51 protein-coding genes (2 of these 51 only partly in view) are annotated in these 56,189 nt (G+C 68.1%); 34 read left to right on the forward strand and 17 right to left on the reverse strand.

What is annotated here, in order from left to right; translation table 11 throughout:
• Positions 1-387, reverse strand: partial view of a LysR family transcriptional regulator gene (locus PKB_RS11505; RefSeq protein WP_043251833.1) — the 5' portion only. It extends 528 nt beyond the left edge of the window; 387 of the gene's 915 nt are visible here — the first part of the coding sequence; its start codon is at positions 385-387; the stop codon falls past the left edge of the window.
• Positions 388-784: 397 nt separating this feature from the next.
• Here PKB_RS11505 and speB point away from each other — a divergent pair, with 397 nt between their 5' ends.
• From speB to betA, 4 genes are all read left to right on the forward strand, one after another.
• Positions 785-1,756: an agmatinase gene (speB, locus tag PKB_RS11510; protein WP_043251835.1), complete on the forward strand. Its 972-nt coding sequence runs from the start codon at positions 785-787 to the stop codon at positions 1,754-1,756.
• A gap of 63 nt (positions 1,757-1,819) precedes the next feature.
• Positions 1,820-3,328: an aldehyde dehydrogenase family protein gene (locus PKB_RS11515; RefSeq protein WP_043251837.1), complete on the forward strand. Its 1,509-nt coding sequence runs from the start codon at positions 1,820-1,822 to the stop codon at positions 3,326-3,328.
• Positions 3,329-3,461: 133 nt separating this feature from the next.
• Positions 3,462-4,967, forward strand: a complete 1,506-nt coding sequence (locus PKB_RS11520; RefSeq protein ID WP_052355241.1) for a purine-cytosine permease family protein — start codon at positions 3,462-3,464, stop codon at positions 4,965-4,967.
• 37 nt (positions 4,968-5,004) lie between these two features.
• Positions 5,005-6,690 (forward strand): choline dehydrogenase, encoded by a 1,686-nt coding sequence (gene betA / locus PKB_RS11525; RefSeq protein WP_043251839.1) that lies wholly within the window; start codon positions 5,005-5,007, stop codon positions 6,688-6,690.
• Positions 6,691-6,709: 19 nt separating this feature from the next.
• Here betA and mug read toward each other — a convergent pair whose 3' ends face one another.
• Positions 6,710-7,231, reverse strand: a complete 522-nt coding sequence (gene mug, locus PKB_RS11530) for a G/U mismatch-specific DNA glycosylase (RefSeq protein ID WP_052355242.1) — start codon at positions 7,229-7,231, stop codon at positions 6,710-6,712.
• 11 nt (positions 7,232-7,242) lie between these two features.
• Positions 7,243-7,866, reverse strand: a complete 624-nt coding sequence (locus PKB_RS11535) for a TetR/AcrR family transcriptional regulator (RefSeq protein ID WP_043251841.1) — start codon at positions 7,864-7,866, stop codon at positions 7,243-7,245.
• Positions 7,867-8,184: 318 nt separating this feature from the next.
• Here PKB_RS11535 and PKB_RS11540 point away from each other — a divergent pair, with 318 nt between their 5' ends.
• The 5 genes from PKB_RS11540 (at position 8,185) to PKB_RS11560 (ending at position 14,387) form a co-directional block, all read left to right on the forward strand.
• Positions 8,185-9,318, forward strand: a complete 1,134-nt coding sequence (locus PKB_RS11540; protein WP_043251843.1) for an HlyD family secretion protein — start codon at positions 8,185-8,187, stop codon at positions 9,316-9,318.
• 2 nt (positions 9,319-9,320) lie between these two features.
• A complete protein-coding gene (locus tag PKB_RS11545) occupies positions 9,321-10,820 on the forward strand; it encodes a DHA2 family efflux MFS transporter permease subunit (RefSeq protein WP_043251845.1) in 1,500 nt (499 codons plus the stop codon).
• 88 nt (positions 10,821-10,908) lie between these two features.
• Positions 10,909-12,327 carry an efflux transporter outer membrane subunit gene (locus tag PKB_RS11550; RefSeq protein ID WP_422613535.1) on the forward strand — a complete coding sequence of 473 codons (1,419 nt, stop codon included), beginning with the start codon at positions 10,909-10,911 and terminating at the stop codon, positions 12,325-12,327.
• A gap of 94 nt (positions 12,328-12,421) precedes the next feature.
• Positions 12,422-13,360 (forward strand): aldo/keto reductase, encoded by a 939-nt coding sequence (locus tag PKB_RS11555; protein ID WP_043251848.1) that lies wholly within the window; start codon positions 12,422-12,424, stop codon positions 13,358-13,360.
• Between the two features lie 100 nt (positions 13,361-13,460).
• Complete coding sequence (locus tag PKB_RS11560; protein ID WP_043251850.1) at positions 13,461-14,387, forward strand: LysR family transcriptional regulator; 927 nt, start codon at positions 13,461-13,463, stop codon at positions 14,385-14,387.
• A gap of 59 nt (positions 14,388-14,446) precedes the next feature.
• Here the strand turns inward: PKB_RS11560 and PKB_RS11565 are convergent, their stop codons facing one another.
• Positions 14,447-14,713, reverse strand: coding sequence for a DUF2790 domain-containing protein (locus tag PKB_RS11565; RefSeq protein ID WP_043251852.1), 267 nt, complete (start codon positions 14,711-14,713; stop codon positions 14,447-14,449).
• Between the two features lie 178 nt (positions 14,714-14,891).
• The gene (locus tag PKB_RS11570) at positions 14,892-15,950 is read right to left on the reverse strand and encodes an extracellular solute-binding protein (protein WP_043251854.1); all 1,059 of its coding nucleotides are present in this window, start codon (positions 15,948-15,950) and stop codon (positions 14,892-14,894) included.
• A 286-nt stretch (positions 15,951-16,236) separates the two neighbouring features.
• On the opposite strand from PKB_RS11570, the gene PKB_RS11575 reads away from it, so the two are divergent.
• Genes PKB_RS11575 through PKB_RS11585 form a run of 3 tightly spaced genes read left to right on the forward strand, consistent with a single transcriptional unit; the run spans position 16,237 to position 20,293 of the window.
• Entirely contained in the window at positions 16,237-17,784 is a 1,548-nt protein-coding gene (locus PKB_RS11575) for an AMP-binding protein (protein ID WP_043251856.1), read from the forward strand.
• Positions 17,785-17,795: 11 nt separating this feature from the next.
• Entirely contained in the window at positions 17,796-18,965 is a 1,170-nt protein-coding gene (locus PKB_RS11580) for an acyl-CoA dehydrogenase family protein (protein ID WP_043251858.1), read from the forward strand.
• A 53-nt stretch (positions 18,966-19,018) separates the two neighbouring features.
• A complete protein-coding gene (locus PKB_RS11585; RefSeq protein WP_043251861.1) occupies positions 19,019-20,293 on the forward strand; it encodes an MFS transporter in 1,275 nt (424 codons plus the stop codon).
• Here PKB_RS11585 and PKB_RS11590 read toward each other — a convergent pair whose 3' ends face one another.
• Entirely contained in the window at positions 20,294-21,229 is a 936-nt protein-coding gene (locus PKB_RS11590; RefSeq protein ID WP_043251863.1) for a LysR family transcriptional regulator, read from the reverse strand.
• A 289-nt stretch (positions 21,230-21,518) separates the two neighbouring features.
• Here PKB_RS11590 and PKB_RS11595 point away from each other — a divergent pair, with 289 nt between their 5' ends.
• The 7 genes from PKB_RS11595 (at position 21,519) to PKB_RS11625 (ending at position 27,963) form a co-directional block, all read left to right on the forward strand.
• Positions 21,519-23,369: a DUF1302 domain-containing protein gene (locus PKB_RS11595; protein ID WP_043251866.1), complete on the forward strand. Its 1,851-nt coding sequence runs from the start codon at positions 21,519-21,521 to the stop codon at positions 23,367-23,369.
• 16 nt (positions 23,370-23,385) lie between these two features.
• Positions 23,386-24,738 carry a DUF1329 domain-containing protein gene (locus tag PKB_RS11600; RefSeq protein WP_043251868.1) on the forward strand — a complete coding sequence of 451 codons (1,353 nt, stop codon included), beginning with the start codon at positions 23,386-23,388 and terminating at the stop codon, positions 24,736-24,738.
• A 1-nt stretch (position 24,739) separates the two neighbouring features.
• On the forward strand, positions 24,740-25,120 hold the full coding sequence (locus PKB_RS11605; RefSeq protein WP_043251870.1) for a YidH family protein: 381 nt from the start codon (positions 24,740-24,742) through the stop codon (positions 25,118-25,120).
• Positions 25,117-25,425 carry a DUF202 domain-containing protein gene (locus PKB_RS11610; protein ID WP_043251872.1) on the forward strand — a complete coding sequence of 103 codons (309 nt, stop codon included), beginning with the start codon at positions 25,117-25,119 and terminating at the stop codon, positions 25,423-25,425. Before PKB_RS11605 ends, PKB_RS11610 begins: the two co-directional genes overlap by 4 nt.
• A gap of 2 nt (positions 25,426-25,427) precedes the next feature.
• A complete protein-coding gene (locus PKB_RS11615; protein WP_043257204.1) occupies positions 25,428-26,330 on the forward strand; it encodes a LysR family transcriptional regulator in 903 nt (300 codons plus the stop codon).
• A gap of 193 nt (positions 26,331-26,523) precedes the next feature.
• A complete protein-coding gene (locus tag PKB_RS11620) occupies positions 26,524-26,949 on the forward strand; it encodes a VOC family protein (protein ID WP_043251874.1) in 426 nt (141 codons plus the stop codon).
• 84 nt (positions 26,950-27,033) lie between these two features.
• Positions 27,034-27,963 (forward strand): LysR family transcriptional regulator, encoded by a 930-nt coding sequence (locus PKB_RS11625; protein WP_043251876.1) that lies wholly within the window; start codon positions 27,034-27,036, stop codon positions 27,961-27,963.
• On the opposite strand, the gene PKB_RS11630 is transcribed toward PKB_RS11625, so the two are convergent.
• Positions 27,954-28,400 carry a GlcG/HbpS family heme-binding protein gene (locus tag PKB_RS11630; protein ID WP_242411221.1) on the reverse strand — a complete coding sequence of 149 codons (447 nt, stop codon included), beginning with the start codon at positions 28,398-28,400 and terminating at the stop codon, positions 27,954-27,956. The two genes, PKB_RS11625 and PKB_RS11630, sit on opposite strands and share 10 nt — an antisense overlap.
• 2 nt (positions 28,401-28,402) lie before the next feature.
• A complete protein-coding gene (locus PKB_RS11635; RefSeq protein ID WP_043251880.1) occupies positions 28,403-29,746 on the reverse strand; it encodes a metal-dependent hydrolase family protein in 1,344 nt (447 codons plus the stop codon).
• A 261-nt stretch (positions 29,747-30,007) separates the two neighbouring features.
• Between PKB_RS11635 and PKB_RS11640 the strand changes: the two genes are divergently transcribed.
• Complete coding sequence (locus PKB_RS11640) at positions 30,008-30,388, forward strand: nuclear transport factor 2 family protein (RefSeq protein ID WP_043251882.1); 381 nt, start codon at positions 30,008-30,010, stop codon at positions 30,386-30,388.
• Between the two features lie 945 nt (positions 30,389-31,333).
• On the opposite strand, the gene PKB_RS11645 is transcribed toward PKB_RS11640, so the two are convergent.
• From PKB_RS11645 to PKB_RS11675, 7 genes are all read right to left on the reverse strand, one after another.
• The gene (locus PKB_RS11645; protein WP_043251885.1) at positions 31,334-32,491 is read right to left on the reverse strand and encodes an alpha/beta hydrolase family protein; all 1,158 of its coding nucleotides are present in this window, start codon (positions 32,489-32,491) and stop codon (positions 31,334-31,336) included.
• A gap of 210 nt (positions 32,492-32,701) precedes the next feature.
• Complete coding sequence (gene pcaC / locus PKB_RS11650; protein ID WP_043251887.1) at positions 32,702-33,097, reverse strand: 4-carboxymuconolactone decarboxylase; 396 nt, start codon at positions 33,095-33,097, stop codon at positions 32,702-32,704.
• 61 nt (positions 33,098-33,158) lie between these two features.
• Positions 33,159-34,517, reverse strand: coding sequence for a 3-carboxy-cis,cis-muconate cycloisomerase (locus PKB_RS11655; RefSeq protein ID WP_043251889.1), 1,359 nt, complete (start codon positions 34,515-34,517; stop codon positions 33,159-33,161).
• Positions 34,518-34,536: 19 nt separating this feature from the next.
• A complete protein-coding gene (gene pcaG, locus PKB_RS11660) occupies positions 34,537-35,142 on the reverse strand; it encodes a protocatechuate 3,4-dioxygenase subunit alpha (protein ID WP_043251891.1) in 606 nt (201 codons plus the stop codon).
• An 11-nt stretch (positions 35,143-35,153) separates the two neighbouring features.
• Entirely contained in the window at positions 35,154-35,873 is a 720-nt protein-coding gene (gene pcaH, locus PKB_RS11665) for a protocatechuate 3,4-dioxygenase subunit beta (RefSeq protein WP_043251894.1), read from the reverse strand.
• A 120-nt stretch (positions 35,874-35,993) separates the two neighbouring features.
• The gene (gene pcaQ / locus PKB_RS11670) at positions 35,994-36,923 is read right to left on the reverse strand and encodes a pca operon transcription factor PcaQ (RefSeq protein WP_043251896.1); all 930 of its coding nucleotides are present in this window, start codon (positions 36,921-36,923) and stop codon (positions 35,994-35,996) included.
• Positions 36,920-37,792, reverse strand: a complete 873-nt coding sequence (locus tag PKB_RS11675) for a helix-turn-helix domain-containing protein (protein WP_043251899.1) — start codon at positions 37,790-37,792, stop codon at positions 36,920-36,922. Before PKB_RS11675 ends, pcaQ begins: the two co-directional genes overlap by 4 nt.
• 162 nt (positions 37,793-37,954) lie before the next feature.
• Between PKB_RS11675 and pobA the strand changes: the two genes are divergently transcribed.
• Positions 37,955-39,139, forward strand: coding sequence for a 4-hydroxybenzoate 3-monooxygenase (pobA, locus tag PKB_RS11680; RefSeq protein WP_043251902.1), 1,185 nt, complete (start codon positions 37,955-37,957; stop codon positions 39,137-39,139).
• A gap of 39 nt (positions 39,140-39,178) precedes the next feature.
• On the opposite strand, the gene PKB_RS11685 is transcribed toward pobA, so the two are convergent.
• A complete protein-coding gene (locus PKB_RS11685) occupies positions 39,179-40,126 on the reverse strand; it encodes a LysR family transcriptional regulator (protein ID WP_043251904.1) in 948 nt (315 codons plus the stop codon).
• A 279-nt stretch (positions 40,127-40,405) separates the two neighbouring features.
• On the opposite strand from PKB_RS11685, the gene PKB_RS11690 reads away from it, so the two are divergent.
• The 13 genes from PKB_RS11690 (at position 40,406) to PKB_RS11750 (ending at position 55,406) form a co-directional block, all read left to right on the forward strand.
• Positions 40,406-41,347 carry a VOC family protein gene (locus tag PKB_RS11690; RefSeq protein ID WP_043251905.1) on the forward strand — a complete coding sequence of 314 codons (942 nt, stop codon included), beginning with the start codon at positions 40,406-40,408 and terminating at the stop codon, positions 41,345-41,347.
• Positions 41,348-41,350: 3 nt separating this feature from the next.
• Complete coding sequence (locus PKB_RS11695) at positions 41,351-41,701, forward strand: Rieske (2Fe-2S) protein (protein ID WP_043251907.1); 351 nt, start codon at positions 41,351-41,353, stop codon at positions 41,699-41,701.
• Positions 41,702-41,839: 138 nt separating this feature from the next.
• Entirely contained in the window at positions 41,840-42,964 is a 1,125-nt protein-coding gene (locus PKB_RS11700) for an FAD-dependent oxidoreductase (RefSeq protein ID WP_043251909.1), read from the forward strand.
• Positions 42,965-43,051: 87 nt separating this feature from the next.
• On the forward strand, positions 43,052-44,734 hold the full coding sequence (locus PKB_RS11705; RefSeq protein WP_043251912.1) for a DUF1302 domain-containing protein: 1,683 nt from the start codon (positions 43,052-43,054) through the stop codon (positions 44,732-44,734).
• Positions 44,735-44,748: 14 nt separating this feature from the next.
• Positions 44,749-46,116, forward strand: coding sequence for a DUF1329 domain-containing protein (locus PKB_RS11710; protein WP_043251915.1), 1,368 nt, complete (start codon positions 44,749-44,751; stop codon positions 46,114-46,116).
• A 126-nt stretch (positions 46,117-46,242) separates the two neighbouring features.
• Positions 46,243-47,298 (forward strand): WD40/YVTN/BNR-like repeat-containing protein, encoded by a 1,056-nt coding sequence (locus tag PKB_RS11715; protein ID WP_043251917.1) that lies wholly within the window; start codon positions 46,243-46,245, stop codon positions 47,296-47,298.
• Positions 47,299-47,301: 3 nt separating this feature from the next.
• Positions 47,302-49,788 (forward strand): efflux RND transporter permease subunit, encoded by a 2,487-nt coding sequence (locus tag PKB_RS11720; RefSeq protein WP_052355243.1) that lies wholly within the window; start codon positions 47,302-47,304, stop codon positions 49,786-49,788.
• 331 nt (positions 49,789-50,119) lie between these two features.
• Complete coding sequence (locus PKB_RS11725) at positions 50,120-51,310, forward strand: MFS transporter (protein ID WP_043251919.1); 1,191 nt, start codon at positions 50,120-50,122, stop codon at positions 51,308-51,310.
• Positions 51,307-52,080: an SDR family NAD(P)-dependent oxidoreductase gene (locus tag PKB_RS11730; protein ID WP_043251921.1), complete on the forward strand. Its 774-nt coding sequence runs from the start codon at positions 51,307-51,309 to the stop codon at positions 52,078-52,080. Before PKB_RS11725 ends, PKB_RS11730 begins: the two co-directional genes overlap by 4 nt.
• 11 nt (positions 52,081-52,091) lie before the next feature.
• Positions 52,092-52,664: a cupin domain-containing protein gene (locus PKB_RS11735; RefSeq protein ID WP_043251923.1), complete on the forward strand. Its 573-nt coding sequence runs from the start codon at positions 52,092-52,094 to the stop codon at positions 52,662-52,664.
• Entirely contained in the window at positions 52,661-53,653 is a 993-nt protein-coding gene (locus PKB_RS11740) for a fumarylacetoacetate hydrolase family protein (protein WP_043251925.1), read from the forward strand. The genes PKB_RS11735 and PKB_RS11740 overlap by 4 nt, the downstream gene beginning before the upstream one ends.
• Complete coding sequence (locus PKB_RS11745; RefSeq protein WP_043251927.1) at positions 53,644-54,627, forward strand: NAD-dependent epimerase/dehydratase family protein; 984 nt, start codon at positions 53,644-53,646, stop codon at positions 54,625-54,627. Before PKB_RS11740 ends, PKB_RS11745 begins: the two co-directional genes overlap by 10 nt.
• Positions 54,624-55,406 (forward strand): cyclase family protein, encoded by a 783-nt coding sequence (locus tag PKB_RS11750; RefSeq protein ID WP_043251929.1) that lies wholly within the window; start codon positions 54,624-54,626, stop codon positions 55,404-55,406. Before PKB_RS11745 ends, PKB_RS11750 begins: the two co-directional genes overlap by 4 nt.
• Before the next feature lie 6 nt (positions 55,407-55,412).
• Here the strand turns inward: PKB_RS11750 and cax are convergent, their stop codons facing one another.
• Positions 55,413-56,189, reverse strand: partial view of a calcium/proton exchanger gene (gene cax, locus PKB_RS11755; RefSeq protein ID WP_043251931.1) — the 3' portion only. Its footprint extends 294 nt past the window's final position; 777 of the gene's 1,071 nt are visible here — the last part of the coding sequence; the start codon falls outside the window, past its right edge; its stop codon occupies positions 55,413-55,415.

Here is a 56,189-nt window from a genome sequence, read left to right on the forward strand (position 1 = left end):
CGCGTCGTGGCCGCGCGAGACGAAGCGCTGGGTGGTGCGCGGCAGCGGCGAGTCCGGGTCGGTCAGGGTCGAGTCGATGATGCCGAGGTTGAGCTTGCCGCTGATGTGCTGCTTGAGCACGTCGGCGTCCAGGCAGAAGCCTTCCACCGCGGCCAGCAGGCGCAGGGTCGCCTCGTGGATCGCCACGCCCTGCTCGGTGAGGCGGAAGCCGCTGCGCCCGCGCTGGCAGAGCTTGACCCCCAGGCGCGTCTCCAGGTGGGTCATCTGTTCGCTGATGGTCGACTGGCCGGCGTTGAGCGCGGCCTGGGCGGCGGAGAAGCCGCCGCAGCGGACGATGGTGGCGAACACCCTGAGGAGTTTCAGGTCGACGTCGTGCAACTGGATCACGCGGGCCTCCCGTCCAACTTTCACATCGCCCGGGCTGATATGAGCGTTGGATCGACTTGTTTTTTCCAAGGTAAACCGCGGGCGCCGCCGGCGGCAACGCCGGTTGCCGCCGCCGGGCCTGTACGAACGTGCCGGAATTCCCGGACTCGTAGCGTCCGAGCGCTTTCCAAACGAGTATCCGACTGACCCCGAAAGCCCCGCTGCAGACAGCGCGCGGGCGCTCCCGCTCGCGCGTGGATGATGGGGAAAGGGTGGGTTCGATACTTCGGGATCGGCGATGTGAGTATCTGTACTTGCGCATTTTTCAGGCGGCCGCCTGCGCCCATATTCGGTCCAACGGCGGTCGCAGCGTCCGCTCCGCCTCCCCACCAAGAACAAGAATTGGAGAAGCACGAACATGGCCAAGCACGGTTATGAATCCGGTCGCCTGAACCTGCCCTTCGTCGGGCACTGCACCTTCGCCAAGGCGCCCATCTGCACCGACTGGAACGCCATCGACGCCGACGTCGCCATCCTCGGCGCGCCGAACGACATGGGCACCCAGTGGCGCTCCGGCGCGCGCTTCGGACCGCGCGGCATCCGCGAGGCGTCCACGCTGTTCTCCTTCGGTCATGCCGGCGCCTACGACCACGAGGACGACGCCACCTACCTCACCGAGGACCAGGTGCGCATGGTCGACGTCGGCGATGCCGACATCGTGCACACCGACATGCAAAGCAGTAACGACAACATCGAATCGGCCGTGCGCCAGATCCTCGCCTGCGGCGCCATGCCGGTGGTGCTGGGCGGCGACCACTCGATCCACGCGCCGGTGATCAAGGCCTTCGAGGGCCGCGGGCCGATCCACATCGTGCACTTCGATGCGCACCTGGACTTCGTCGACGAGCGCCACGGCGTGCGCTACGGCCACGGCAACCCGCTGCGCCGCGCCTCGGAGATGGACCACATCGTCGGCATGACGCAGATGGGCATCCGCAACGTGTCCTCGTCCAACCGCGCCGACTACGACGCCGCCCGCGAGGCCGGCTCGCAGATCCTCTCGGTGCGCGACGTGCGCGGCCTGGGCTGCGACGCAGTGGTCGACATGATCCCGCAGGGCCGCGACTACTACATCACCATCGACATCGACGGCTTCGACCCGTCCATCGCCCCCGGCACCGGCACCCCGAGCCACGGTGGCTTCCTCTACTACGAGGTGCTGGAAATCATCCAGGCGCTGGCCAAGCGCAGCCACGGCCGCGTGGTCGGCATGGACCTGGTGGAAGTGGCGCCGGCCTACGACCCCGCCGGGGTCACCTCGATCCTCGCCGCGCAGCTGCTGATGAACAGCATCGGCTTCATCTTCCACGCCCGCGCCCAGGCTCGCTGAGCCCGGCCCGACCGTCATGCAACCGGCGGGCACGAGCGCCCGCCACGTTACGAGGACATGAGAGTGGACACCAAGGTCAAAGAATATCTGCAGCGCTACGGCATCTCCGAAGCGACCCAGCGCTTCCTGTCGAAGGCGCAGAAAATGTTCATCGGCGGCGCCTGGGTCGATGCCAGCGACGGCGCCACGGCGGAGGTCATCGAGCCTTCCACCGAAACCGCGCTGACGCGCATTCCCATGGGCACCGCGGCCGACCTCGACCGCGCCGTGCAAGCGGCCCGCGCGCAGTTCGACGGCGGCCCCTGGCGCCAGCTCAAGCCGCTGGAGCGCGAGCGCCTGCTGCACCGTCTGGCCGACCTGCTCGAAGCCAACGCCGAGGAGCTGGCCGAGATCGAATCGATCGACATGGGCAAGTCGGTGGCCCAGGCCCGCGCGGTCGACATCCAGGGCAGCGTCGACACCTTCCGTTACTTCGCCGGCTGGGCCAGCAAGATCCACGGCCGCAGCGTCGAGCCGTCGCTGCCGGGCAACTACGTCGCCTACACCCGCAAGGAGCCGGTCGGCGTGGTCGGCGTAATCGTGCCGTGGAACTTCCCGCTGCAGACCATGGCCTGGAAGCTCGGCGCCGCCCTGGCCGTCGGCTGCACCGTGGTGGTCAAGCCCGCCGAGCTGACCTCGCTGTCGGCGCTGCGCTTCGCCGAACTGGTGCAGGAAGCCGGCATCCCTGACGGCGTGGTGAACATCGTCAGCGGCCGCGGCAGCGTGGTCGGTGCGGCCATGGCCGAGCACCCGGGCATCGACAAGCTGAGCTTCACCGGCTCGACCCCGGTGGGCTGCAATGTCGGCAAGGCGGCGCTGGACCAGATGAAGCGCCTGACCCTGGAGCTGGGCGGCAAGTCGCCGGTGATCGTCTGCGCCGACGCCGACATCAAGGCGGCCGCCCAGGCCGTGGCCAACGGGGTGTTCTTCAACTCCGGGCAGGTCTGCGACGCCGGCACCCGCGCCTACGTGCACCGCAGCATCTACGCCGAGTTCCTGCGCGAGCTGGCCGACTACACCGCGAGCCTGAAGATGGCCCCGGGCCTGGACCCCGACTGCTTCATCAGCCCACTGGTGTCGAAGCAGCAGCAGGAGCGCGTGCTGGCCTACATCCAGGCCGGCAAGGAGGAGGGCGCCGAGGTCTACTACGGCGGCGAGGCGGTCGAGGGCCCGGGCTTCTTCGTGCAGCCGACCATCTTCGCCAACTGCCGCAACGACATGCGCGTGGTCCGCGAGGAGATCTTCGGCCCGGTGCTGGTCACCGCGCCCTTCGATGACGAGGAGGAGGCCGTGGCGCTGGCCAACGACTCCGAATTCGGCCTGGCCGCGGCCATCTACTCCAACGACCTGGGCAAGGTCCACGGGCTGATCCCGCGCCTGCGCGCCGGCACCGTCTACGTCAACGCCCACAGCACCCTCGACCCGAGCATGCCGTTCGGCGGCTACAAGCAGTCCGGCTACGGCAAGGACCTGGGTGCCGAGCAACTCGATTACCTGCTGGAAACCAAGGCGGTGTGGATCACGCTGCCCTGACCGGCAGCCGACGAAAAATCCCTACCGCTTGACGCCAGGTCCTGTACCCGGCGCCACGCTCATCCGAGACTGGGTGATCGGGCGCAGGACCTGTCTGGTGAGACTCCATACGAAAACAAGAGAGGAGATAACCATGAAGTCAGATCCGAAAGTGCTGCCGCTCCCCGAGGCGCAGCGCGGGTTGGAAATCGAAGGACACTCCATCGATTTCATCGAGGAACACGAGCGCACCGACAAGCTCTCGACCCAGGGCCCGTTCTGGTTCGTCGGTAACTTCACCTTCTTCACCATGACCATCGGCTTCGTCGGCCCCAGCGTCGGCCTGAACGCCATGTGGACGATGATCGCCGGCACCCTCGGCATCATGTTCGGCACCCTGTTCATGGCCTTCCACGGCTCCCAGGGCCCGCACCTGGGCCTGCCGCAGATGATCCAGTCGCGCGCGCAGTTCGGCTACCGCGGGGTCATCCTGGTGCTGTTGGCCACGCTGTTCGTCTTCGCCGGCTTCAACATCGTCAACCTCGTGTTGATGATGCAGGGGCTGCACACGCTGTTCCAATGGGGGCCGATGCAGGTGGCCCTGGCGGTCTCGGTGCCGGCGACCCTGCTGGCGATCCTCGGCCACGACTGGATGCACAAGACCTTCAAGTGGTCGCTGTTCCTTTCCCTGCCGCTCTACGGGCTGATCTCGGTCGCCGTGCTGATGGGCTGGATCCACTCCACGCCGGCCGCCGCGGGTACGCCTGAAGCGGTAGCCCTGGGCTTCACCTGGACCGGCTTCGTCGCCCAGTTCGCCGCCGGCGCCAGCTACAACATCGCCTACGCGCCCTACGTCTCGGACTACTCGCGCTACCTGCCGAAGAACACCTCCAGCGGCAAGCTGATTGCCGCCGTGTTCGTCGGTGCCTCGCTGTCCGGCGCCTGGATGATCGCCGTCGGCGGCTGGCTGGCCGAGCACCTGCACGCCACCGATGTCCTGGTCGCGCTGAACGCGGTGGGCGCCAGCTTCGCGCCGCAGCTGGGCACCGTGGTGGTGGCCGTCACCATCCTGGCGTTCCTGCCGGTGATCGCGATGAACATCTACAGCGCCAAGCTCACCACCATCACCGGCCTCGACTCGTTCCGGAAGGTCAAGCCGACCGCCAGCGTGCGCATCTGGGCGATCCTCTTCGTGGTGCTGCTGCAACTGGGCGTGGCCATCGCCATCAACGCCTCCGGCTCCGGCCTGTCGATGCTCAACATGTACCTGGTGGTGATGCTGTACTTCCTGGTGCCCTGGACCGCGGTCAACCTCACCGACTACTTCTTCGTGCGCAAGGGCCGCTACGCCATCCCGCACTTCTTCCTGCCCCACGACAACATCTACGGGCACTGGGGTAGCCGTGGGCTGGTCGCCTACCTGATCGGCTTCGTGGTGATGATCCCGTTCTTCACCATCTACAACGGCGCCGACGAGGTCTTCGTCGGACCCCTGGCCAAGGCCATCGGCGGTGTCGACATGGCCTGGCTGGTCGGCCTGATCGTCTCCGGCGTCGCCTACTACCTGCTGTGCCTGTCGCTCGACCTGGAGAAAGAGGAAAAGCTCATTCGCCACATCGAGAGCACCTCCCCGCATTTCTCCACCGGCAAGACCTGGTAACCGAATGGCGCGCTCGCCGCGCCTAGCGAGATCCGAAATGACCAACAAATACGACTACATCATCATTGGTGCGGGTTCGGCCGGCTGCGTTTTGGCCAATCGCCTGAGCGAAGACCCGCGTACCTCGGTCCTGGTCCTGGAGTTCGGCGGCAGCGACCGCAGCGTGATCATCCAGATGCCCAGCGCGTTCTCCATCCCGATGAACACCAAGAAGTACAACTGGCACTACGAGACCGCCTCCGAGCAGCACCTGGACGGCCGCCGCCTGCACTGCCCGCGCGGCAAGGTGCTGGGCGGCTCCTCGTCGATCAACGGGCTGGTCTACATCCGTGGCCACGCCTACGACTTCGACGAGTGGGAATCCCTCGGCGCCAGGGGCTGGGGCTATCGCAACTGCCTGCCGTACTTCAAGCGCGCCGAGGGCTACAAGTTCGGTGGCGACGACTACCGTGGCGCCGAAGGCCCGCTGGCCACAAACAACGGCAACAACATGCAGAACCCGCTGTATGGCGCCTGGGTCGAGGCTGGCGCGCAGGCCGGCTACATCAAGACCGACGACTGCAACGGCTACATGCAGGAAGGCTTCGGCGCCATGCACATGACGGTCAAGGACGGTGTGCGCTGGTCCACCGCCAACGCCTACCTGCGCCCGGCCATGCAGCGGCCGAACCTGACCGTGGTCACCCACGCCATGACCCGCCGCATCCTCCTCGAAGGCAAGCGTGCCATCGGCGTGGAGTACGACGAGGGCGGCAAGACCCACACCGTCTACTGCGAGCGCGAAGTGCTGGTCAGCTCCGGGCCCATCGGCTCGCCGCACCTGCTGCAACGCTCCGGCATCGGCCCGGCGGCGGTGCTGCGCAAGGCCGGCATCGAGGTGCGCCACGACCTGCCCGGGGTCGGCGAGAGCCTGCAAGACCACTCGGAAATCTACATCCAGTACGCCTGCAAGGAGCCGGTCACCCTCAACGGCAAGATGAGCCTGCTGGGCAAGGCGCTGATCGGCCTGCGCTGGCTGCTGTTCAAGGACGGCCTGGGGGCGAGCAACCACTTCGAGGCCGGCGGCTTCATCCGCTCGTCCAAGGGCCTGCGCTGGCCGGACATCCAGTTCCACTTCCTGCCCGCAGCCATGCGCTACGACGGCGACAAGCCGTTCAAGGGCCACGGCTTCATGATCCTCACCGGGCCGAACAAGCCCAAGAGCCGCGGCTACGTGCGCGCCGTTTCGGCCGACCCGTACCAGCACCCGGAAATCCGCTTCAACTACCTGGAGAGCGAGGAGGACCGCGAGGGCTTCCGCCGCTGTGTGCGCCTGACCCGCGAGATCATCGGCCAGCCGGCCATGGACCGCTTCCGCGGGGAGGAACTGGCGCCCGGCCCGCAGGTGCAGACCGACGAGGAGATCGACGCCTTCGTCCGCGCCAACATGGAAAGCACCATGCATCCGTGCGGCTCCTGCCGGATGGGCGAGGACGATCTGGCGGTGGTCGATTCCGAGCTGCGCGTGCGCGGCATCCAGGGCCTGCGAGTGATCGACTCCTCGGTGTTCCCCACCGAGCCCAACGGCAACCTCAACGCGCCGACCATCATGCTCGCCGAGCGCGCCTCGGACCTGGTGCGCGGCCGCGAGATGCTGGCGCCGGCGAACGTGCCGGTGGGGGTGGTGGAGGACTGGGAAGAGAACCAGCGCAGCCGCGCGCCGGTGCGCCAGGTCAGCGCCTGATGGCAGCGGGCCGGTCGCGTCAGGCCGGCCCGCTCGCGAACGCCGCCAGATGGAGCTGGCGGTACGCGGCCACCAGCTGATCGAGCGAGAAGGCCAGGTTGCGCCCGCTCGGGTTGGGCAGGACCCAGACTGCCGCACCGCCGAAGCGGGTCGCTTGCAGCCCCCAGGCGACATCGCGCTGGCCGGACAAGGCGCAATAGGCCGGCTTGCCGAGAAAGGCCAGGAAGCGCGGGGCATAGCGTCGGACCTTGGCTTCGAAAGCTTGCGCCGCCGCAGCGAATTCCTGCCGGCTGAGCTGATCGGCGCTCGCCGTTGGTCGCTCGACCACGGCCGTCAGCCCGCAACGGTATTGCAGGAGCGTCCGGTCCTGTTCCGGGCGCATTTCCTCGGGCGTGAAACCGGCCCGGTGCAGGGTGCGCCAGAAGCGATTGCTCCTTCCGGCGAAGTGATGCCCCTGGGCCGCCGCCTTGAGCCCGGGATTGATGCCGCAGAAGAGCACTGCCAGGTGCTCGGCGACGATGTCTTCCAGTCTTGCGTCCACGCCGGACCTCGCTAACTGCAGATCACTTCGACCGCATTGCGCGCCAGCTCGCTCAGCTCGGCGCGTGGCACGCCGGCCCGTGCGCGGATCGAAATGCTGTGCAGCAGGGCAGAGGACAGCACGGCGAGGGCCGCCGGGTCCGCATTGGCCTTTAGCTCGCCGGCCTCGACCGCCACCCGCAGGCGCTGTTCGAGGTCCGCGTCGAGCTTGTTCAGCAGGTGCGCGAGGATCGCGCGTATCTCCGGGTCCTCGACGGACTCGGTGGTCGCCGTGCCGATGGCGAAGCAGCCGCGCGGCTGGCCGTCGCCGGAGAAATAGATCGATAGCTGGCCCTCGTAGAAGCGCAGCAGGGCCTCGCGCAGGGACAGGCTGCTGTCGGCCAGCGCCGCCTGCATGGCTGCTGCCGCCGTTTTCCAGTACTGCTCCAGCGCCTTGATGTAGAGGGCGTGCTTGTCGCCGAAGGCCGCGTACAGGCTCGGCCGGTTCATGCCGGCCGCGGTGGCGATGCTGTCCAGGGAGGCGGCGGCGTACCCGGTATTCCAGAACACGCCCAGCGCCTGCTGCAGCGCCGCATCGGGGTCGTAGGCGCGCGGGCGGCCGCGGCCCTTTTTCTCGTCGGTATTTTTTTGTGCCATGGTGTACAAAAATCCTTGAGCGTCGTTCGGGTTGGGGATATTCTGACATCGTCGCACAAAATTCGGGAAGCACAAGTTCCCGTCTTCCAGGCTTGTCGTGACGGCGCCCGAACGGGGCGCCCAAGCGGTTGGACCGGTGCGGCGGAGCGATCCTCCTGGCCGCACGCGGTGCGACCGGATTTGTGGGAGCGGTTGGCTGGGCGTCGAACGCAGTGCCAGTTCCACCGGGCTTGATTCCTCACAGTAACGATTGACGTCAGGGCCGCAGGCGACCGAGCAGGTGTCCGCCCGCAATCCCGGTAACAGGTGCATACGATCATGACTAGCCAAATCGACATCAAAGCTGGCGCTGCTCTTGAGGAGCCTGCGCCCAACGCGGCCGGCAAGCCGACCCGCAAACCCCTGAAAGCGCGGTTGCGGCCGTGGCTCATGACGGGTTTCCCCCTGCTGCTGGCGGCAGCGGGCTACGCCTACCACAGCGCGAACCAGCCCTTCGTCTCCACCGACAACGCCTATGCGCGGGTGGCGCGGACTTCAGTCAACGCACGCATTTCCGGGCAGGTCGTGGAAATAGCGGTCGAAGACAACCAGCACGTGCGCAAGGGCCAGCTGCTGTTCCGCATCAACCCCGAGCCGTTCCAGATCACGGTCGACCGTGCCGAGGCGCAACTGGCCAATGCACGGCTGCGCATCGAAGGGCTCAAGGCGAGTTACCGCCAGCAGCAGGCCGATCTGCAGGGCGCCCGCGAAATGGCCGACTTCGACCAGAAGGAGTTCGCCCGCAAGCAGGCGCTGGTTGCCAGTCAGTTCGTCTCCCAGGCGATCTATGACCGCGCGAATACCGACCTCAAGGTCGCCCGGCAGCGCATCGCCTCCATCGAGCAGCAGATCGCCAATACGGTGGTCGCCCTGAGCGGCAATCCGAACATCGATGTCGACAGCCACCCGACCGTGCGCGAAGCGAAAGCCCAGCTGGACGAGGCGCGGCTGTACCTCTCCTACACGAGCGTCTATGCGCCAGACGACGGCATCGTCGCCAAGGTCGACGACCTGCAGGTGGGCAACTACCTGAACAATGGCGCGCCGGCCTTCGCCCTGCTGTCGAGCAGCAAGGTCTGGGTCGAGGCCAACTTCCGCGAGACCGAAGTCACCCACATGCGCCCCGGCCAGGTCGCGAGCATCAGCCTGGACACCTACCCGGACCACCGCTTCAAGGCCCACGTGGTGAGCATGAGCCCCGGCGCCGGCTCGGACTTCGCGCTGTTGCCGCCGGAGAACGCCACGGGCAACTGGGTGAAGGTCGTGCAGCGGGTGCCGGTGCGCCTCGAACTCGACGAGGTCGACCCCTTCCTGCCGCTGTACTCCGGCATCAGCGCGACGGTGAAGGTCGATACCGGCTACCGCGCGCCCTGGTGGCATCCGCTGAAATCGCTGTTCACCGCGGGGACCTGACCATGAACGCCACTGCCATTGCCCATCCGACGGAGGAGGGTGCGCGAGCGCTGCGTTACGCGGCACTGCTGGCGACCTACCTGCAATCGGTGAACCTCCCGCTGCCCAATGCCGCGCTGCGTTTCATCCAGGGCAGCCTGTCGATGGCCGACGACCAGGTCGGCTGGATCTTCACGGCGTACTTCGCGGCGAGCGCCATCACCCTGCCGATTGCCTCATGGCTTGCCGCGCGCTTCGGCCTGCGCCGGGTCTATTTGCTGGCGCTGGCGGTGTTCGCCCTAGGCCTGGTGCTGGCGACGCTGTCGACCACGCCGCTGGCCTTCAGCGGCGCGCGCATCATCCAGGGCGCGGCGAGCGGCGTGCTGGGGCCGCTGTCGATGGCCATCGCGCTGGAGACGCTGCCCGCCGCCCGGCGTGCGAAGTTCGGCGTGGTGCTCACGGCCATCGTGCTGTCGGGCATCGCCACCGGGCCGAGCATCGGCGGTTGGGTCAGTGACCTGTTCGGCTGGCGCTGGATGTTCTACCTCGGCTTGCCGGTGACGGCCTACATTGTCCTCGTGATGGGCTTGTCGCTCGCCGAGAAGAAGGCCGCGCAGCGTCCGCCGTTCGACTTCTTCGGCTACGGCAGCTTCACCCTGGGCGTGATTGGCCTGCAGCTGCTGCTCGACCGGGGCGAGCGCCTGGACTGGTTCGCCTCGACGGAAATCTGCGTAGAAGCACTGGCCAGCGCGCTGGGCTTCTACCTGTTCGCCGTGCACCGGCTGACCACGAAGACGCACTTCCTCGGCAAGCATCTGTTCCGCGACCGCAACTTCGTGCTGTCGACGGTGATCTTCTTCGCCCTGGGCTTCGTGCTGCTGCCGACCCTGGCGCTGACCTCGCCGATGCTCGACGAAATCCTCGGCTACCCGCCGATCACCACCGGCTGCCTGACGCTGCCGCGCGGGGCAGGGCTGGTCGGCGCCTTCCTTCTCGCTGCGCGCATGCCCGAGCGCATCGACCCGCGCCTGGTGGTCGCGGCCGGCGTGGCGCTGGTCGCCTACGCCAACTGGCTGATGCTCGGCTATTCGCCGCTGATGGACTGGCGGCCGGTCGCCGTCGCCGGCGCGCTCCAGGGCATCGGCCTGGGCGTGCTGATGCCGTCGATCAGTAAGGTCGCATTCAGCACCCTCGATCCGCAGTTCCGTCCGGAAGCCACCGGGCTGTTCAACCTGGCGCGCATCTACGGCAGCACCCTCGGCATCGCGATCGTGCAGACGTACTTCTTCAACAACATGCAGGCGATGCACATGGCGCTGGGCGGCAATCTCACCCCGTTCCACGGCGCCGGCGCGGCCCTCGCCGCATCGAGCGCTTCGCCCGCGCTGCTCGGGCTGAACGAGATGCTCACCGGGCAGGCCGCCTTCGTCTCGGTCCTCGGCCAGTTCAAGGTGCTGATGCTGGCGATGCTGGCGGTCGCACCGCTGGTTCCTTTCCTGCGCAAGCCGAACCCGGCCAGCTAGTTTTCGTGGAGTCAGGCAGATGAACACTCACGCATCGATTCGCAACAGCCAGCGCCCGTTCTTCAAGGCGAGTGCGCTTGCAACCTTCATGGCGCTGTCGGCCTGCACGGTCGGCCCGGACTTCAAGACGCCGGCACCCAGCCCGTCGCAGCACTACGACCGCCAGGCCGAGCAGCGCCTGGGGCAGGGCGAGGGCAACGACCAGCGCATCGACTCCGGCAAGCCGGTCAGCGGCGACTGGTGGAGCGCCTTCGGCTCGACCAAGCTCGACGCCGTAGTGCGCCGGGCGATTGCCGGCAACCTGGAGCTGGCAGCGGCAGACGCGACCATCCGCCAGGCGGCGGCGTCGGTCGCCGCCGCGCAAGGGGCGCTGTATCCGCAGGTGAGCCTGGGTGCCGCGGGCGGACGCCAGCGCACGCACAACGGGCCGGAGCCCATGGTGGCCAACTTCTATGCGATAGGGCCGCAGGTGAACTTCGACCTCGATGCCTTCGGCGGCACCCGCCGGCAGATCGAGCGGCAGGACGCCCTGACCGAGTTGCAGAAGCATCGCTACGAGGCCGCCTACCTCACCCTGACCGGCAACGTCGCCAGCCAGGCCCTGCTGATCGCCTCGGCCAATGCGCAGATCGAAGCCGTGCAGCAACTGCTCGCCAACGATGCGAAGAACCTCGAACTCGTGCGCCTGGCGAAGCTCAACGGCAGCACCACGCAGATCGACGTCTCGCTGGCCGAAACGCGCCTCGCCCAGGACCGCACATTGCTGCCGCCGCTCGCCCAGCAGCGCGATGCGGCGCGCCATGCGCTGGCGATCCTGACCGGCAACGGGCCGGCGGACTGGGTGGCTCCGGACTTCGCGCTGACGGAGTTCAGCCTGCCGTCGAACGTGCCGCTCAGCCTGCCTTCGGAGCTCGCCCGCCAGCGGCCGGACGTGCTGCAGGCCGAGGCCGAGCTGCACATGGCCAGCGCCGAGATTGGCATCGCCACGGCGAACCTCTATCCGCACGTCGAGCTGTCGGCATCGCTGGCCATGTCGGCGGCCGGCAATGGCGGCGCGGCGCTCTGGAACCTGGTCGCCGGCGTGGCCGGCCCGCTGTTCGACGGCGGCACCCGCGAGGCCGAGCGCCAGGCATCGGTCGCGGGCTACCAGGCCTCGCTCGCCGGCTACCGGCAGACCCTGATCCAGTCCTTCGGCCAGGTCGCCGATACCCTGCAGGCGATGAACCACGACGCCGAGCAGGGCCAGGCCCAGGCCGATGCGCTGCAGGCCGCGGCCACCAGCCGGCAGCTGAACCAGCAGGCCTACGCCCAGGGCGAGAACAGCGTGCTGCAGGTGCTGGAGGCCGAGCGGGCCTACGAGCAGGCGCTGCTAGGCGACATCCGCGCCAGGACCGCGCGCTACCTCGACACTGTGCAGCTGTTCGTCGCGCTGGGCGGCAACTCGGTCGGCGTCTTCGAGCAGCAAGTCGCGGGCGCCGAAGCGCGCAAGCCAGCCCCGCGTTCCTGATTCCCCCTTCGCCATGCCCCAGGTACGGCCCCGCCAGCGGCGTCGCAACCCGTGTCGTGCGCGTTATTCGGGTTTCATCCAGAGGAGAAAGACCATGGCCAGCCATGCATTCCGCGACACCAGATTCCCGCTGTTGCACGGGGCGGGCGCGATGCCCGCCGTCGGCTTCGGCACGCTGTTCCGCGATCTCTCGGTCACCACCGAGGCGATCACCGCGGCGCTCGACGCCGGTTTCCGCCACTTCGACTGCGCCGAGCGCTACCGCAACGAAGCGCAGGTGGGCGTGGCCTTCCGCGAGGCCATGGACCTGTGGAAGGTCCGCCGCGAAGAACTGTTCATCACCACCAAACTGTGGAATACCAACCACCGTCCCGAGCGCGTGCTGCCGGCCTTCGAAGCGAGCCTGCGGCGGCTGCAGGTCGACTACGTCGACAGCTACCTGATCCATACGCCTTTCGCCTTCCAGCCTGGCGAGGAGCAGGACCCGCGCGACGAGCAGGGGCGGGTGATCTACGACACCGGCGTGACCCTGCTCGACACCTGGCGCGCACTCGAGCAGCTGGTGGACAGCGGCCGCTGCCGGTCCATCGGCCTGTCCGACGTCTCGCTGCCGGCGTTGCAGGCCATAGTCGCCGAAGCGCGGATCAAGCCGGCGGTGGTGCAGATCGAGGCGCATCCGTACCTGCCCGAGTGGGAGATGGTCGAGTTCTGCCGGCAGCACGGCATCGTCGTCCTGGCCTTTGCGCCCCTGGGGCATGCCATGGAGCCGAACGTGCTGGAAGAGCCGGTGCTCACCGAGATCGCCCAGCGCCTGGGGCGCACGCCGGCACAGGTCGCCCTGGCCTGGTCGGTGCAGCGCGGCGTGGCCTTCCTGACCACCTCCACCTCGCCGGCCCACATGCGCGAGAACTTCGCCCTCGAGCCGTTGCCCGAAAGCGCCATGGACGAAATCCGCGAAAGGATCGAGACGCGCGTGCGCTTCAACTCGGTGGTGGAAACCGGCGTGCCCGGCTTCATACCGCGCAAGAAGTAGCTGCTGTCGGGGGGATCGGCATCCGCACCCCGAATGGACTAGCGTGAAGAGGCCGGCGGCGGTTCCCGCACCGCCGGCCCGGCCCCTCGAGGAAGACACCATGGACATCCTGCAGAGCATGCGCTTCTTCGCGACGGTCGCGCAGTGCGGCAGCTTCACCGCCGCCGCGCAGCAGCTGGACACCAGCACGACCACCGTTTCCAAGGTGATTTCCAGCCTGGAAGACCGCCTGCACACCCGCCTGATCAACCGCACCACGCGCCGCCTCGCGCTGACCGAGGCGGGCGTTCGCTACTTGCAGCGTTGCGAGAAGATCCTCAACGACGTGCGCGAGGCCGACGAAGAAGCCGGCAGCAGCCACAGCACGCCAATAGGCCGGCTGAAGATTCACGCCATGGCGGCGGGCGGCAATCACTACGTGATCGACGCCATCGCGCAATACCGCGAAAGCTACCCCTCGGTGATGTTCGACCTGGTGCTGACCAACCGGGTGCCGGACCTGCTGGAGGAGGGCTACGACATGTCCATAGTGCTGGCCAAGGAACTCCCGGATTCTGGGTTCGTTGCCCAGCGCCTCGGCATGACCTACAGCATCCTCTGCGCCTCGCCGGCCTACCTGAAGCGACGGGGCGTGCCGGCTTCGCCAAGCGATCTCTACGCCCACGACTGCCTGCGCATCGTGAACACGGTGATGCCGGTGGAGCACTGGCGCTTCGAGGGCGCGAACGGGGTGGAAGTGGTGGACACCCCATCGTCGCCGTTCCAGATCAATACGGCCGACGGCATGACCATCGCGCTGAGCCGTGGCATGGGCATAGGTATCCAGCCCGTTGCATCGGCGATAGAGGGACTCAAGGCGGGGACGCTGGTGCGGGTGCTGCCGGATTACCGGTTCGAGGAGTTCGGCATGTTCGCCGTGTATCCGTCACGCAAGTTCGTCGATGCGAAGACGCGGACCTGGATCGAGTTCCTCAAGACCTGCATCCCGCGCATGCTCGAGGTGGACGAGAAGATCGCGAAGGGCTGAGGCGGGGGAGCGGTGCAGAAAGGATGGAGTGTCGACCCTCCATCAAGCGTGCAGCGGACTCAACCGTTGGAGCATTGGCCCATCACCAGGTACTGCAGGGTGTGCTGCTGGCCGTGCGAGTCTTCGTAGGTCATGCGTACCGGCACCGCGCCGCACTGGTCCGGGATCTCGCTGGTGCCGACCACCTTCTGGATATCCAGTTTGGTCGCGTAGGTGTAGTTCTCGATGGGCGCTGCGCTGGCTGCGGTCGAAGGGTTCTCGGCCGCGAAGAGCGGCATGCCGGCGCCGAAGAGGGCGAAGAAGAGGGCGGTTTTCTGGAGGCTCATGGCGTTCACCGTATCGAGTGGGAAGTGGGACTTCACGTGCACCTCGGGAGCGCCTGGACGGCTCGCTCATTCGCTCCCTTGGATGGCTCGATACTAGGTACAACGCCTTTGCCGACACAGCCGGCGGCGGGACAAACACTGTTGGCGAAAAATGCAGGAATGGGTGTTGCCGGCGCCCTCAGTCGCGGCTCGCCTTGAGCTGTTGCCAGGCCGTGTCGAGGGATTTGCGCTGGGCTTCGGGCAGGCTCTCCAGCAGGTAGCTGCGCCGCCGCTGTTCGACGGTCAGTACCTGCCCGGGCGCATCCTTGAGCAATGCCTGCATGGCTGCCGAGGTGTTCGGCAGCGGCGCGTAGAAGCGCGTGAAGTGGGCGTTGCGCACGGCGTTTTCCGGGGCCATGAGGAAGTCGATGAAGCGGTAGGCGAGCTCCGGGTGCGGGGCGTTGGCCGGGATGGCCAGGGTGTCGATGTAGATGGCCGCGCCTTCGTCCGGAATCAGGTAGGCCAGCTGCGGGTTCTTCTCCTTGGCCAGCACGGCGTGTCCGCTCCAGCTCATGCTCAGGCAGAGCTTGCCGGCGGCGGCCTCGTCGATGTAGTCCCAGCTGCTCAGCACACGCAATTGCCGGGTGATGGGCTGCAGGCTTTGCACGGTGCGATCTATTTGCCGACCGCTGCTGGTCGCCAGGCTGCGGCCTCGATAGTTGAGTAGCAGCGAGGTGGACTCCTCGGCGGCATCCAGCATGCCCAGGCCGCAATGGGCCAGGCGGCCGGCCTGCTGCTCGTCGAACAGCAGGCTCCAGCTGTTGGGCAGCGCGCTGCCGTAGGCGGCCTGGGCGAGCTTCGGGTTGACCAGCAAGCCGATGGAGCCCCACAGGTACGGAACGACATGCTGGTTGGCGTCGGTGATCCCGGCGAGCGCTGAAATCACCCAGGGGTCGAGGTTGCGGTAGTTCGCCAGGCGCTGGGTATCGAGCGTTGCCAGCCGATGCTCCGCAAGCAGCTGCCGAAGCATGAAGTGCGTCGGCACGACGACGTCGTAGGCCTCGCCCTTGGCCATCGTCTGCATCAGCTCATCGGTGGTGGTGAACGAGTGGTACTCCACCCGAACGCCGGTCTGCTTGTGGAAGTCCTCCAGCACCGCCGGGTCGACGTAGTCCTTCCAGTTGTAGAAACGCAGGGTTTCCTCGGCGTGGGCGACGCTGCAGGCGAACAGGGCAAGCAGGCAAAGCAAGTGCTTCATGACGACAACTCCGGTGAAGTTGAGGCACGTGCCGCGGCAGCATGCCCGACTGGCCCTTCCCTCGAGCCGAGGAGCTGGATTCAAGTGCCTTTCACCGGGAGAAGCTTGTTCGAGGCGGCCAAGTCGTTGTGCCTGGGTGCCAAGTTGGCGGATTCGCGCACCAGGTCGCTGCGGCGCGCAGGCGCCATCGCATTCCGGCATGGCTCGCATCGACATGTGATATTGGCCGCGCGCCGTGCCCGGCTCTTAGCATTTCCCGTGTCTCCCCTGACAACGAGAACAACAAGTGGACCTGGGAAAAATCCTGCGCCGTAGTGCGCTCTACTGGCCTGATCACGAGGCCGTCGTCGACAGCCGCAACCGCATCACCTTCGCCGAACTCGAACGCCGCACCAACCGCCTGGCCTCCGGCCTGCAGGCGCTCGGCCTGGCGCGCGGCGCCCACGTGGCGATCCTCGCGCCGAACCGGGTGGAACTGGTCGAGGCGGAAGTCGCCCTCTACAAGAACGCCATGGTCAAGGTGCCGATCAACGCGCGCCTGGCCGCCGACGAGGTGCTGCGGGTCCTGCAGGACTCGCGCAGCCAGGCGGTGATCGCCGAGGGGCCGTTCGCGGCCCTGATCGCCGAGCGCCGCGCGGCGCTGCCGGACCTGCGCCTGGTCATCCCGCTGGCCGAAGCCGGGGCCGACGTGCCCTACGAGCAGGTGCTGGCGCGTGGCAGCGACCAACACGTCAGCTGCGATCCGGCGGACGACTGCCTCGCCGTGCTGCATTACACCTCCGGCAGCTCCGGGGTACTGAAGGCCGCCATGCTCAGCGTCGGCAACCGCAAGGCGCTGGTGCGCAAGAGCATCGCCAGCCCCACCTGCCGTTCCGGCCCCGGCGACGTGATGGCCCATGTCGGCCCGATCACCCACGCCAGCGGCATGCAGATCATGCCGTTGCTCGCCGCCGGCGCCTGCAACCTGCTGGTGGAGCGCTACGACGACCGCCTGCTGCTGGAGACCATCCAGCGCGAGCGCGTCACCCGGTTGTTCCTGGTGCCGGCGATGATCAACCGCCTGGTGAATTTCCCCGCCGTCGAGTCCTACGACCTCAGCAGCCTGCGCCTGGTGATGTACGGCGCGGCGCCCATGGCACCGGCCCTGGTGCGCCGGGCCATGCAGGTCTTCGGGCCGATCCTGGCGCAGGGCTACGGCGCCGGCGAAACCTGTTCGCTGGTCACCGTGCTCACCGAGCAGGACCACCTGGCCGCGCTGGACGACCCCAAGCGCCTGGCGTCCTGCGGCCGCTGCTACTTCGACACCGACCTGCGCGTGGTGAACGAGGATTTCGAGGACGTGAAGGCCGGCGAGATCGGCGAGATCGTCGTGCGTGGGCCGGACATCATGCAGGGCTACTGGCAGGCGCCGGAGCTCACTGCGGAGGTCATGCGCGACGGCTACTACCTTACCGGCGACCTCGCCACGGTGGACGAGCACGGCTACGTGTTCATCGTCGACCGCAAGAAGGAAATGATCATTTCCGGCGGCTTCAACATCTATCCGACCGAAGTGGAGCAGGTGCTCTACAGCCTGCCGGAAATCTATGAGGCGGCGGTGGTCGGCGTGCCCGACGAGCAGTGGGGCGAGGCGGTCAAGGCGGTGGTGGTGCTCAAGCCCGGCATGCAGCTGGACGAGGCACGCATCATCGAGCAGTGCGCCGCGCAGCTGGCCGGCTTCAAGAAGCCGCGCAGCGTCGATTTCGTTGACGAGCTGCCGAAGAACCCCAACGGCAAAGTCGCCCGGCGCCTGGTGCGCGAACCCTACTGGCAGAACCAGGAACGGCGGATCTGAGGAGAATGACCATGCAACCGATTCAGGCGAGCGCCAAGGCGCAGGGCATCATCGCGGACCTGCAGGGCTTCATCCGCGACGAACTGCTGCCGCTGGAGCAGCGCGAAGGCATTCGTTTCGGCGAGAAACACGACCGCGGGCTGCTGCGCGATCTGTGGAAGCGCGCCTGCGAGCGCGGCTTCTACAACATCATGTTGCCCGAGGAACTGGGCGGCGCGGGCCTGGGCATCGCCGACCTGTGCGCGGTGAAGGAAGCGGCGGCGAGCAGCGGCGCGGTACTGGCCGCCCACGTGCTGGGTGAGCTGAGCGGCCCGCCGCGAATCGGCCACTTGTTCCGTGTCGCCAGCGACGTGCAGATCGAGCACTTCCTGCGTCCGGTGTGCCGCGCCGAGAAGGCGGTGTGCTTCGCCCTGACCGAGGCCGAGGCCGGTTCCGACGCGACCGCGATCAAGACCACCGCGCGCCGCGAGGGCGACCACTACGTGCTGGATGGCGCCAAGCGCTACATCTCCGGTGCGCCCTACGCCGACTTCGCCGTGCTGCTGGCGGTGACCGGGCCGGGCAAGGGCGCCGAGGGCATCTCGGCGTTCTTCGTCGACCTGGCCGCGCCAGGGGCGAAAGTCGTTTCCGACTACCAGGCCATGTCCGGCCCCGGCACCCACGGCGACATCCTCCTCGACGGCGTGAAAGTGCCGGTGGAGCATCGCATCGGCGAGGAGGGCAAGGGCTTCAAGCTGGCCATGGGGCGCATCACCCTGAACCGCCTGCTGCACTGCGCGACCATGCTCGGCATGGCCGACCTGGCGCTGCGCCTGTCGGTCGAATACGCCCGCACGCGGGTGCAGTTCGGCCGGCCGATCGGCATGTTCCAGGCGGTCAGCCACATGATCGCCGACATGGCCACCGAGCTGTACGCCGCGCGCAGCATGATGTACGCCACCGCGGCGAGCTACGACGCCGGCGGCGACATCCGCACGCAGTCGTCGATGTGCAAGGTGTTCGCCTCGGAGACCGCGTTCCGCATCGCCGACCGCGCGGTGCAGGTGCACGGCGGCGCCGGGCTGATCAACGGCCATCCGGTCGAGTGGCTGTTCCGCGCGACCCGTATGATGCGCATCCTCACCGGCACCAGCGAGATCCAGCGCAACACCATCGCCAAGGGCATCCTGATGCCCGACTGAGCGTCCCGCACATGAGCGAGGCGCGCGGCCATAACAAGAGAGAGACACGCGACATGTACGATTCCCCTGCCTACCAGCCCCGACGGGCCTGGACGGTCGCCTTGCTGCTGGCGGCGATGATGCTGGTGAACTTCCTCGACAAGGTCGTCACCGGCCTGGTCGCGGTGCCGATGATGAAGGAGCTGCAGCTGACCCCGTCGGAGTTCGGTCTCGTCGGCGGCAGCCTGCACTGGCTGTTCTCCATCTCCGCGGTGGTCGGCGGCTTCCTCGCCAACCGCCGCTCCACCCGCTGGTTGCTGCTGGGCATGGGGGCCTTCTGGGCCCTGGTGCAGTTGCCGATGCTCTATGCCACTTCGCTATGGACGCTGGTGGCCTGCCGCGTGCTGCTGGGGGTGGGCGAGGGGCCGGCGTCGCCGGTCGCCACCCACGCCCTGTACAAGTGGTTCCCCGACGACCGGCGCAGCCTGCCGGTGGCGCTGCTGCATTCGGGCAGCGCCATGGGCCTGCTGATCGCCGGGCTGATGATCCCCTGGGTCAGCACCCACTACGGCTGGCGCAGCAACTTCGCCATCCTCGCCGTGCTGGGCCTGGCCTGGTGCGTGGCCTGGTTCCTGCTCGGCCGGGAGGGGCGGGTGGGCGAGACGGTGCCCGGCCAGGCGCCCGCTGAACGCCTGCCTTACCGCCGCCTGCTAAGCGACAGCACCGTGCTGGCCAATTACTTCTGCCATTTCGCCGCCAACTGGTCGCTGGCCCTGACCCTCACCTGGGTGCCGGCCTACCTGGAGAGCGGCCTGGGCCTGAGCCCGATGAATGCCGGGCGGCTGTTCGGCCTGTTCGTCCTGGTGACCATGCCGCTGAGCCTGTTCCTGGCCTGGCTGTCGCAGCGCCTGCTGCGCGCCGGATTGCCGTCGCGCGTAGCGCGCGGGGTGTTCGTCTCGCTCTGCCTGCTGGCCAGCGGGGCGTTGTCGATCAGCCTGCTGGCCGATCTGCCGGTTGGGCTGCGCATGACCTACATGACCCTCAGCGGGGGCCTGGCGCTGGTGATGTATTCGGTGGGCCCGGCGATGCTCGCGGAGGTCACGCCCTCGACGCAGCGCGGCGCCATCCTTGCCATCGGCAATGCCTTCTCGTCGCTGGCCGGGCTCAGCGCGCCCATCGTTACCGGCTTCCTGGTGCAGCGTTCCGGTGGGCTGGACGGCGCCGGCTACGCCCACGGTTTCGCCGTCAGCGGCGTGCTGCTGCTGGTGGCCGGGGTGGTCGGCCTGGCTTGGCTGCGCCCGCAACGCTCGCGCGCGCAGCTGGACCGTTGCCTGGTCGGCGCCGGCTGATCAGTCGGCGCCACGGGGCGAGCGTTCGATCAGCTCGCCCTTCCAGGCGCCGTTGCGCACGCATTCCACCAGCAGTTCGCGCACCAGGTCGTGGATGCACGAGGCCGCGAAGGACAGCGGCTTGTGCGCCGAGTGGGCGATCGACACGGTGCGCAGGATTTCCGGCTCGACGATGCGCCGGGCCATGGCGTGCGACGGCGCGTCGATCGGCGGCCAGTTGCTGATGGTCGCGGCCAGGCCGCTGGACACCAGCCCGGCGATGCCATAGGCCGACTGCTGCTCGTAGCGCACGTCCAGTTCCACCCCGGCGGCCATCGCCGCCTGCTCGATGCGCCTGCGCAGGTGCAGGCTGCGCGGCGGCATTACCAGGGGCTGGGTCGCCGCGTCGGCGAGCGTGATGGTGTCGCCGTCGCCCGCTGGCGCCTGCTGGCCCACCCAGTACAGCCGCTCGATGAAGATGGGTTCGGCGATCACGCCTTCCAGTTCCTCGGCATTGGGAACGATGCCGAAATCGACCTTGCCCAGCTCGATGGCCTCGCCGCCTTCCTTGCTCAAGCCGTCGCGTACCACCAGCTCGATGCCTTCGAACTTCTCCCGGGCGCGGCGGATGATCGCCGGCAGTAGCAGCGCCGAGGAGGTCACCGGGATGGCGATGGATACCCGGCCGCGCGGGTTGCCGCGGCTCGACACCAGTTCGTCCTTCACCGAATCGATCTTCTGGATCACAGAGCGGGCCACCTCGTAGAGGCGTCGTCCGGCATCGGTGAGGTCCACGCCGTCGTGCTGGCGCACCAGCAGCTGCATTTCCAGTTCGCTTTCCAGCATGCCGATCTGCCGGCTCAGCGCCGGCTGCGCGATGTAGGCCTTGCGCGCGGCGGCGGAGAAGCTGCCCGCCTCGGCGATGACGATCAGGTAGCGCAGCTGCTTCAACGTCATGTCGGTACCTCGTGGCCATGCTGCTTTGTTATGGGTGCCATAGGGAGACGATATTTGTTCCAGGCGGGGAGGGCTATTTAGTATCGGCCCTGAGCAATAAATCAAGGCCTTGCACAAAGGCCCTGCCAGCGTATCGGAAGTTGCCGCCTGGGCATTTCGAATACGGCTCAATAAATATATCTATTCAAATAAAATCAATGACTTGTCTATATTCCTGGGTGGTTTGAAACTGCCCGGTGACGGAAAGTTATTGGCCGAAAATCGCTCGAGAATAAAGAGGATAAGAGTGATGAAGCCGAAAGTCCGCCTGCTGCTGCGCAGTGCCTGGGTACTGGGCGCCAGCTGCACCTGCCATAACGCCTTGGCATATAACTTCGAACTCGGCGAGGTCCAGGGCCAGCTCGACTCGTCGCTGTCGCTGGGTGCCAGCGTCTCCCTCCACAACCCCGAGCAGCGCCTGATGAAGAGCGCTTCGGGCGATGACGGACGGCGTAACTACGAGGCCGGCGATGTCTTTTCCAAGCTGTTTCGCGGGCGTCACGACCTGGAGCTGCGCTACGGCGACAGCGGCGTCTTCCTGCGCGGGAGTTACTGGTACGACTACGCGCTGCGCGACGAAAACCAGCGCTTCAAGAACGTCGAGGACGCCGGCCGGGTGACCTCGAACAAGTCCGCCGGGGCCGAGTTGCTCGACGCCTTCGTCTATCACAACTTCGCCATCGCCGACGAACCGGGCTCGGTGCGCCTGGGCAAGCAGGTGGTCAACTGGGGCGAGAGCACCTTCATCCCCGGCGGGCTCAACGTGATCAACCCGACCAACCTGTCGGCACTGCGCCGGCCGGGCTCGGAGGTCAAGGACGGGCTGGTGCCGGTGAACCTGTTCTACGTCACCCAGAACCTCAACGAGAACGTCTCGGCGGACTTCTTCTACCAGTTGGACTGGCAGCAGACCAACCTCGACAACTGCGGCACGTTCTTCTCCGGCAACGACTACATCCCCGAGGGCTGCACCGGCCTGGACGTGGGCGGCAACCTCACCGGCAATGCCGCTGCCGTGCGCGCGCTCTCGCCATTCGGGGTGAAGCTCACCGAGGAGGGCATCGAGCTGCACCGCGCCGCCGACCGCGATGCACGCAACAGCGGGCAGTGGGGCCTGTCCATGCACTGGTTCGTGCCGGCACTGGACACCGAGTTCGGCGCCTATGCCGCCGTCTACCACAGCCGCCTGCCCTATACCGGCTCGATCAGCAGCCCCTACCTGACCAACACGAGCTTCGCCGGCCCGCTGTGCGGCAACCTCGGCCTGTCCGGCGCCGCCTGCCGGGGGCTGCTCGCCAGCAGCGCCGGCAAGACACTGGCCGGAGCGCTGCGCATGGGCACCTCCAGCTACTTCGTAGAGTACCCCGAGGACATCCGCCTGTACGGCCTGACATTCTCCACCACCCTGTCCAGCGGCACCGCGCTGCAGGGCGAGCTGAGCTACCGGCCAAACCTGCCGTTGCAGTTCAACGGCACCGACCTGGTCCAGGCGGCGCTGGGCGACCCCTCGCGCACGCCGCTGCTCTCCAGTGGCGCCCTGGTCTACGCCGACAATGCCGCCTCCGACGGCTACCGGCGCAAGGAAGTGAGCCAGGCCCAGGTCACCGCGACTCAGACCTTCAGCCAGGTCATGGGCGCCGACCAGCTGGCGCTGGTGGCCGAGGTCGGCGCCACCTACGTCGGCGGCCTGGAAGGCAAGTACGGGCCGCGCTACGGCCGCAACAGCACCTTCGGCCCCGGCGAACTCCGCGACAACAGCGTGTGCCTGGCAATCTCCAGCTCACCGCAGAACTGCAACGACGAAGGCTTCGTCACGCCCTTCGCCTGGGGCTACCGGGCCCGCGCCATCTGGAGCTACGCCAACGCCATCGCCGGCATCGACCTCAAGCCGGGGTTGTCCTGGTCGCAGGACGTGAAGGGCTACGCGCCGGCCGAGGTGTCCGGTTTCAACGAAGGCTCCAAGGCCGTCGGCCTGTCCCTGGATGCGGACTTCAACAGCACCTACACCGCCGGCCTTGCCTACACCAACTATTTCGATGGCGACTACGGCACCCGCGGCGACCGCGATTTCGTCTCGCTGTCGGTCGGCATCAACTTCTGACGTGGAGCCTCGCACCATGAATCGACTTTTCTGCCTGCTGTCCGCCACCCTCATCGCCCAGGGCGCCCTGGGCGCGGTTCCGGCCAAGGAGGCCGCCGAGCTGCAGGGGCGCCTGACCCCGCTGGGCGCCGAGCGCGCCGGCAGCGCCGACGGGCGCATCCCCGCCTGGCAGGGCGGGCTTGCCGCCGACGCGCTCAAGCACCTGGGCAACGGCACCGCGGCCGACCCCTATGCCGGTGAGAAACCGCTGTTCGTGATCGACGCCAGCAACTTCCGGCAGTACCAGGCCAACCTCAGCGCCGGGCAGCAGGCGATGCTGCAACGCTACCCGGGCCAGTACCGCATCCCGGTCTACCCGAGCCATCGCAGCGTGGGCGTCGCCGACCCGCAGCGCGACTGGGCGGCGCACAACGCCGCGAACACCCGCCTGGTCAACGGCGGCAACGGCCTGGAGAACTTCCAGGGCGCGCTGGCCTTCCCGATCCCCCGCGACGGCCTGGAAGCCATCTGGAACCACATCACCCGCTATCGCGGCGGCAGCCTGATGACGGTGAGCGACAGCGCGGCGCCGCAGGCTGGCGGCGGCTTCGTCATCACCACCACCGAGCAGCGCTTCACCATGGCCGACCAGGTGACCGACTACCAGCCGGGCAAGGCCGACAACATGCTCTTCTACTACAGCCACCGGATCACCGCGCCATCGCGCCAGGTGGGCGAGGTCGTGCTGGTCCACGAGACCCTCGACCAGGTCAAGCAGCCGCGCCTGTCCTGGGTCTACAGCGCCGGCCAGCGCCGCGTGCGCCGTTCGCCGGACAACGCCTATGACGCCGCCGGCCCGACCACGGCGGGGCTGCGTACCGCCGACAGCCGCGACATGTACAACGGCGCGCCGGACCGCTACGACTGGAAGCTGGTCGGCAAGAAGGAGCTGTACATCCCCTACAACAGCTACCGCCTGGCCTCTCCGGAGCTGAAGTACGCCGACTTCCTCAAGTCCGGCTACGTCGATCCGGCGCCGGTCCGCTACGAGCTGCACCGCGTCTGGGAAGTGGAAGCCACGCTCAAGCCCGGCGCCCGCCACATCTATTCCAAGCGTCGCTTCTACCTGGACGAGGACAGCTGGACCATCGTCGAGAACGACCTCTACGACAGCCGGGGCGAGCTGTGGCGGGTAGGGGAGAACCACACCTTCTACCAGGGCACGCCGCAGGTGACGCTCTCCGCCATGCAGGTGTTCTACGACCTGCAGGCCGGGCGCTACATCGCCTCGAACATGACCAACGAGCAGGCCCGTGGCTACGACTTCAGCTACCGCGCGAACAGCTCCGACTACTCGCCCGGCGCCCTGCGCGGGCTGGGGATCCGCTGAGATGGGCGGGCAGCCTGCGCTGCCGCGCCGCGGGCGCCTGGCCCGGCGGCTGCTCGGTGGCGGCCAGGAGCCGGACCCGCGCTTCAGCCTGGCCAACGAACGCACCTTCCTGGCCTGGATCCGCACGGCGATGGCGCTGCTGGCCGGCGCCATCGCCGTGGACGCCTTCAGCGACCAGGTCTTCGCGGCGCCGGGCAGGGCATCGCTGGCCGCCTTCCTGGCCGGACTCGGCCTGGTCGGCGCCGGCGCCGCCGGCCTGCGCTGGCTGGAGGTGGAGCGCGCGCTGCGCCAGGGCCGACCGCTGCCGTTGCCGCTGATGCTGCCGGTGCTGGTCGTCGCCTGCGTGCTCCTGGCGGCCGGCCTGATCGGCTACCAGCGATGAGGGACGAGGGCCTGCAGGCCGAGCGCACCGCCCTGGCCTGGACGCGCACGCAGCTGCTGATGCTGGTGCTTGCCAGCCTGGTGTTGCGCCGCGTCGACGAACTGCCTGCCGCCGCGCTGTGGCCGGCCGCGCTGCTGGTGATCGGCATGCTCTGCAGTCTGGCGCACCAGGCCGAGCGCTACCGTCGCCGCGTCCTGGCGCTGGCCGTCGGGGCCGGGTGTGGCAACGGCCTGTCGGTGGCGTTGATGAGCATCGCCTTGATGCTGGTCGCGGGACTCACCCTGGCGCTGGTTCCGGGGCGTTGACCTTGCGCGATCTCTACACCCTCGACCTGAACCTGCTGACCGTCTTCGATGCCATCTACCAGCAGCGCAGCATCACTCGCGCCGCGCAGCTGATGGGTATCAGCCAGCCGGCAATGAGCAATGCGTTGGGACGGTTGCGGCGGCATTGCGGCGATCCGCTGTTCACCAAGAGTCACCTGGGCGTGACGCCGACTCCCGCCGGGCACCGCTTCGCCGACCATGTGCGCATGGCCCTGGAAAGCCTGCGCGAAGGTTGGCGGCACGTTGTTGCGCAGCAGGAGGCGCCGGGCGAGCTGAAGGTCAGCTGCGCGGACTGCCTGCAGCCGCTGTTCCTCGACAGCACGCTGGGCTGCCTCGCCAAAGGCTGGCAGGTGAACTTCTACCAGCCTGCCCGTCGCGCTGCCTTCGACGAGTTGCTGACAGGACGCCTGGACCTGCTGCTGGACATCGACCAGGTCGTGCCCTCCGGCTACCCGATCCGGCGCATACCGCTGTTCATCGACGTCTACGTATTCGCCCATGGCACTGCCCTGGAAGAGCCGCCGCGGACGCTGGAGGCGTATCTGCGGCAGCCGCAGATACAGGTCTCGACGCGTCGCGGCGGGCTGTCGCCGGGCGACCTGTCGCCGGTCGACCTTCAACTGGGCCTGATGGGCCTGCGACGAACCATAGGCGTGCGCGTGCAGAGCGCCCTGGCCGCCCGCCTGATGCTGGATCAGCATCCGCTGGGGGCGACGCTTCCAGCACGCATGGCCAAGGTGCTAGGCCTGCGCAGCGCGGCATTGCCGTTGGCCAGGTCCGTCGAGTGTCCCGTCGCACTCTATGCCTGTGCCGATTCGCCTTGCGCACAGCGGCTGGAAGGGCTGGCAGAGGCCTTGGCGGAGAAGCTGTTGGCGCTGGCCTGAGCGTGCATGGGTTCAGAAGGTGCTGCCGGGAACGCCTTCGGCAGCCGCCGCTGTGGCTGTTCCCGGGCGCCAAGCACTTGTTCAAGGGCTGCCTGGACAAGGCGGTCGATCGCGTTCTAGAACATCTGCGTGCGCTGGCCTGACTCGCATCGGCCCGGGCACCTTTTCGTCCCAGTCCGCCCTGGAGCCGCCCATGAGCCTGTCCCCGTTCCACCTCGCCATTCCCGTCTACGACCTGCCCGCCGCGCGCCGCTTCTACGGCGAGGTGTTCGGCCTGGCGGAAGGGCGCTCCAGCGATCACTGGGTCGACTTCGACTTCTTCGGCCACCAGCTGGTGATCCACGAACACCCGAAGACCGCCTCCCAGGAAAGCGCACACTGCAACCCGGTGGACGGCCATGACGTGCCGGTGCCGCACTTCGGCGTGGTGCTGGAATGGGCTCGATGGGAGGCCCTGGCCGAACGCCTGCGCGGCTTCGGCGTGCAGTTCGTCATCGAGCCCTATGTGCGCTTCAAGGGCCAGGTCGGCGAGCAGGCCACGATGTTCCTCTTCGACCCCTGCGGCAACGCGCTGGAGTTCAAGGCGTTCAAGGACATCGGCCAGCTGTTCGCCAAGTGATCCCGGCCAGGTATCGACGCGCGCGATACCTGGCAGCGCGAAACGCGCCTGGACCGGTTGGACGCCGGCTGCCATAAGGCGCCCATGCGTTATCGCCGCCTCGATCTCAACCTGCTGGTCGCCCTCGATGCGTTGCTCGACGAGTGCAACGTCAGTCGCGCGGCCGAGCGCCTCAACCTCGGCCAGTCCGCCACCAGTGCCGCGCTGGCGCGCCTGCGCGAGCATTTCAACGACCCGCTTTTGATTCCCGTCGGCCGCCGCCTGGAACCCAGCGCCCTGGCGCGCGGGCTGGCGCCCAAGGTGCGCGCGGCGCTGGCCCTGACCGGCGAGATCGTCGACGCCTCGGTGCGCTTCGAGCCGGCCGGCTGCGACCGTCGCTTCACCCTGGTCGCCTCCGACTACATCGCCGCCGTGCTGCTGCCCTCCGTCAGCCGCGAACTCGCGCGCCTGGCGCCTGGGGTGAGCCTTGCGGTGCGCGACCTGCCGCTGCCGCGCGACGGCGACGTGGTCAGCGAGGCCCTGGAGTACCGCCGCAGCGACCTGGTGATAGTGCCGCAGCGCCGGGTCAACCCGCGTTATCCGCAGCAGGTGCTGCTCAGCGACGAACTGTGCTGCATCGTCTGCGCCGAACATCCGGCCTATCGCGACGGCATCGACTTGGCCGGCTACTGCGCCGCCGACCATGTGCTGCGCGAGTTCGCTGATGGGCAGAACCTCGCCATGGACGCGCTGCACCTGCATGAACTGGGCATCGCGCGGCGTGTCGCGGTGGCCGTGCAGAGTTTTTCCCTGATGGCCGAATTCATCGTCGGCACCCCACGCGTCGCCACGCTGTTCCGCCGCCAGGCCGAGGCGCTCGCGCGGCGCTATCCGCTGCGCGTGTTGCCGGCGCCGCTGGCCTTTCCGGCGGCGCCGCAGGTGTTGCAGTGGCACCCGCAGCGTGACTTGGAGCCGGCCCAGGCCTGGCTGCGCGAGCTAATAGTCAGCCAGGCCGGGGTGCTGGATCAGCCCTGAGCGTCGCCGGTGTCGGCGTGCAGGCCAATCTCTTCAATCGCCAGCAGGGCGCAGCGCTCGTCGTTGTCCGAGGTGTCGCCACTCACGCCGATGGCACCGAGCAACCGACCCTCCGCATCACGCAGCAGGATGCCGCCAGGCACCGGGATTACCTCGCCGCCGGTGAGGCTGTTGATCGCATCGAAGAACGCCGGCATCGCCTGGGCCCGGCGCGCCAGCTCGCGGCCGCCGAAGCCCATGCCCAGGCAGCCACGGGCCTTGCCGGTGGCGATCTGCGGGCGCAGGAAACTGGCCTGCTCGTCGCGCAGCAGCGCCAGCGGGTGGCCGGCGGCGTCCAGTACGGCAGCCGCCAAAGGACGCACACCTAGCCGCCGCGCGTGGCGCAAGGTCGCTGCGGCCAACTGCGCGGCGCGTTCGAAGTCGAGGAGGGCGCTCATGCTCACAGGCTCCATTTGCCGCGTTGGGCGACGCGGTCGCGGGTGTAGAGGTCGGTCCATTTCAGCGAGTTGAAGTCCGACACCTGCTTGGGGTTGTACGCCGTACGCTCCAGGCGCACCGGCTGGCCGGCCTTGTACACGGCCTGCAGGCGAGCGCGGTGCTGCAGCACGCGGATGTCCTCCAGCGGCGAGGCGTCGAGGATCAGCAGGTCGGCCTGCTTGCCGGGTTCGAGGCTGCCCAGGGTTTCGCCGCGCGGCATCAGCCGGGCGCCGACGTTGGTCGCCGCGTAAAGGGCCTCGGCGGGGGTGAAGCCCAGGCGCGTGACCAGCAGTTCGAGCTCGCGCGCATGCCATTCGCCATACGGGGTGACGGCGAAGCCGCTGTCGCTGCCGCAGGCGAAGGGGATGCCGGCGGCCTTCGCGCGCTTGAGCACCGGCGTGCCCAGCTCCAGGGTGCGCGCGCAGTAGCCGGCGTAGCCCGTCGAGATGGCCGGGTCGTGGGGCTGGCAGAAGTCCACGGTGTTCTGCGGAAAGGTCATGGTCGGGGCTAGCACGCTGCCGGCTTCCAGCAGCGCCTCGATGCAGGCGTCGTCCATGTAGAAGGCATGGAAAACCAGGTCGACCCCAGCCTTCGCCGCGTACATCACCGCCTCGCGGCCGTAGGCATGGGTGGCCACCTTGCAACCCAGGCGATGGGCTTCCTCGACCATCTCGCGGGTCTCGTCGGCGGTGAAGGCGGCGATGATCTCGCCGTTGGGGCGGCGCTGGGTGCCGTCCATGGCGATCTTGATCAGGTCGACGCCGTCCTTGGCCTGCTTGCGGATCTCGGCGATGGCCTCGGTGCGGCTGGTGACCAGGGCGGCGGTGAAGTACTCCGGCGCGCCGACGCGGCTGGGGAACCAGTCGTTGAGGCTCTGCCGGTTGGTGATCACGCGGCTGCTGGCGGCAATTCGCGGCCCCTCGAAGAGCCCGGCGTTGACGCTGTTGCGCACGGCGATGCTGAGCTGGCCGCTGTCGCCGGGGCAGACCATCGAGGTGACCCCGGCGGCGAGCACGTGCTGGGCGAAGAACAGCCCGCGCAGGGCGCGGAATTCGTCGCTGGTCCAGATATCGATGTCTTCCTCGCTCTGCGCGTTGCCGAAGGCCAGGTGGGTGTGCACGTCGATCAGCCCGGGCATGACGAACTCGCCGCGCGCTTCCCGGTCGCCCGGTTGCGGTCGTGGCGCCTGGGCGGTGGGGCCGGCGTGGCGGATCACGCCGTTGTCGATGATCAGGGTCTGCTCGCGAAGGGCCGTGAGGCCGGTGCCGTCGAACAGGGTGGAGCAGTGCAGGTGCAGGGCGCCCATGGGCGGTATCTCCTCGGTTCTTGTTGTGCCGGCAGGCTAGGGGCGGGGCGCGGCGGCTGACCAACAGATGCTGTCGATGCGCGGCCATCGATGCCGTCGATACCTCACGCAAGCCGCGCGCTTCGTGGGCTGTGACCGAACGCAGGAGGGGGAACAGCGGGTATCGGGAGTGGCGATGCCAGGCATGGCCAATGGCGATTTTTCCGGGTGCCCGGCGCGAGGCGAGGATGCGCGCGCCTATCAACCCAAGAGGAATGCCCAATGAGTGAAATTCGCGACCAACTGCTGGCCCTGGAACAGGAACGCCAGCGCGCCCTGGTGGAAGAAGACCACGCCCGCCTCGACACCCTGTTCGCCGACGACCTGCTGTACGTCCACACCACCGGCCTGGTGCAGGACAAGGCGCAATACCTGGAGTACGCCCGCAACGCCGTGCGCTACCTGGCGGTAGAACGCGGTGAACTGCAAGTGCGCCTGTTCGGCGACGGCCTGGCGCTGATGAGCGGCCCGCAGTGCAACCTGCTGCAGAAGCGCGGCGGCGGCGAACCGGTGCGCGCCGAGGGCTTTGCCACGCAGCTGTGGGTGAAGGAGGAGGACGGCTGGCGCATAGCGTCCTTCCACGGCACTCGCGCGCCGGCGTAAACGTCGCGGTGCCGGGATCTCGTCCGTGGGAATCCCGGCACCCGTGTCTGCGATCAACGCCATTCCCTCTCCCCAACCCTCTCCCGCAAGCGGGAGAGGGGGCTGTTCGGCGTGAGTGGAACGTTCGAAGTCACCCCGTAGGAGCGGATCTCATCCGCGAGAATCCCCCGCGCCAATTCCACCCTGTAGGAGCGGGCTATGCCGGCGATTCGCGGACAAGGTCCGCTCCTACGCAGTCCCGTCTTCCCCGCGAACGCGGGGATCCAGAGAACGGATTTGCAGCCCGGCACGATGGCGGATAACCCCTTCGGGGTTATTCACCCTACAGGCTTGGCATTCGTGCCGTGCGGTTCGCGAGCAAGCTCGCTCCTACGAAAAGCAGGTCTTCCAGAGGAACATCCGCGCGCACCGGACCGCCCCTTGCAGGAGGCCGAGCTAAGCCCACGCAGAGGAGGTTGCGCGACATGGATGTCGCAAAAGCCCCGATCAGCACAGGGACGTGCTGTCGGGGCGGGCCTCCGGGTGCGTGGGTATGTGCGAGGGAAGTCCGGCTCCGCCGGACCCGTATGTCGGGGCAAGCGCTTTGGTTACTTTCTGGCGTTTGAGAAAGTGACTCGCCCGAGGGGGCGAAACAAGAAACATCCGAACACGCCGAAGCGGCGCGCTACACCCAAACAGGAGACTGGGTCCCCGCGTTCGCGGGGGCGACGTGAAGGGAGAATGCGGTGCATGACTGTAGGAGCGGACCTTGTCCGCGAAAAAGATCGCGGATGAATCCGCTCCTACAAGGGGAGAGCCGTGCCCTGAGGTTCGCGAGCAAGCTCGCTCCTACGACAGCACGGCTGCGCAAAAGAAAACGGCGACGGGCCTCAGCTTCCCGTCGCCGTGAAGGCGGGGCCACAACCCCGCAGGAGCGGGCGCCGGCGTGACTCGGCGCCTTGAGCGTCAGGCGGTGCGGCCGCCGAGGGTTTCGGCTACCCAGTCGGCTATGTACTGGCCGGCGTTGATGCTGTTGTCGAAGCTGGAGTGCTGCACGCCGCCTTCGCGGTCGGTGAAGATCTTAAGTTCGCGTTTCGGGCTGTTCACCAGTTGCTCGTAGGTGCGGTGGGCCCACTTGAGGGGGATCTGCGAGTCCTTCTCGCCGTGGGTCACCAGGAAGGGCACCTTGATGCGGTCGAGCACGCCGTCGAGGTGGACCTGTTCGGCGATGGTCATGAATTCGTCCATGTCCTTCGCGCCCCATACCCATTGCACGTGGGCCCAGTAGTGCGGCACCGGGAAGTTGCCTTCCTTTTCCAGGCGGCGCTTCTGTACGTCGCGCCAGTCGTGGTTCGCGCCCCAGACCACGCCGCAGGCGAAGCGCGGCTCGAAGGCCACTGCGCGCGGGCAGTAGTAGCCGCCGAGGGATACGCCTTCCAGGCCGATGCGCTTGGCGTCGATTTCGGCACGGGTCTCCAGCCAGTCGACCACGCGGCTGGCCCAGTGCTCGCTGTCGTAGCGCGCGGTCAGGCCGTGCAGGCGCAGGGCTTCGCCGGTGCCGGGCTGGTCGATGATCAGCGAGGACACGCCGCGCTTCGCCAGCCAGGCGGGCAGGCCGACGCGGTATTTCATTTCCTTGGTCGAATCCAGGCCGTTGACCTGCACCAGGATCGGCGCCGGGCCTTCGACGCCTTCGGCGCGCACGTAGAGGCCGGAAATGTGCTTGCCTTCGTAGGGAATCTCGACGCGCTCGCAGTTCTCCTTCGACAGCGCGATGCCGCGCGCGAAGGTTTGCAGGAAGCGCTGGTACAGGGCCTCGCGGCCCGGCGCGCCGTGGGCTTGCAGGCGTTCGCAGGTGAGGTAGTAGGTGGCGGCGCGGTTGTACTTCTCGCCGGCCGAGAACAGGCGGCCGGCGGCTTCGTCTTCCTCGGCCAGGCCGCAGAGCTTGTCGGCCATCTTCGACCAGGTCTCGCGGAAGGCCTGGGTGCCGGCGGCGTCGGGCTGCTTGGCGGCCTCCTGCAGCGGCGCGCACATTTCCTCGATCTCGCCCAGGCGGGCGCCCATCTCGATGGCGAGGTCCACCGAGAGGTTCCAGACGTAGTTGGTGGGGAAGTAGCGGAACATTTCTTCTTGTCCTTTTCCGTGCGTGACTGCGGCGCCCGATGGAACTGCACAGGCAAGGGGGCGCGGTTGCTCAGCACGTTAGGGAGCGCGAAGAAGCTTGGCCAATCGTGAGTGGGGATGCGAGGTATCGCGAATCGCGATGCAGGGACGCGCAGGCAGCACGAAGACACGGACGCCGGGCGGCGCCCGTGTGCGGGGAGGGTGGCGGGTTCAGCCTTCCAGGGACTCGGTGCCCAGCTCGTTCCAGACTTCCTCGGCCAGGTGGAAGGTCGCATTGGCCGCCGGGATGCCGCAGTAGATGGCGCTCTGCAGCAGCACTTCCTTGATCTCCTCGCGGCTCACACCGTTGTTGCGCGCGGCTCGCAGGTGCAGCTTCAGCTCGCCCTCGCGGTTCATGCCGATGAGCATGGCGATGGTGATCAGGCTGCGGGTGTGGCGCGGCAGGCCGGGGCGGGTCCAGATGTCGCCCCAGGCGTGGCGGGTGATCATTTCCTGGAATTCTTCGTTGAAGGCGGTGCGGTTCTGCAGGCTACGGTCGACGTGGGCGTCGCCCAGCACCGCGCGGCGGACCTGCATGCCGGCTTCGTAGCGTTCTTTCTCGTCCATTGTCTTCTCTCTTGAAAAAGCGCCGCCGGGGCGTGGACCGGCGACGAAAAAAGGATGCGCCTCAGCCGAGGCGCGCGTGTTCTTCCAGGGCGCGTTCGACCCAGCGGCGGCACTGGCCGAGGTAATGCGCCGGGTCCAGCAGTTGGTCGAGTTCGGCTTCGCTCAGCTGCGCACGGACCTTGGCGTTGCCGCCCAGTACCTGGCGCAGGTGCGCGCTTTCGGCGACCGCCTGGCGGCAGCATTGCTCGACCAGGTGATGCGCGGCGTCGCGGCCGATGCGGCGGGCGAGGGCGATGCTCACCGCTTCGGCCAGTACCAGGCCGCGAGTCAGGTCGAGGTTGCGGGCCATGCGTTCGGCGTCCACTTCCAGGCCCGGTACGACCAGCAGCGCCTGCTGCAACGCGCCGGAAACCAGGCAGCACAGCTCCGGCAGGCTCTCCCATTCGGCGTGCCACAGGCCGAGGCTGCGCTCGTGTTCCTGGGGCATGGCACCAAGCATCGTGGCGACCAGGCCTGGCGCGCGGGTGGCTGCGCCGATCAATACGGCGGCGGCCACCGGATTGCGCTTGTGCGGCATGGTCGAGGAGCCGCCTTTGCCCGGGGCCGAAGGCTCGAAGACTTCGCCGGCCTCGGTCTGCATCAGCAGGCTGAGGTCGCGGCCGAGCTTGCCCAGGCTGCCGGCCACCAGGCCGAGCCAGCCGGCGAACTCGACGAGGCGGTCGCGCTGGGTGTGCCAGGGCTGGTCGGGCAGTTGCAGGCGCAGTTCCTCGGCCAACGCTTCGGCCACGGCGAAACCTTCGTCGCCCAGCGCCGCGAGGCTGCCGGAGGCGCCGCCGAACTGCAGGCTCAGCAGGCGCGGCTTGAGTTCGGCCAGGCGCTGCCGGTGGCGGGTGATCGCCCCCAGCCAGCCGGCGATCTTCATGCCGAGGGTGACCGGCGTGGCGTGCTGCAGCCAGGTGCGCCCGGCCATGGGCGTGGCCGCGTGCAGCCAGGCTTGTTCGGCCAGGGCCGTGGCGAGGCGCGCAAGGTCGTCTTCCAGCAGGCCGACGGCGGCGCGCAGTTGCAGCACCAGGCCGCTGTCCATGGCGTCCTGGCTGGTGGCGCCGAAGTGTACGTAGCGCTCGGCCTCGGCGTCGCTCGCGGCGACCTGCCGGCCCAGCGCCTTGGCCATGGGGATGGCCGAGTTGCCGGCGCTGCAGATGGCCGTGGCGAGGGCGTCGAAGTCGTACAGCTCGGCGCGGCAGGCGGCCTCGATGGGCGCCACGGCGCTCGCCGGGATCACCCCGGCGCGGGCCTCGGCGCGGGCCAGGCCGGCCTCGAAGTCGAGCATGCCCTGCAGGCGCGCGCGGTCGCAGAACAGCTCGCGCATGGCCGGCTGGGTGAAGTAGGCGTCGAACAGTCGGTTGCTCGGTGTGCTCATGGACCCTCCGGGGGCGGGCTCAGAAGTCGAAGAACACGGTTTCGCCTTCACCCTGGATGCGGATGTCGAAACGATAGGCCAGTTGGCCGTTCACTTCGCAGCGCTTGGCCACCAGGGTCTCGCGGCGCGGCGGCTGCTCGATCAGGTTGAGCACCGGGTCCTTGGCGTTGGCCGCGGCCTCGTCCTCGAAGTACAGACGGGTCTGCAGGTGGATGTTGATGCCACGGGCGAACAGCGACACGTTGATGTGCGGCGCCTGGTCCTGGCCGGCGGCGTTCTTCACCACGCCGGGCTTGATGGTCTTCAGCGTCCACTCGCCGGCATCGAAGGTGGTGGCGGTGCGGCCGAAGCCGTTGAACGGACGCTCCAGGTCGTAGCGGCTGTCGTACTTGCCTTCGTGGTCGGCCTGCCAGAACTCCAGGAAGGAGTCGCGCACCAGGTGGCCGTTGCCGTCATAGACGTGGCCGATCAGCAGGATGTGTTCGCCGGGGGCGTTGGGCTTGGCCATTTCGTTCCAGATTTCCAGGTCGCGGCTCGGGTTGCCGGCGGCGGCCAGGGCCAGGCCGATGTGGACGTACGGGCCGGCGGTCTGCGAGGGGGTTTCGGGGAGCAGTTGAACGGGCATGACGAACCTCCTCAGCGGTTTTCGAAGTGGGTCTGGCGCTGGCCGCGCAGGACGATGTCGAAGCGGTAGGCGAGGCAGTCCATGGGGTTGGCCATGCCCATGTCCAGGCGCGCGATCAGCGTCTGCACGGCTTCGGGGTTGGCGATCGACTTGACGATCGGGCACATCGGGATCAGCGGGTCACCCTCGAAGTACAGCTGGGTGATCAGGCGGGTGGCGATCGACGGGCCGCTGATGGAGAAGTGGATGTGCGCCGGACGCCAGTCGTTCGGGCCGTTGCGCCACGGGTAGGGGCCGGGCTTGATGGTGCGGAAGACGTAGCGGCCTTCGTTGTCGGTCAGCGCGCGGCCGCCCCCGCCGAAGTTCGGGTCCAGCGGCGCCAGGTAGCGGTCGTTCTTGTGGCGGTAGCGGCCGCCGGCGTTGGCTTGCCACATCTCCACCAGGGTGTTGGGCACGGGCTTGCCGTACTGGTCGACGACGCGGCCGTGAACCAGGATGCGCTCGCCGATGGGCAGGGCGCCGGTGTTGAAGTTGAGCAGCAGGTCGTTGTCGTGCTCGCCGAACTTCAGGTGCGAGAAGTCCGGACCGGTGGTTTCCGAGATCGACTGCGGGATGCTCACCAGCGCCTGCCGCGGCGAGCGGGCGATGGAGGTCTTGTAGTCGGGGGTGAGGGCTTTGGGATGCCAGTTGCGGTCACGGATGACGAAACGGCTGTTGTCCACTTCGGACATGGCGGTCTCCTGTTGTTGGAGTTATCGAAACCTGTAGGAACGTTCAGGCAGTGACCGCAGTTTCCGTCGTCTCCGTCTGTATGAAAATTGAAAAGGCGTCGTCTATCCATAACTGAATGGTTATGGATAGGCACCCTCACGGTACTCCCGGCCGACCTCGCGCAGCACCTCCTGGCACCAGTGCGCGCCGAGGGAGAGCGGCAGCGAGGCATTGCTGCAGATGCCCACCGAACCGCCGGCCTCCTGCAGTTGCGGCGCCAGTTCGGCCAGCTCGCCCTTGCGCAGGGCGGCGCGCACCGCGTCGGTCGGTGCCACCCAGACCGCGTCGCTGTCATCGACGTAGCGCCGGCTCAGGCTCAGCGACAGGGTTTCCAGGCGCCGCTGCGGCAGGCGCAGGCCGTGCTCGACGAAGAGGCTGTCGATGCGCTTGCGGATGGTGGTGCCGGCGGTCGGCAGCACCATCGGGAAGTCTTCCAGAGCGGCAGTGTCGAACGGCTTGTCGAGCAGCGGATGGCCGGCACGCACCACCAGGGTCAGGGGTTCGTTGTACAGGTGCTCGAAGGTCAGGCCCTGGATCTGCGGGCTGTCGGTCATGCGCCCGACCACCAGGTCCAGCTCGCCGACGCGCAGCTGCGAAAGCAGGTGCGCGCTGGGCCCGGTGACCACGCTGACCACCAGCGCCGAGTGCCGCTCATGCAGGCGCCGCACCACCTCCGGGAGGAAGGCGCCTTCGACGGTCGAGAGCACGCCCAGGCGCGCGCTGCTGGCCTGGTACTCGCCGCCGCGCAGGCTTTCCACGCCCTCGCGCAGGGCCTGCACGCAAGGCCCGGCGTAGCGCAGGAAGGCCATGCCGGCCTCGGTCAGCACGGCGCCGCCCTTGCCGCGTTCGAAGAGTTGTGCGGCGAGGACTTCCTCCAGCTCCTTGAGCGTCTTGGACACCGCCGGCTGGCTCACCGCCAGGCGGGCGGCGGCGCGCGCCCGGCTGCCCTGGCGGGCCACCTCGAGGAAGCACTGCAGGTGGCGGAACTTGATGCGTGAGTCGATGTTCATCGGTTTTCCCGGAAGGCCTTGGGCGATTGCCCGGTGCCGCGCTTGAAGAAGCGCGAGAAATAGGCGGGCTCGGAGAAGCCCAGCTGGTCGGAGACCTCCTGCACCGTCATGCCGGTGTAGACCAGGTTGCGCTTGGCCTCCAGCAGCAGGCGCTGGTTGATCAGCTGCAACGCCGAAACCCCGGCCAGGCGCCGGCACAGGGCGTTCAGGTGTGCCGTGCTGATGCCCAGGCGCTGGGCGTAGCGCTCGATCGGCAGATGTTCGCGGAAGTGCGCCTCGACCAGCCGGCGGAACGCCTGCAGGTGCTCGCGGCCGCGATCCAGCGCTGGGCCGGCGGCATGGCTGGCTTGCAGGTGGCGGCGGCTGAGCCAGACGAGCAGGGCACTCACCAGCGAGCGCAGCATCAGCTCGCGGCCCGGTTCGTGGCGCGCGTATTCGCGGTCGATGGATTCGAAAAGGGTGCTCAGGTAGCGCTCGTCCTCGCCCGCCGCATAGCACTGCGACTCCTCCAGCACCGGGCTGTCGAGCAGGCGCGCCAATTCCTCGGCGAACGGCTGGGCCAGGCTCAGCACGTAGCCGTCGATCTGCGCGGTGAAGCGGAAACCATGCACGGACAGGGGCGGGGAGACCTGCAACGTCGCCTCGCGCACATGGGTGACGACGCCTTCCACCTCCAGCTCGGCTTCGCCGCTGCGCACATAGAGCAGTTGCACCAGGTCGGCGTGGCGATGCGGGCGAATTTCCCAGTCGTACAGGCTGCTGCGCGAGGGAATCGACTCGCAATGGATGGGGTCGGGCGTCGGCCAGGCGTGGGTCTCGCCGTACAGCTGGAACACCGGAACCGGATTCGGAGCGGACGTCTTGTGCATCTATAGGGCGCCGAGGCTATCCACGAAAAGTCCATGCAATCTGTTGGATATTGCCTTCTGTGGCGCGATTCATCCACCAAAAATGCAGGAGTCAAACAACAACAGCGTCGCCATGGGCGTGCCTTCGACAAAGCCCGGCGCGCGACAATGAGGACAACAACAATGAAAACCCAGGTCGCCATCATCGGCGCCGGTCCGTCCGGCCTGCTCCTCGGCCAGCTGCTGCAGCGCGCCGGTATCGACAACGTCATCCTCGAACGCCAGACCCCCGACTACGTGCTCGGCCGCATCCGCGCCGGGGTGCTCGAACAGGGCACCATGGACCTGCTGCGCGAAGCCGGCGCCAGCCAGCGCATGGACGCCGAAGGGCTGGTCCACGACGGCTTCGAGCTGGTGCTCGATGGCCGCCGCGAGCGCATCGACCTCAAGCGCCACAGCGGCGGCAAGACGGTGATGGTCTACGGCCAGACCGAAGTCACCCGCGACCTCATGCAGGCGCGCGAGGCCAGCGGCGGCCTGAGCTTCTACGAAACGAGCGACGTGCAGTTGCATGACGTGCAGGGCGAGAAACCCTACGTCACCTTCAGCAAGGACGGCGAGTCCGTGCGCCTGGATTGCGACTACATCGCCGGCTGCGACGGCTTCCACGGTGTGTCGCGGCAGAGCATCCCGGCGGACAAGCTGAAGACCTACGAGCGCGTCTACCCGTTCGGCTGGCTCGGCCTGCTCAGCGACACCCCGCCGGTCAACCACGAGCTGATCTACGCCAGCAGCGAGCGCGGCTTCAGCCTCAGCAGCATGCGTTCGAACACCCGCAGCCGTTACTACCTGCAGGTCGGTCTGGACGAGAAGGTCGAGGACTGGTCCGACGAACGCTTCTGGGACGAACTCAAGCGCCGCCTGCCCGAAGACGCCGCCGCGCGCCTGGTCACCGGCCCGTCGCTGGAGAAGAGCATCGCGCCGCTGCGCAGCTTCGTGGTCGAGCCGCTGCAGTTCGGCCGGCTGTTCCTGGTCGGCGACGCCGGGCACATAGTCCCGCCCACCGGCGCCAAGGGCCTGAACCTCGCGGCCAGCGACGTGAACAGCCTCTACCGGATTCTCGTGAAGGTGTATGGCGAGGGGCGCGTCGACCTGCTGGAGCGCTACTCGGAACTGGCCCTGCGACGCATCTGGAAGGCCGAGCGCTTCTCCTGGTGGATGACCAGCATGCTGCACCGCTTCCCCGACAGCGACGCCTTCACCCGCAAGATGCTCGACACCGAGCTGGCCTATTACCTGGAGTCCGAGGCCGGGCGCACCTGCATCGCCGAGAACTACGTCGGCCTGCCGTTCGAAGAAGTCGCCTGAGCCCGCTGTGCGCGCGGTGCAATACCGCGCGCACGGGCTTCAGGCCATGGCCGCTGCCGGCTCGGCGGCTTCCGCCGGGCGGTCCAGGCGCTGGATGAAGGCGCTGATGCGCTCGCGCAGCCAGCGGTGCATGGGGTCGCCGTCCATGCTGCGGTGCCAGAGCATGTATTCGCGCATCACCGGGATCTGCACCGGCGGCGGCAACATGCGCAGCGGCAGGTACTGCGCGTAGAGCTCGGCGAGGCGGCGGTGCATGGTGGCCACGCGCTGGGTGCCGACCAGCAGCTGGGGCAGGGTGTTGAAGTCGTTGGTGATCACTTCCAGGCGGCGGTTGAAACCGTACTGGCTCATGAACCAGTCCTCGATGCTCAGGTGCCGGTTGCGCCCGAAGCCCACCGAGATGTGGCCCATCTGCATGTACTGCTCAAGGGTCAGGCTGTCGCCGACCAGGGCGTTGTCGCGCCAGACCACGCAGACATGCTCTTCCTCGAACAGCAACTGCGCCGGGTGGCCTTCGATGATGTAGCGCTCGGGTACGATCATCAGGTCGATCTCGCCGCGCATCAGCAGCTCGGCGCTGTTGTCGCCGGGGCTGAGCATCTCGAAGGTGATGTGCGGCGCCTCCTGGTGGATGCGCTGGATCACCTGGGCGAAGAGCACGCTGATCAGGTAGTCGGAAGTGATCAGGCGGAAGTGGCGCTTGCTGCTGGCCGGGTCGAACACCGGCTTGGCGGTGATCGACGAGCGAATCGTCAGCAGCACCTCGCGCACCGGCTTGGCCAGTTCGAGCGCGTAGGGGGTGGGCTGCATCTTGCGCCCGACCTGCACCAGCAGCTCGTCCTCGAAGAAGGTGCGCAGGCGGCCCAGCACGCCGCTGGTGGCCGATTGGGTCATGTGCAGGCGTTCGGCGGCGCGGGTGATGTTCTGCTCTTCGAGCAGCACATCCAGCGCCACCAGCAGATTCAAATCCAGGTGGTGGAAGCGCATGGCGATGGCTCAGGCTTGTTGTAGTTATTTTCGCGATACCTTCCTGCCGCACTCCCGATACGTCAACCCCATCGCCACGCCAGTGGGCGGCAATCGCCCGGCGTAGTGGCTGCGCCGCCAGGTATCGCGATTGCCGATGCCTCGCATCCCCACTCGCGATTAGTCAGCGAATCCTCGCCGCTCCACTCTGCGCCCCAGTCGAGCAGCCCCGCGCTGCAGTGACTCACCACCGGCAGCCGTCCCACGGCGCCCAAGCATAATTTCAATGGAGTGGTAGCCATGAACATCCTTGGCCTCGACGCCCTGGTCTTCGGCGTCGACGATATCCAGGCCTGTGCCGATTGCCTGCGCGACTACGGCCTCACGGCCGTGCAACTCGACGAGAACGGCGGGCGCTTCGAAGCGCTCGACGGCACCGCCATCGTCATCCGCCGCGGCGACGATGCGAGCCTGCCGAAAGCCCTCGGCCAGACCCCGTCGCTGCGCGAGACCGTCTATGGCGTGGCCGCCTCCGACGACCTCGACGCCATCGCCGACGAGCTGGGCCGCGACCGCGAAGTGCGCCGCGATGCCGAAGGCGTGCTGCACAGCGTCGACGACCTGGGCTTCGCCATCGCCTTCCAGGTCAGCTGCCGCCGCCCGTTCAGCGCGCCAGCCGACCTGACCAACGCCCCCGGCAGCGCGCCGCAGCGCCCGCTCAACCAGCTGGGCATCACCCCTGACATGCCGGCCGTGCCGCGCACCCTGTCCCACGTCGTGTACTTCGTGCCCGATGCCGCCAAGGGCGAGGCGTTCTACCGCGACCGCCTGGGCTTCGTCACCACCGACAGCTTCATCGGCGTCGGCCCCTTCATGCGCACCGCCGGCATGGACGACCACCACTGCCTGTTCATGATCCAGACCCCGCCGCACATGCAGGGCTGCGAGCACTTCACCTTCCACATGGGCAGCGGCACCGAGGTGCTGCTGGCCGGCCGGCGCTTCGAGCAGAAGGGCTGGACCAGCTTCTGGGGCCCCGGCCGCCACCTGCTGGGCTCCAACTGGTTCTGGTACTTCAACAGCCCGCTGGGCTGCCACATCGAGTACGACGCCGACATGGACAAGCACGACGACGCCTGGGCCGCGCGCCAGGCGCCGATGTCGGCGGACAACTCGCAACTCTTCCTCTTCACCTCGCGCGAGAAGTGGGCGCCGGGCGGCCCGCCGCCGAAGCAGGGCTGAGCCATGGACGAGTGCGCGGCGCTGTGCCGTGCCGAGGATGTGGAAGAGGGCCAGGCGCGTGGATTCGACCCGCAGGGACGCGGGCGCGACAGCCTGTTCGCCCTGCGTCACCAGGGGCAGCTGCGGCTCTACCGCAACAGCTGTCCGCACCTGGACGTGCGCATGGAGTACCGCAAGGACCGCTTCCTCTCGGTCGATGGCCAGCGCATCCGCTGCTACGCCCACGGCGCCGAGTTCCTCCCCGACAGCGGGTTGTGCGTCTACGGCCCGTGCCTGGGCGAGTCGCTGCGGGCGCTGGAGTACCGGGTGGAGGACGGCTGGCTGCTAGTGCCGCTGGCGCAACTGGCGCCCTGAGGTATCGCGCGGCGCGATAGGTCGCATCCGAGGACTCGATTAGTCAAATCCCGGCGCCGCCGGGAAGCTGTGCCCAGGCACAGGAAACGGCCGCCCGCACAGCGGAGCGGACAACAAGAACAAGACGTGAGAGATGCCATGAACACTGTGAGCAACGTGCTGATCGTCGGCGGTGGCATTGGCGGGCTGTGCGCCGCCATCGCCCTGCGCCGCAAGGGAATCGCGGTCGAGCTGGTCGAGCTGAAGACCGAATGGACCGTCTATGGCGTGGGCATCATCCAGCAGAGCAACGTGGTCCGCGAGATGCACCGCCTGGGCCTGCTCGACGCCTACCTCGATGCCGCCTACGCCTTCGAGGACGTAGCCATCTACACCACCGACGGCCAACCGCTGGCGCGCATTCCCGGCCAGCGCCTGGCCGGCCCGGACTACCCGGCCAACGTCGGCATCTCGCGCCGCGCCCTGCACAAGGTGCTCAGCGAAACCGCCATCGAGCTGGGCACCCAGGTGCGCCTGGGAACGTCGGTGGAAAGCTTCGAGCAGGACGCCAGCGGCGTGGACGTGCTGTTCAGCGACGGCAGCCAGGGCCGCTATGGCCTGGTGGTCGGCGCCGACGGGCTGTTCTCGAAAGTCCGTGGCCTGCTGTTCGGCGACAAGTACCGGCCGCGCTTCACCGGCCAGTCGGTGTGGCGCCACAACTTCAAGCGCGTGGCGCAGATCGACCACCTGGCCAACTACCAGGGACCGTCCGGCAACGCCGGCCTGGTGCCGCTGGCCGACGACCTCATGTACCTCTTCACCACCTCCCACGAGCCGGGCAATCCCTGGATGGACCCGGCCGGCCTGGCCGAAGGACTGCGCCAGCGCCTGGCCGGCTTCGGCGGGGGGGTCGGCGAGCTGCGCGAGCAGATCACCGACAGTGCCGAAGTCGTCTACAAGCCGCTCGAAGCGGTGTTCGTCGACGAGCCCTGGTATCGCGGCCGGGTGCTGCTGATCGGCGACGCCGCCCACGCCACCACCCCGCACCTGGGGCAGGGCGCCGGCATGGCCATCGAGGACGCCGTGGTCCTGGCCGAGGAGCTGACCGCCGGCGGAAGCCTCGCCGAGCAGCTGCAACGCTTCATGGACCGTCGTTTCGAGCGCTGCAAGTTCATCGCCGAGAAGTCCCTGCTGGCCGGCGAGAAGGAAATGCAGCGCGACCCCGCCTTCGACCGCATCGGCCTGGTCAAGCAGATGCTGGAGGTCACCGCGCGACCCATCTGATTCCACCTGTCCGGCGCGCCCAGCCTTGCCGGCGCGCCGGGGTCATCGCCAACACACACGCACAAGAACAATAAAGAGGTGCCTTCGATGTCGACCCACAAGTTCGCTGGGCAGCCGACGCTGCCCGCGCTCAAACCCCTCGCCCTGGCCGTTTCGATCATCGCCATGGCGGCCGGCCTGCCCGATGCCAAGGCCTTTGAATTCGACACCGGCAACCCCGATATGCGGGCGCGCTGGGACAACACCCTGAAGTACAGCGCCGCCTGGCGCACCGAAGGCCAGAGCAGCAAGCTCACCGAGGGCCAGACCTCGCTGAACCTGGACGACGGCGACCGCAACTTCGACAAGGGGCTGATCTCCAACCGCGTCGACCTGCTCTCGGAGATGGACTTCACGTACAAGGACGTCGGCGCGCGCCTGAGCGGCGCGGCCTGGTACGACGACGTCTACAACCGCGGCACCGACAACAACGACCCGAGCCGCGCCAACGCCTACTCGGTCGATTACGACGAATTCACCGACGACACCCGCACCCTGCACGGGCGCAAGGGCGAGTTGCTCGACGCCTTCGTCTTCGGCAAGACCGAGGTCGCCGACATGCCGCTGTCCGGGCGCCTCGGCCAGTACGCCATGCAGTGGGGCGAGAGCCTGTTCTACGGCATGAACGGCATCGCCGGCGGCATGGCCCCGATCGACGTGGTCAAGGGCCTGTCGGTGCCCAACACCCAGTTCAAGGAACTGATCCGCCCGGTCAAGCAGGTCTCCGGCCAGCTGCAGCTGACCCCCGACGTGTCCATCGGCGCCTACTACCAGTTCGAGTGGGAGGCCAACCGCCTGCCGGCCTCCGGCAGCTACTTCTCCACCGACGACTTCTTCGGCGAGGGCAACGAGCGCATGTTCATCGGCGCGCCGCTGTTCCCCGGCGCCCAGCCGCTGGCCTTCTACCACGGCAACGACAAGGAGGCGAAGGACTCGGGGCAGGGCGGCGTGCAACTGCGCTGGCGCACCGAGACGGTGGACTGGGGCGTCTACGCCATCCGCTTCCACGACAAGAACCCGCAGCTGAACGTGCGCCCGGACTTCGCCAACCTCAACCCGCTGACCGGCAAGGCCGGCGAGTACTACTGGGTCTACCCCGAAGGCATCGAGGCCCTGGGCGGCAGCTTCTCCACCACCCTGGGCAACTTCAACGTCGCCGGTGAAGTCTCCACCCGCTGGAACCAGCCGCTGGCCTCCACCAACCAGCACAGCCTGGCGGTGGGCGAGTCGATCAACAACAGCGACGACCCGCTCTATGCCACCGGCCGCACCCTGCACGCCAACTTCTCCTGGCTGGCCAGCCTGGAGCCGAACGTCATCGCGCCCGAGTCGAGCTTCCTCGGCGAGATCGCCTGGAACCGGGTGATGAGCGTCACCAAGAGCGCCGATGCGGTGGACCCCAACGCCGACCGCGACGCCACCAGCCTGCGCCTGGTCTACGAACCGATGTACCGGCAGATCTACCCCGGCCTCGACCTCTCGGTGCCGATCGGCGCGAGCTACACCAACGGCGCCTCCGAGGCATTGGGTACCGGCTTCGGCACCGACCACGGCGGCGACATGAACATCGGCCTCAAGGGCAACTACCTGAACACCTGGAACCTGGGCCTGACCTACACGCACTACTACGGCCCGGAGAACACCTTCCTCGACGCCAGCAATAACTACACCTTCGAACAGTCGCTGAAAGACCGCGACTTCATCGCCTTCACCGTCAGCCGCACCTTCTGACCGAGGACTGCCCGATGAAACACAACAAGAAAGTCGTTTCCCTGCTCACTGCCTTGAGTGCCTCCCTGCTGTTCGCCCATGGCGCCATGGCTGCCGTTTCCGCCGATGAGGCGGCCAAGCTGAAAACCACCCTCACGCCCCTGGGCGGCGAGCGCGCCGGCAACGCCGACGGCAGCATCCCGGCCTGGACCGGCGGCTACACCCAGGTCGACCCGGCCTACAAGGACGGCGGCAAGCGCGGCGACCCCTACGCCAGCGACAAGCCGCTGTACACCATCACCGCGCAGAACATGGCGCAGTACGCCGACAAGCTCACCCCGGGCATCCAGGCGATGCTGAAGAAGTACCCCGACAGCTACCGCCTGGAGGTCTACCCGACCCACCGCAGCGCCGCCGCGCCGCAGTCGGTGTACGACGCCACCTTCGCCAACGCCACCAGCGGCAAGCTGGTCGACGGCCCGGCCGGGCCCATGCCCGAGAGCGCCGCCGGCGGCATCCCGTTCCCGATTCCGCAGAGCGGTGTCGAGGCCATCTGGAACCACCTGCTGCGCTGGCGCGGCGCGTCCTGGCACGCGAGCTTCACCCAGTACCTGACCACCGCCGACGGCAAGCACGTGCTGACCAACGATTCGCGCGCCGACCTGCAGATGCCCTGGTACCTGCCCGGCGGCAGCGGCGAAAAGGGTGTGTTCTGGTCGATCCGCATGATCAACGACGGCCCGCCGCTGCGCGCCGGCGAGGCCATCACCGGGCTTGAGAACCTCAACGCCGACAAGGCTTCGGTGTGGACCTACCTGCCCGGCCAGCGCCGCGTGCGCCGCCTGCCCAACGCCTGTTGCGACACGCCGACGCCGGCCACCGCCGGGGTCATGAGCTTCGACGAGCTGTACGTGTTCAACGGCCGCGTCGACCGCTTCGACTGGAAGCTGGTGGGCAAGAAGGAGATGTACATCCCCTACAACGCCAACAAGGTGTTCACCGCCAGCGGCCCCGAAGCGCTGCTCGACGCGCACCACCTGAAGTCCGACACCCTGCGCTGGGAGAAACACCGCGTCTGGGTGGTGGAAGCGACCTTGAAGAGCGGCCAGCGCCACGTGATGCCCAAGAGCACCTACTACCTCGACGAGGACACCTGGGCCGCCGTGCTCGGCGAGCGTTACGACGCCCGCGGTCAACTGGCCAAGGTGCTCTGGACCTCGCCGGTGGTGCTGCCCGACCTGCCGGGCGTGGTGACCCTCACCAACGGCTTCTACGACCTGCTCTCCGGGGCCTGGTTCGCCGGTGACCTGTTCGCCGGGAAGAACGAGCAGTACCGCATCGTGCCGGCCTACAAGGACTCGGTGTTCACCGCCGACGCCATGGCGGGCGAGGGCGTGCGCTGATCGTTCGCATTGGACTCCTGTAGGAGCGCGCCATGCGCGCGAATCGCGGGCATGGCCCGCTCCTACGGGGGCCTCGCTGTACCCGGCCCCTCGGGCCCGATTACAAGAAAACAAAGGTTGCGTGCGATGAAGAAGATGCTTTCCGGCCTGCTGCTGGCGGCCTGCTGTGCGGTGCCGCCGGCCTGGGCGGGCGCCGTGGATGTCCTGGCGCAGCCCGCCGTGCTCGGTCCCCAGGCCTTGCAGGCGGTGCTGCAGGACGTGACCCGTGCCGGCGACCGCCTGGTGGCGGTGGGCGAGCGCGGCGTGGTGCTGCTCTCCGACGACAATGGCCAGCACTGGCGCCAGGCGCCGAGTCCGGTGAGCGTCAGCCTGACCGCCGTGCAGTTCGTCGATGCCCGCCACGGCTGGGCCCTGGGCCACGCCGGGGCGGTGCTGCACAGCGACGACGGCGGCGAGCACTGGAGCCTGCAGCTGGACGGCAAGCGTGCCGCCGCGCTGGAACTGCAGGCCGCCGAGGCGGCGGGGGAGGCGGGCCGTATCGCAGCCGCCCAACGCCTGGTGGCCGACGGCGCCGACAAACCCTTTCTCGCGCTCAGTTTTTCCGACGCGAAGCACGGTCTGATCGTGGGCGCCTACGGTCTGGCGCTGAGCACCGAGGACGGCGGTCGCACCTGGCAGTCGCGGATGGGTGATCTGCCCAACCCGCGTGGCCTGCACCTGTACGCGCTGGCCCGGCAAGGCGACGACCTCTATGTCGCCGGCGAACAGGGCCTGCTGTTGCGCTCGCGCGATGCCGGCGCTCACTTCGAAGCGCTGCAAGGCCCCTATGAAGGCAGCTACTTCGCCGCCGCCGTGCTGCCCGACGGCCGCCTGCTGGTGGGCGGGCTGCGCGGCAAGCTGTTCGCCTCCGCCGACCAGGGTGCGAGCTTCCAGGCCCTGGCCAACCCGATCCCAGCCTCGCTCAACGGCATCCGCGTCGCCGGCGAGCAACTGCTCCTGGTGAACCAGGCCGGACTGCTCCTGCGCAGCGGCTTGCAAGGCTTCGCCGCGCAGCCGTTGCCGGTCTCCGATGGCCTGCCGCTGACCGCCGCGACCGAAGCCGCCGACGGCACCCTGGTGGCCGTCGGCATGGCCGGCGCGCGTCGCCTGGCTGCTTCCTCTTCACCCACCAAGGCGGACTGAACCATGCACGCCCCGACTTCCCCCGCGCCGTCCAGCGGCCGCCTCGACGACTTCGATTCCGCCTCCGGCTCGCTGCTGGAGCGGGCCCTGTTCAACCATCGCGGCCTGGTCCTGCTGCTGTGCCTGGCTGCGACCCTGCTGCTGGGCTGGCAGGCCACGCGCCTGACCCTCAACGCCAGCTTCGAGAAGATGATCCCGAAGGAGCACCCCTTCATCCTCGAATACCTGGCCCACCGCCAGGAACTGGCCGGGCTTGGCAACGCCGTGCGCATCGCCGTGGCCAACCCCGAGGGCGGCATCTACGACAAGCACTACCTGCAGGTGCTGCAGCAAATCAACGACGAGGTGTACCTGCTGCCGGGCGTGGACCGCGCGGCGATGAAGTCGCTGTGGACGCCGTCCACCCGCTGGACCGGCGTGACCGAGGAAGGCCTGGAGGGCGGCCCGGTGATTCCCGACGGCTACGACGGCGGCGCCGCCAGCCTGGAAGCGCTCAAGCGCAACGTCGAACGCTCCAACGAGATCGGCCAGCTGGTGGCCTTCGACCAGCGTTCGAGCATCCTCTACGTGCCGCTGCTGGAGAAGACCCCGGACGGCCAGGCGCTGGACTACACGACCTTCGCACACGAGCTGGAAAGCCTGCGCGGCAAGTACCAGGCGCAAGGCGTGGAGATCCACATCACCGGATTCGCCAAGGTGGTGGGCGACCTCATCGACGGGCTGAAGCAGATCCTGCTGTTCTTCGCCGCCGCCATCGCCATTACCGCCGCGGTGCTCTACTGGTACACCCGCTGCTTGCGCAGCACCGCGCTGGTGGTGATCTGCTCGCTGGTGGCGGTGATCTGGCAGCTCGGCCTGCTGCCGCTGCTGGGCTACGGGCTGGACCCGTACTCGGTGCTGGTGCCGTTCCTGGTGTTCGCCATCGGCATGAGCCACGGCGCGCAGAAGATGAACGGCATCATGCAGGACATCGGCCGCGGCATGCATCGCCTGGTCGCCGCGCGCTTCACCTTCCGCCGGCTGTTCCTCGCCGGGCTCACCGCGCTGCTCTGCGACGCCGTCGGCTTCGCCGTGCTGATGATCATCAAGATCCAGGTGATCCAGGACCTGGCGGTCATCGCCAGCCTCGGCGTGGCGGTGCTGATCTTCACCAACCTGATCCTGCTGCCGATCCTGCTGTCCTATATCGGCGTCAGCCCGATGGCGGCCCGCCGTAGCCTGCGGGCCGAAGAAGCCGAGGCGAGCGGGCAGGGCAAGCACGCCGTGTGGCGCTTCCTCGACCTCTTCACCCGCCGGCGCTGGGCCAGCCCCTGCGTGGTGCTCGCCGCGCTGCTGGCGGCTGGCGGCTATGCGGTGAGCCTGAACCTGAAGATCGGCGACCTCGACGCTGGCGCCCCCGAGCTGCGCCCGGACTCGCGCTACAACCGCGACAACGCCTTCGTCACCGCACACTACGGCGCCAGCAGCGACGTCTTCGCGGTGATGGTGAAGACCCCGGCCGGCGCCTGCTCGACCTACGACACCCTCAAGCGCGTCGACGACCTCGACTGGCAACTGCGCGGCCTGCCGGGCGTGGATTCGACCAACTCGCTGGCGCTGCTCAACCGCCGCGTGCTGGTCGGTCTCTCCGAAGGCAGTCCGAAGTGGTACGAGCTGGTGAACAACCAGGCGACCCTGAACATGGTTACCGCCAACGCGCCGCGCGGGTTGTACAACGACGATTGCAGCCTGCTGACGCTCTACGCCTTCCTCACCGATCACAAGGCCGACACCCTCAACCGTGTGGTGGACAGCGTGCAGGCCTTCGCCAAGGACAACGATTCCGAACAGGCGCAGTTCCTCCTCGCCGCCGGCAGCGCGGGCATCGAGGCGGCCACCAACATCGTGGTGAAACAGGCCAACCACGACATGCTCTGGTGGGTCTACGGCGCGGTCATCCTGCTCTGCCTGGTGACCTTCCGCTCCTGGCGCGCGGTGCTCTGCGCGGTACTGCCGCTGGTGCTGACCTCGATCCTCTGCGAAGCGCTGATGGTCGCCCTGGGCATCGGCGTGAAGGTGGCCACGCTGCCGGTGATCGCCCTCGGCGTGGGCATCGGCGTGGACTATGCGCTCTACGTCATGAGCATCGTGTTGGCCCAGCTGCGCCAGGGCGCGAGCCTGTCCGAGGCGTATTACCGGGCGCTGCTGTTCACCGGCAAGGTGGTGATGCTGACCGGCGTGACCCTGGCCATCGGCGTCGGCACCTGGATCTTCTCGCCGATCAAGTTCCAGGCTGACATGGGCGTGCTGCTGGCCTTCATGTTCGTCTGGAACATGGTCGGCGCCCTGGTCCTGCTGCCGGCGCTCGCCTACTTCCTGCTGCCGCACCGGCAGGCCCGCGCCGAGGCGCCGCGGGCTGCCGCCGCGCACCACCTGGATGAAGTGCACCACAGCCGCCAGTGCTGCGAGCAGCACGCCGGCTTGCCCCTGGTCGCCGGCCAGGGCCGTTGAGTCCCTCCTACAAGCACAACGACAACGAGGACTGCCCCATGCCTTGCCTGAAGAACCTGCTGCTCGGTCTCTGCGCCGGACTGCGCCAAGGCCTCGCCCAATATGGCGCTTGCCTGTGCTGCAGCGCGGAGGTGCGCAATGAGCGCTGAACGCCGCGCCGAGAAGCTTTTCGTAGGAGCGAGCTTGCTCGCGAATGAACCCCGCGGCGGAGTCGGTTCGCGAGCAAGCTCGCTCCTACAGGTGCAGCCGCGTGCCTCCGAGGGCTGTAGGAGCGGATTCATCCGCGATCCCGCCGGCAAGGCCAGAGCCTTCCCCCTCAAGGAGGTGCGCAATGAGCGCTGAACGCCGCGCGGGAAGCGCGCAAGCCCTGTTGCTGCTGTTCGGCAGCTGCCTGCCGGTGCTGGGCGCCGTACTGATCGCGCCGGTGCTGCCGCGCATGCAGGCGCACTTCGCCGACACCCCTGGCGCCGCCGTGCTGGTGCCGGTCGCCCTGACCCTGCCGGCGCTGGTGATCGCCTTCCTTGCACCCCTGGCGGGCGTGCTGGCCGACCGCATCGGGCGGCGTTCGCTGCTGCTCGCCAGCATGCTGCTCTACACCCTCTGCGGGCTGCTGCCGCTGTGGCTGGAGTCGCTGCCGCTGATCGTCGCCAGCCGCGCCGGCATCGGCCTGGCCGAGGCGGGGATCATGACCTGCTGCACCACCCTGATGGGCGACTACTTCGACGGCCAGCGCCGCGAGCGCCTGTTCGCCCTGCAGATGGTCGCCACCTCGTTGTCGGCGGCGTTGTTCATGGGCCTGGGCGGTGCGCTGGGCGAGAACGGCTGGCGCACGCCTTTCGCCCTCTACGCTGTCGGCCTGCTGTGCCTGCCGCTGATGGCCGCGTTGCTCTGGGAGCCGCAGGGCCGGCATGAAACGCCAGCGGCCGCCCACGACTCGCGTTTCCCCTGGGCCAGCCTGGCGCCGTTGTACCTGCTGACGCTGTTGGCCGGGGTGAGCCTGTTCATCGTCCCGGTGCAGGCCGGCTACCTGCTGCAACTGCTGCACGTCGACGCGCCGCAGCAGATCGGCATGACCATGGGCGCCAATCAGCTCGGCGTGCTCGCCGGAGCCTTGGGCTTCCGCCTGCTCGCCGGGCTGCCGGCGCCGCGCCTGCTGGCCCTGGGCTTCGCCACCGCCGGCGCCGGTGGGGCGCTCATGGCCCTGGCCGACAGCCACGCACCGGTGGTGCTGGCGGTGCTGGTCAACGGCCTGGGCATCGGCCTGCTGCTGCCGACGCTGATCACCCAGGTGATGCTGCAGGTCGACTTCGCCCAGCGCGGCCGCGCCACCGGCGGCTTCACCGCCTCCATCTTCGCCGGCGAGTTCGTCAGCCCGCTGCTGGTGCTGGCGCTGACCGGCGGCGACAACCCGTTGCTGCCCCGCGCGCTGCTGGTGGTCGCCATCGTGCAGCTGGCCTTGGCGCCGCTGTGCCTGGCGCTGTTGCGCCGCGGCGGCAAGCGCCCGGCTGCGGAGGCCGTATGAGCGAGCTCTTTTCCCTCTTCGGCAAGACCGCGCTGATCACCGGCGCGACCCGTGGCATCGGCCTGGCCATCGCCCGCGAATACGGCCGCGCGGGTGCGCATCTAACGATCAGCAGCGAGAGCGCCGACGACTGCGACCACGCCGTAGCGACGCTGACGGAGGAGGGCATCGACGCCGTGGCGCTGCCCGCCGACTTGCGGGAACAGGAGGCTGTGGCAGCACTGGCGGCGCGGACGCTCGCGCACTTCGGCCGCCTCGATGCGCTGGTGTGCAATGCCGGTGTCGCGCCGCACATGGGGCCGCTCGCGTCGGCCAGCGATGCCGACTGGGACTTGACCCTCACCGTCAACCTGCGCAGCGCGCTCTGGCTGACCAGCGCCTTGCTGCCGGCCATGGCCGAGCACGGCGGTGGCAGCGTGGTGCTGATGGCCAGCATCGCGGGCGTGCGCGGCAACAAGGGCCTGGGCCTGTACGGCCTGTCCAAGGCCGGCCTGGCACAGCTGGCGCGCAATCTGGCGGTGGAGTGGGGGCCGGCGAACATCCGCGTCAACGCCATCAGCCCCGGCGTTATCCGCACCGAATTCGCCCGCCCGCTTACCGACAACCCCGAGGTCATGCAGCGCCGCCTGGCGCTCACGCCGCTGCGCCGCGTCGGCCGTGCGGAAGAGGTGGCCGCCCTGGCGCTGCTGCTGGCCGCACCGGGTGGCGCCTTCATCACTGGACAGAACCTCATCGTCGACGGTGGCACGACCATCGGCGACGGCAACTGAAAGGAGACACCATGCAACAGCTTCCTGCATTCAAGCGCGTCGTCACCGGCCACGACGCCCGCGGCCAGGCGGTGGTCGCCAGCTGTGGCCCGACACCGAACAACTTTCCGCTCAAGGCGGTGCCCGGCACCGTGTTCTACGAGGTGTGGAACAGCCTCGGCAGCCCGGCGCCGCTGGACAACGGCGACGACCCCACCGCCCAGCCGCTGCAGTTGAGCCCCGGCCCGCTGGGCAGCGTGATCCGCGTGGTCGACATCCCGCCGGACAGCCTGCAGAACCAGGTCAGCGCCGAGGACGCCGCAGCGGCGTTCGCCGAGATCGGCGAAGCCCATGCCGGCACCGGCAAGGCCGAGTCGAAACACAAGCTGATGCACCGCACCGAAACCCTCGACTACGGCATCGTCACCGAGGGCGAGGTGTGGCTGGTGCTGGATGACGGCGAGGTCCATCTCAAGCGCGGCGACATCGTGGTCCAGCGCGGCACCAACCACGCCTGGAGCAACCGCACCGAAGCGATGGCGCGGATGGTCTTCATCCTCCTCGACGGCCAGTACGCCGAGGCCCTGAAGGAGCTGCTGCCATGAAGCTCGCCACCCTGAACGACGGCAGCCGTGACGGCTGCCTGCTGGTGGTTTCCCGCGACCTGCAAAGGGCGGTGGATGCCAGCGGCATCGCGGCGACCCTGCAAGCCGCGCTGGACCACTGGAACGCCGTGGAGGCCGACCTGCAGCGGCTCTACCAGCGCCTCAATGCCAACGATGTCGGGGGCGCCTTCGACCTTGATCCGGCGCGCCTGGCCGCGCCCCTGCCGCGCGCCTGGCAGTGGCTCGACGGTTCCTGCTTCCTCAGCCACGGCGAGCTGATGCAGAAGGCCTTCAACCTCGAACCCATCGACGGCGCCGACAGCATCCCGCTGATGTACCAGGGCGCCAGTGACGACTTCCTCGGCCCGCGTGCCGACATCCCGCTGCCCAGCGAAGCCCACGGCATCGACTTCGAAGGCGAGTTCGCCGTGCTGGTCGACGCGGTGCCCATGGGCTGCACGGCGGACCAGGCGTTGCGGCATGTTCGCCTGGTCCTGCAACTCAACGACGTCAGCCTGCGCGCCCTGGCACCGCGGGAGATGAAGACCGGCTTCGGCTTCCTGCAGGCCAAGCCCTCTTCCAGCTTCGCCCCGGTGGCGGTGACGCCCGACGAACTGGGCGGCGCCTGGCGCGAGGGCCGTGTGCACCTGCCGCTGAGCGTCGAGTGGAACGGCGAATGGTTCGGCCACCCTCACGGCGGCGCCATGCACTTCGGCTTCCACCAGCTGATCGCGCATGCAGCCATGACGCGCAGACTGAGCGCCGGCACCCTGATCGGTTCGGGCACCGTGTCCAACGCCGACCGCTCGGTGGGCTCGGCCTGCATCGCCGAACGCCGCGCCATCGAGACCATCGCCCACGGCGCGCCGCGCACCGGCTTCATGCGCTTCGGCGACCGCGTGCGCATGGAAGCGAAGGGCGAGGACGGCGAGCCGCTGTTCGGCGCCATCGACCAGCGCGTGGTGCAAGGAGGCCTGCCATGCGCGTGATGGTCACCGGCGCCAACGGCTTCGTCGGCCGCGAGCTGGTGCGTCGCCTGCTGGAGGCGGGCGAGTTGCGCGGCCAGCCCATCGAGGCCTTGCTTTTGCTGGACCGCGAGCTGGACGGCCAGCCGGACGACCGCCGCCTGCGCCGGCATTTCGGCAGCGTCACCGACCCGGCGCTGCTGCGCCGCGCACTGGCCGACGGCATCGACGTGGTCTTCCACCTGGTGAGCATCCCCGGCGGCGCCGCCGAGGCCCAGTACGAGCTGGGCTACCAGGTCAACCTGCAGGCTAGCCTGGAGCTGCTGCAGCAGCTGCGCAGCCGCGAGCGCCCGCCGGTGCTGGTGTACGCCAGCAGCGTGGCCGTTTACGGCTGCGAGCTGTCGGCGCGGATGGACGAAGGCCAGGCGCCGAACCCGCAGCTGTCCTACGCCGCGCACAAACTGATGGTGGAAACCGCGCTGAACGACCTGGCCCGACGCGGCGAGGTCGACGGTCGCGCCCTGCGCTTGCCGGGCATAGTGGCCCGGCCGCGCGAACCCAATGGCCTGCGCTCGGCCTTCATGAGCGACCTGCTGCATGCCTACGCCGCCGGCGATGCCTACACCTGTCCGGTGTCGCCGCAGGCCACGGCCTGGTGGATGTCGGCGCGCTGCTGCGTCGACAACCTGCTGCACGCCGCCGAGCTGCGCGAGCCCGGCGCCGAGCGCGTATGGCAGCTGCCGGTGCTGCAACTGTCCATCGCCCAGGTGCTCGACGCGCTGGCCGCCGCCTATGGCGAGGCCCGCCGCGAGCACATCGCCTTCGCGCCCGACGCGGCGCTGGAAGCGCTGTTCGGCCGCTATCCGCCGCTGCGCACACCGCAGGCCCGTGCCCTGGGCTTCCGCCACGATGGATCGGCCGCCGCGCTGCTGCGCAATGCCCTCGACCTCTCGCCGCGCCGCAGCCGCGCCGCCGCCCGCAAAGGAGTTTCCGCATGACCCTGAACAAGCGCCGTCTGCTCGACCTGTCGGTGACCCTCGACAACAACCCCTACACCGATCCGCCGCCCTTGCTGCCGAAGATCGACTACATGGACCACCAGCAGGGCTGGCCGGAGATGGCCGCGATGTTCCCCGGCCTGCGCAAGGAGGACCTGCCGGGCGACGAGTCCTGGGCTGCCGAGCGCCTGCAGATCACCACCCACAGCGGCACCCACATGGACGCGCCCTGGCACTACGCCTCGACCACCGACGGCGGCCAGCCGGCCTTCGGCATCGACGAGCTGCCGCTGGACTGGTGCCTGCAGCCGGGGGTGAAGCTCGACTTCCGCCACCTGCCCGACGGCCACGTGGTGACGGCCGCCGAGGTGGAAGCGGAGCTGGCGCGCATCGGTCATGTCCTGCAGCCCCTGGATATCGTCCTGGTGAACACCCGTGCCGGGAGCCTGTTCGGCAAGCCCGGCTACCTGGAGGCCGGCGTGGGCATGGGCCGCGAAGCCACGCTCTATCTGCTGGAGCGCGGGGTGCGGGTGGTCGGCACCGACGCCTGGAGCTGGGACGCGCCTTTCAAATACACCCGCGAGCGCTTCGCCGAATCGGGCGACGCCTCGATCATCTGGGAAGGCCACAAGGCCGGCCGCGACATCGGCTATGGGCAGATGGAAAAACTGGCCAATCTCGAGCAGTTGCCGCCCGATGGCTTCCTGGTCAGTTGCTTTCCCTACAAGATCCGCCACGCCTCGGCCGGTTTCGTCAGGGCTGTAGCGATCCTGGATTGAAAACCGTCACGCGGCCGGCCCACCGGCGAAGAACAGGTACGCCAGCCCCAGCGCCAGGTAGACGGCCAGCAGCTGCACGCCCTTGAACCAGTCGGAGCGGCCGTCATCGGCGACCTCGCCGGTGATCAGCACGGCCAGCAGCACCGACAGCACCAGGCCCGGCGGGAAGGCCAGGTCCATGGCGGCCGGGCCGACCAGCAGGCTGGCCAGCAGCAGGGTCGGGGCGACGAACAGGGCCACCTGCACGCTGGAACCGATGGCGATGGACAGCGACAGGTCCATGCGGTTCTTCATCGCCGCGGAAATGGCGCTGGCGTGCTCGGCGGCGTTGCCGAGGATGGCGACCACGAAGACGCCGACGAAAATGTTGTTCAGGCCCAGCGCATGGGTGCTCGGCTCGATGGCGCCGATCAGGATCTCGCTCACCCAGGCCACCAGCACGGTGGACACGCCCAGCACCAGCAGCGCCTTGCCGACCGACCAGGGCGCGGCGCCTTCCTCGTGGCTTTCCACCTCCTCGCTGCTGAACTGCTGCTTGTGGGTGACCAGCGAATAGAACAGGAAGAGGGCGTAGACCACCAACAGGACCACGGCGATGGACAGGCTCAGGTAGTGCGAGCCGGATTCCACTTTGGTCACAGTGGAAGCCTTGTAGGCCGCCGGCAGCACCAGGGCGATGGCTGCCAGGGTGAGCAGGGTCGATTGCGAGCGCGCGCCAATCTCGTTGAAGTGCTGTTCATGGTGCTTCAGGCCGCCCATGAGCATGGCGCAACCCATGACCAG

It is taken from the genome of Pseudomonas knackmussii B13, from assembly GCF_000689415.1.
Lineage (GTDB): Bacteria > Pseudomonadota > Gammaproteobacteria > Pseudomonadales > Pseudomonadaceae > Pseudomonas > Pseudomonas knackmussii.

Excerpts from the sequence above, each read along its gene's own strand:
- speB (WP_043251835.1), top strand. The coding sequence starts at position 785 with ATGGCCAAGCACGGTTATGAATCCGGTCGCCTGAACCTGCCCTTCGTC.
- PKB_RS11520 (WP_052355241.1), top strand. The coding sequence starts at position 3,462 with ATGAAGTCAGATCCGAAAGTGCTGCCGCTCCCCGAGGCGCAGCGCGGG.
- betA (WP_043251839.1), top strand. The coding sequence starts at position 5,005 with ATGACCAACAAATACGACTACATCATCATTGGTGCGGGTTCGGCCGGC.
- PKB_RS11535 (WP_043251841.1), bottom strand. The coding sequence starts at position 7,866 with ATGGCACAAAAAAATACCGACGAGAAAAAGGGCCGCGGCCGCCCGCGC.
- PKB_RS11540 (WP_043251843.1), top strand. The coding sequence starts at position 8,185 with ATGACTAGCCAAATCGACATCAAAGCTGGCGCTGCTCTTGAGGAGCCT.
- PKB_RS11545 (WP_043251845.1), top strand. The coding sequence starts at position 9,321 with ATGAACGCCACTGCCATTGCCCATCCGACGGAGGAGGGTGCGCGAGCG.
- PKB_RS11550 (WP_422613535.1), top strand. The coding sequence starts at position 10,909 with ATGGCGCTGTCGGCCTGCACGGTCGGCCCGGACTTCAAGACGCCGGCA.
- PKB_RS11555 (WP_043251848.1), top strand. The coding sequence starts at position 12,422 with ATGGCCAGCCATGCATTCCGCGACACCAGATTCCCGCTGTTGCACGGG.
- PKB_RS11560 (WP_043251850.1), top strand. The coding sequence starts at position 13,461 with ATGGACATCCTGCAGAGCATGCGCTTCTTCGCGACGGTCGCGCAGTGC.
- PKB_RS11565 (WP_043251852.1), bottom strand. The coding sequence starts at position 14,713 with ATGAGCCTCCAGAAAACCGCCCTCTTCTTCGCCCTCTTCGGCGCCGGC.
- PKB_RS11570 (WP_043251854.1), bottom strand. The coding sequence starts at position 15,950 with ATGAAGCACTTGCTTTGCCTGCTTGCCCTGTTCGCCTGCAGCGTCGCC.
- PKB_RS11580 (WP_043251858.1), top strand. The coding sequence starts at position 17,796 with ATGCAACCGATTCAGGCGAGCGCCAAGGCGCAGGGCATCATCGCGGAC.
- PKB_RS11585 (WP_043251861.1), top strand. The coding sequence starts at position 19,019 with ATGTACGATTCCCCTGCCTACCAGCCCCGACGGGCCTGGACGGTCGCC.
- PKB_RS11590 (WP_043251863.1), bottom strand. The coding sequence starts at position 21,229 with ATGACGTTGAAGCAGCTGCGCTACCTGATCGTCATCGCCGAGGCGGGC.
- PKB_RS11595 (WP_043251866.1), top strand. The coding sequence starts at position 21,519 with ATGAAGCCGAAAGTCCGCCTGCTGCTGCGCAGTGCCTGGGTACTGGGC.
- PKB_RS11600 (WP_043251868.1), top strand. The coding sequence starts at position 23,386 with ATGAATCGACTTTTCTGCCTGCTGTCCGCCACCCTCATCGCCCAGGGC.
- PKB_RS11605 (WP_043251870.1), top strand. The coding sequence starts at position 24,740 with ATGGGCGGGCAGCCTGCGCTGCCGCGCCGCGGGCGCCTGGCCCGGCGG.
- PKB_RS11610 (WP_043251872.1), top strand. The coding sequence starts at position 25,117 with ATGAGGGACGAGGGCCTGCAGGCCGAGCGCACCGCCCTGGCCTGGACG.
- PKB_RS11620 (WP_043251874.1), top strand. The coding sequence starts at position 26,524 with ATGAGCCTGTCCCCGTTCCACCTCGCCATTCCCGTCTACGACCTGCCC.
- PKB_RS11625 (WP_043251876.1), top strand. The coding sequence starts at position 27,034 with ATGCGTTATCGCCGCCTCGATCTCAACCTGCTGGTCGCCCTCGATGCG.
- PKB_RS11630 (WP_242411221.1), bottom strand. The coding sequence starts at position 28,400 with ATGAGCGCCCTCCTCGACTTCGAACGCGCCGCGCAGTTGGCCGCAGCG.
- PKB_RS11635 (WP_043251880.1), bottom strand. The coding sequence starts at position 29,746 with ATGGGCGCCCTGCACCTGCACTGCTCCACCCTGTTCGACGGCACCGGC.
- PKB_RS11640 (WP_043251882.1), top strand. The coding sequence starts at position 30,008 with ATGAGTGAAATTCGCGACCAACTGCTGGCCCTGGAACAGGAACGCCAG.
- PKB_RS11645 (WP_043251885.1), bottom strand. The coding sequence starts at position 32,491 with ATGTTCCGCTACTTCCCCACCAACTACGTCTGGAACCTCTCGGTGGAC.
- pcaC (WP_043251887.1), bottom strand. The coding sequence starts at position 33,097 with ATGGACGAGAAAGAACGCTACGAAGCCGGCATGCAGGTCCGCCGCGCG.
- PKB_RS11655 (WP_043251889.1), bottom strand. The coding sequence starts at position 34,517 with ATGAGCACACCGAGCAACCGACTGTTCGACGCCTACTTCACCCAGCCG.
- pcaG (WP_043251891.1), bottom strand. The coding sequence starts at position 35,142 with ATGCCCGTTCAACTGCTCCCCGAAACCCCCTCGCAGACCGCCGGCCCG.
- pcaH (WP_043251894.1), bottom strand. The coding sequence starts at position 35,873 with ATGTCCGAAGTGGACAACAGCCGTTTCGTCATCCGTGACCGCAACTGG.
- pcaQ (WP_043251896.1), bottom strand. The coding sequence starts at position 36,923 with ATGAACATCGACTCACGCATCAAGTTCCGCCACCTGCAGTGCTTCCTC.
- PKB_RS11675 (WP_043251899.1), bottom strand. The coding sequence starts at position 37,792 with ATGCACAAGACGTCCGCTCCGAATCCGGTTCCGGTGTTCCAGCTGTAC.
- pobA (WP_043251902.1), top strand. The coding sequence starts at position 37,955 with ATGAAAACCCAGGTCGCCATCATCGGCGCCGGTCCGTCCGGCCTGCTC.
- PKB_RS11685 (WP_043251904.1), bottom strand. The coding sequence starts at position 40,126 with ATGCGCTTCCACCACCTGGATTTGAATCTGCTGGTGGCGCTGGATGTG.
- PKB_RS11690 (WP_043251905.1), top strand. The coding sequence starts at position 40,406 with ATGAACATCCTTGGCCTCGACGCCCTGGTCTTCGGCGTCGACGATATC.
- PKB_RS11695 (WP_043251907.1), top strand. The coding sequence starts at position 41,351 with ATGGACGAGTGCGCGGCGCTGTGCCGTGCCGAGGATGTGGAAGAGGGC.
- PKB_RS11700 (WP_043251909.1), top strand. The coding sequence starts at position 41,840 with ATGAACACTGTGAGCAACGTGCTGATCGTCGGCGGTGGCATTGGCGGG.
- PKB_RS11705 (WP_043251912.1), top strand. The coding sequence starts at position 43,052 with ATGTCGACCCACAAGTTCGCTGGGCAGCCGACGCTGCCCGCGCTCAAA.
- PKB_RS11710 (WP_043251915.1), top strand. The coding sequence starts at position 44,749 with ATGAAACACAACAAGAAAGTCGTTTCCCTGCTCACTGCCTTGAGTGCC.
- PKB_RS11715 (WP_043251917.1), top strand. The coding sequence starts at position 46,243 with ATGAAGAAGATGCTTTCCGGCCTGCTGCTGGCGGCCTGCTGTGCGGTG.
- PKB_RS11720 (WP_052355243.1), top strand. The coding sequence starts at position 47,302 with ATGCACGCCCCGACTTCCCCCGCGCCGTCCAGCGGCCGCCTCGACGAC.
- PKB_RS11725 (WP_043251919.1), top strand. The coding sequence starts at position 50,120 with ATGAGCGCTGAACGCCGCGCGGGAAGCGCGCAAGCCCTGTTGCTGCTG.
- PKB_RS11730 (WP_043251921.1), top strand. The coding sequence starts at position 51,307 with ATGAGCGAGCTCTTTTCCCTCTTCGGCAAGACCGCGCTGATCACCGGC.
- PKB_RS11735 (WP_043251923.1), top strand. The coding sequence starts at position 52,092 with ATGCAACAGCTTCCTGCATTCAAGCGCGTCGTCACCGGCCACGACGCC.
- PKB_RS11740 (WP_043251925.1), top strand. The coding sequence starts at position 52,661 with ATGAAGCTCGCCACCCTGAACGACGGCAGCCGTGACGGCTGCCTGCTG.
- PKB_RS11745 (WP_043251927.1), top strand. The coding sequence starts at position 53,644 with ATGCGCGTGATGGTCACCGGCGCCAACGGCTTCGTCGGCCGCGAGCTG.
- PKB_RS11750 (WP_043251929.1), top strand. The coding sequence starts at position 54,624 with ATGACCCTGAACAAGCGCCGTCTGCTCGACCTGTCGGTGACCCTCGAC.